The following is a 51959-nucleotide window of genomic DNA, read 5'->3' as shown; positions in this document are numbered from 1 at the left end:
CCGGTCTTGCCGACCGTGCACAGCGCGGTATTGCCCGCCGTCACGCCGGACAGCGCGACGGATTTCTTCGGCTTGAATGCGCCTGCGGATGCGGTGCTGTTGTCTGCTTCGCTCATTGATTTCGTCTCCTTCACAAGGGTTATTTCTTCGCAGCAAAAAGCTGATCGAGTTTCTCTTCGTAGGCGTGATAGCCGAGATACTTGTACAGATCGGCGCGCGTCTGCATCGTTTCGACGGCGGCTTTTTGCGTGCCGTCGCGCTTCACGGTCTCGTAGAAGTTGAGCGCGGCGGCGTTCATCGCGCGATACGCGCCGCAACAATACAACGCGATGTCGACGTTTGCATCCTTCAGTTCATCGACCGTGAAGAACGGCGTGGAGCCGAACTCGGTCAGGTTCGCGAGAATCGGCACGCGCACGGCGGCCTTGAAGCGGCGATAGTCGTCGAGCGTTTTCATCGCTTCGGGGAAGATCATGTCGGCGCCCGCCTCGACATAGGCGATGGCGCGCTCGATCGCCGCATCGATGCCTTCGGCGGCAGCCGCGTCGGTGCGCGCCATGATGACGAACGATTCGTCGGTGCGGGCATCGACGGCGGCCTTCACGCGATCGACCATTTCGCCGGTCGGCACGACTTCCTTGCCCGGGCGATGCCCGCAGCGCTTCTGCCCGACCTGATCCTCGATATGGACGGCAGCCACGCCCGCCTTGATGAACGAACGGATCGTGCGCGCGATGTTGAAGGCGCCGCCCCAACCCGTGTCGATGTCGACCATGAGCGGCAGCGAGGACGCGTCGGTGATGCGGCGCGCGTCGATGAGCACGTCTTCCATCGTGCTGATGCCGAGATCGGGAATGCCGAGCGAATTGGCGGCCACGCCGCCGCCGGACAGATAGAGCGCCTTGAAACCGACGGCTTCGGCCATCTTCGCGGCGTAGGCGGTGATCGCACCCACGACCTGCAACGGCGATTCGTCTCTGACGGCCTGGCGGAACCGCGCGCCTGCGGTCTGTGCGGACTGGTTTTCGGAACTCACGTTTCGTCTCCTGATGAAGTCGGCCCTATAGAGCAAGTTGCTTGCCAGTCCGAGTCATCGGCGTAAGTCATTGATTTTACTGACCAAGAACATTCTGGCAAAACATGGTTGTTTTCACGGCTGAAATTTCAGATTTCGAAGCTGAAATGAATGCTGCATACTAAACGCGCACCACCGCGTCATTCAAGGCAGAAGACCATGCAAACGGATTCCGCGTCTCGCCCGCGCATCTGGGCGGTCGGTATCAGCCGGCTCAGAGCGTTATTCATCGATATCGCCGGCGCCTATGCCGACCGCGCCGAACTCGACGTCGTCCCGCTCGGCTACGAGGACGCCGCGCGAAGCATCGAAGGCGCGCGCGACGAGCGGCCGGATGTCGTCGTGGCCGGCGGCTCCAATGGCGCCTATCTCAAGGGCCGCGTGTCCGTGCCGGTCGTCGTGATCAGCCCGACCGGCTTCGACGTCATGCACGCGCTCACGAAGGCGCGGCGCGAGGGCGCGAGCGTCGCGCTCGTCACGCATGGCGATACGCCCGCGGAAATACGCCGGTTCCTCGCCGCATACGGCATCGACATGATCTGCGAATCGTATCGCTCGGCGCAGGACGCGGAGAGCCTCGTGCTGGACTTGCGCGATCGCGGCGTCGACGTCGTGGTCGGCCCGGGCCTCGTCGCGGACCTGGCCGCCGACGCGGGCATGAGCTCGGTGTTCCTCTACTCGCGTACATCCGTCGTCGCCGCGTTCGAGACCGCACTGGAAGTTGCCCAGGCGATGCGCCACGAAGTCGCACGGCGCAATCGCCTCGACAACCTTTTGCAGCATCTTCGCGATGGCGTCGTCGCGGTCGATGCGGGCGGCCGCATCGAAGCGATCAATCGCCGGCTCGCCGCCGCGCTCGGCATTGCCGATGCATCGCGCGCGGTCGGCCGGGCGCTGCTCGATGTCGCGCCCGAACTCGACGGCGTCTTGCCCGTCGCCGACGGCGATGTGTTCGGCGCCGTGCGCGGCGTGAGCTACGCGATCCATCGCGGACCGCTGGCGAGCGAGGGCGCAGCGGGCGGCACGATCTTCACGTTTCAGGAATCGCGCGCAGTCGAGCGCCTCGACCGGACGCTGCGTTCACGGCAGGGCGCGCAGGAATTCGTCGCGCGGTACCGGCTGGAGGACGTCGTCGGTGAATCGGAGCCGATCGAGCGGGTAAGAGCGCTCGTGCGCCGCTACGCGAAATCCGATGCCACCGTGCTGATTCTCGGCGAAAGCGGCACAGGCAAGGAAATGGTCGCGCAAAGCATGCATCGCCTGAGCCGTCGCAAGGACTTTCCATTCGTCGCGATGAACTGCGGTGCATTCCCCGAAGCGCTGCTCGAAAGCGAGCTGTTCGGCTACGAGGAGGGCGCGTTCACGGGCGCGCGCAAGGGCGGCAAGGCCGGCCTGATCGAAGCAGCGCATCGCGGAACGTTGTTTCTCGACGAAATCGGCGAAATGCCGCCTTCGCTGCAAAGCCGCCTGTTGCGTGTGCTGCAGGAAAGAGAAGTCATCCGCCTCGGATCGACGGAACCGACGCGCGTCGATATCCGCGTCATTGCCGCGACGCATCGCACGCTCGCCGAGGGCGTCGCCGATGGCTCGTTTCGGGCCGACCTCTTCTATCGCATCAATATTCTGAGTGTCGCTGTGCCGCCGTTGCGCGCGCGATCCAGCGACATCCTGCCGTTGGCGACGGAGTTGCTGATGCAGGCCGCGAGGCGCGACAAGGCGCTCGCGCTCTGCGTGCCCGGCCGCGACGACGCGCAGCGCCTGCTCGCGCCGCTTGAGCAGGCGCTGCGCCTCTATCCGTGGCCCGGCAACGTCCGCGAGTTGCAGAACATCGTCGAGCGCATTGCCGTGGAGATCCCGGACATGGAGATCGAGAAGGATCGGCCCGTCGCGTTGACGCTCGACGACTTGCAGGCGATCGCGCCCGAGCTGTTCGAAAACAAGACCGAAGCCAACGCGGATCTTTCGCTTCGCGACCTCGGCCGTTCGGTGGAAGCCGATCAGATCCGTGCGTCGATGGCCGCGTTCGGGGGCGATCGGGACGCCGTCTGCAAGGCGCTCGGCATCAGCAAGACGACCTTGTGGCGAAGGCTCAACGCGAAGCGTTGAAATTCCTGAAGGCGGCAGCGGCCGGCTCGCCGAACTGCAGGGCGGCGAGCTGCGCATACAGCGGCGAGCTTTGCAGCAACTCGGCGTGACGGCCTTGCGCGACGATGCGGCCGTGCTCCATGACGACGATCCGGTCGGCCTGCTGGACAGTAGCCAGTCGATGCGCGATGACGAGCGTGGTGCGATTCTGCGCGGCATTGTCCAGCGCCGTCTGCACGAGTCGTTCGCTCGCTGCGTCGAGCGCGCTGGTCGCTTCGTCGAGCAGCAGGATCGGCGGGTCACGCAGGATCGCGCGCGCGATCGCGATGCGCTGACGCTGGCCGCCCGACAGCCTCACGCCGCGCTCGCCGAGAAAGGTGTCGTAGCCCTGCGGAAGCTGCTCGATGAAACCGGCGGCCGCAGCCATGTCGGCGGCGCGTCGTACTTGCGTGAGCGTTGCGTCGGGCATGCCGTACCGGATGTTGTCGAAGACGCTTCCTGAAAAGATCACCGAGTCCTGCAACACGACGCCGAGCGCGCCGCGCAACGTGCCGAGCGACATGTGCCGGGTCGCGACACCGTTGATCGAAATGCTGCCGGATTGCGGGTCGTAGAACCGCAGCAGCAATTGAAACAGCGTGGTCTTGCCTGCTCCCGATGGCCCGACGAGCGCGACATGCTCGCCAGGGCGGACATGGAGCGAGAACCCGGATAGCGTCGCGATGCCTTCGCGGGAAGGATAGGAAAAGCTCACGTCGTCGAAGCGTATGCCTTCGCCCGCGGCTGGCATCGGCACCGTCGTTGCGGCCTGCGCCACGGGCGAGCGCGCGGCCAGGAGTTGCATGAGCCGTTCGGTTGCGCCGGCGGCGCGCTGCAGATCGCCCCACACCTCCGCGAGCGTGCCGACGGCACCCGCCGTGAACACCGCGTAGAGGATGAACTGCGACAACTGGCCCGCTGTCATCTGCCTTGCCAGCACGGCCTGCGCGCCGAGCCAGAGCACGAAGACGACGGCGGCGAACACGAACACGATGACCACGGCCGTCAACCCGGCGCGGGCGCGGATTCGCGTGAGCGCTGTCTCGAAGGCGGATTCCACCGCCGCGCCGAAGCGCCGCGCTTCGTAGGCTTCCTGCGTGTATGACTGCACCGTTGGCATGGCGTTGAGGATCTCGCCCGCCAGCGCGCTTGCGTTCGCGACCTTGTCCTGGCTGGCGCGCGAAAGCCGCCGGACACGACGGCCGAAGAAGACGATAGGCGCGACGACCACGATCAGCACGGCGATGATGTAGCCGGACAGTACCGGGCTCGTCGTCACCAGCATCGCGATGCCTCCCACCGTCAGCAAGGCATTGCGCAATCCCAGCGACAGGCTGGTGCCCACCACCGTCTGGATCAAAGTGGTGTCGGCGGTGAGGCGCGAGAGGACTTCGCCCGTCTGCGTCGTTTCGAAGAACTGGGGGCTCATGCCCATGATGTGATCGTAGACCGCGCGCCGCATGTCGGCCGTCACGCGCTCGCCCAGCCACGATACCCAGTAGAAGCGCAGTGCCGTCGCGCCCGCGAGGACGAGTGAGACGATGAAAAGCGCGATGAAATAGCGATCGATATGCGTCCGGTCCCCGCTGGCGAACCCGCGATCGATCAGATATCTGAAGGCCATCGGCAGGGCCAGTGTCGCGCCCGCCGACGTCACCAGCGCGAGGAACGCGAGCGCCCAGCGACCGGCATACGGCCGCAGGTACGGAGCGAGAGAGAAGAGCAGGCCGACGCGCGGCAAAGGGGCTGCTGCAGATGACATGGAATCCTGGCGTGGTGGACAGAGCGGTCGATGGCATCGAGCGTCGAAGAGAACCGCTTGCGGGTTCTGACGTTCGTCCGTTGCCAAGCCAGATTATCTTCTTGCGGCGAGCGATACGCGTTCGGGCGCGCAAACGAAACGATACTTATCGGCGTTTCTCCAGCGAAGGCGATCGCGACTCCAAAGACGACGAGTCCAGCGGCGCCCGGTTCGTCCCCGCGAACTCCCTGCGATAAGCCGCCGGCGTGGTGTGCTTCAACGCGCGAAATTGCCGGTTGAAGTTGGCCACGTTCGGAAATCCCGATTGCGAAGCGATCACCGAAACCGGCCATGAAGTATCGGCGAGCATCCGGCATGCATGACCGATGCGAACGCGGTTCAGATATTTGCCGACGCTCTCGCCCAGATGCTGCGCGAAGTAGCGGTTCAACGTTCGCTCCGAGAGCGTCGCTGCGTCGGCAAGCTCGCGCAACGTCAGGCGCTCTGCGAAGCGGGCGTCGATCACGCCAAGGGCGCGATTGATACGCTCGGGTTCGTGACCGGAAGGCCGTCCCGGCTGCCCTTTATCGAACGCTCGGGGCGAGGCGAGCGGCGTGGCGTCCCGGTCCGCGAGCTCGCACAGGACGTCCAGCACGGCGCCCAGGCGTTCTCTGGGCGATCGGGACAACAACGCTGCGAGCCTTCGACTGACGATCTCGCCGGCCTCCTGCGCGAACGCGAGCCCGGATGCCCCGCGGCGCAGCAGTTTTCGCAGCGGTTCGTACTCGGGGCAGCAATCCGCGAGACGCCGCGCCCAATCGCCGCTGAACCAGATAACGATCGCCACTTGCGGCGCACCGGCGTCGATCGACTTGTTCGAGGCCCACGTATGCGGTAGATCCGGCGGCACCAGCACGAGGTCGTCGCCTTCGTAAGCGACGATCGAATCGCCGATATAACGCTTTCCGCGACTGTTCATCGTGAGCGTGAGCTCGTACTCCGGATGGTGATGCCATTCGAACGGTATCCGGGGCAGCTTGCGATGAAAAACCCGGATCGAGCAGCCGGCTTCCATCGTGACGTGTTCGTAAGCGGGCTTCATGACCGGATATGCAAATAGATTGTCCTGATTGTATCGCAGCGAAAGCGTGCGCCCGTCTAAGCTGTAGGCACTCGAAAACATCTGGAGACCCGCTGTGGAATCCCTGAACATTCAAGATCTGCCCGCTGCCATCCGCGCGGTGAAAAAGCAGCTTCGCAACGAGCTGCCCCGCTACAAGGAAGTATTTCAGGAGGTCGAGGCCGAAATGAGGCGCAAGGTCGATGAGATCGCGGAACTTCGTCGACGCGGCGAACCGGTGATTCCGGAGATCCGGTATGCCGACATCGTCGCGGGACGCGTCGGGGACGATGCGATCGCCGCAATCAGGGATCGCGGCGCGTGCGTCGTGCGCGGCGTCTTCAGTGCGCAGCGCGCGGCGGGATGGGACGAGGCGATTGCGGACTATGTCGAGGCCAACCGTCTGGACGAGAAGCTCGCGCATCGGGCGGAGGACAAATATTTCGGCAATCTCGCATCGGGCAAGCCGCAGATTTACGGCATCTACTGGTCCGGCCCGCAGGTCGAGGCGCGCCAGTCACGGGAGCTCACGCAGACGCGCGTGTTTCTGAACCGGCTGTGGAAATGGGAGAGCGAAGGGCGCGTTCATTTCGATCCCGACCAGGTGCCCGTGTATGCGGATCGCCTGCGCCGGCGGCCGCCGGGCTCAGCGTCGCTCGGGCTTTCTCCTCATTGCGATGGCGGCTCTGTCGAACGATGGCTCGACGACAATTTCCGGCGTGTGTATCGACATGTGTTCAGCGGCGACTGGCGCCGTTACGACCCCTTCGACGCGGCGTATCGCCCCGAGGCGCGCGAGATTCCGTCTCCCGCAGTCTGTTCGATGTTCCGCACCTTCCAGGGCTGGACGGCGCTCACCCCGCAGGAGCCCGGCGACGGAACCTTGCAACTGGTGCCGATCGCAAATGCAATGGTCTACGTGCTGCTGCGCGCGCTTCAGGACGATATCGCCGAGGACGACCTGTGCGGCGCGACGCCGGGCCGCGCGTTGTCGATCAGTTCGACATGGCACGCGCCCTTGCACGAAGCGCTCTCGTCGATTCCGCCGATGCAGGCTGGCGACACCGTCTTCTGGCACAGCGATGTGATTCACGCGGTGGAGGATGAACATCGCGGCAAGGGCTACAGCAACGTGATGTACATCGCGGCGGCGCCCGGCTGCGCGAAGAACGACGAATACCTCAAACGGCAACTGCCGGCATTCATCAAGGGCGAGAGCCCGCCCGACTTCCCGGCCGATAACTTCGAGACCGATTTCGTCGGCCGTTCCACCGAAGGCAGTCTGACTGCCCTCGGCAAGCAGCAACTTGGATTCGATCTCTGATCCGTGCGGTCAGTTCGAGAATGTTTCGCGCGGCGTCTACAGCAGGGATTTTCCCTGCGCTAGGATCTTGTCGCAAACCTGCTTCGTGACTTGTTCCTTCAGGCCGCCGCCGCTCAGATCGACCTGCTTGCCGTTGCCGCTATCGAGGATTCCCTTGGCGCCATCGAGGTATCCGCCGTTGCTCGACGCCGAGCCGCCGAGCTTGCTCATGAGCCCGTCCTTGACCGGCGATGCGCCGCCTCCGAGATAGTTGTTCTTGATGCAGTACTCCAGTACGCCGGCGACATTGCCGGTGCTGCCGGAGGATAGCGAGTCCAGCGACAGACCGTTGCCCATTCCGCCGAGATTGCCGAGGCCGCCGCCCGCCGCGGCGTTCTTGCCTTGATCGAGCAGGTTGCCGAGTTGGCCGTAGGTCATGGGAACGTAAAGCAAGGTCGCGGCCAGCATTCCACCGACCCAGAGGTGACGTTTGCACGAGATCATGCTGCCTCCTTTTTGGGGAGCTTTAACTATAGTGCTTCTGAAGGCTCGTGCAGGCCGCAGGCGATCAGCCTGCGCATATCGCGTAACAGGACCGAAAGAATCGGCAGGATTGATGCGCACGACGGTTGCCGCGAAGATCACGAGCTCGCCGCGCTTCGCGCGCGGTGCCGCCCGCCACGGCGCGTCGATCACCTGCGCGCCCGCTGCCGCCCGCCGCTCGCCTCGGCGACGCACGGCGTCCGGGCCGACCGTCGACATGATCAACGGTGACGCCGCACGACGCCTGCGCGTCACGACGCGAGCTTGCGTGCCAGCCGGCGCATGCCGTCGAAGATCGAATCGGCGACGTCCATCGGGAATTCGCGTGGCAGCAGCGCGGCCACTTCGTCGATGACAGCTGGCGTGCGCGTACCGAGTTCATCGATCATCGTCTCGACTTCGGCAGCGGCGAGCCCGACGCGCCGTCCCTGCGCGACCCAGTGCCGGCGCTGGATTTCGCCGATCAGATAGTGGACGTTCTTGCCGCGCACGGCCATCGCGAGCCGCACGCGCCGCGCGGCGAACTTGTCGTGCCCTCGTCCGATGACCGGATGCGCCGAAAGCACGTCATAGAGCGGTGTCGATTCGTACTGGTTGCCGGGCAGATGCGCGATGCTGAAGTTCTTCGCGTGGCCATCGGTGGCGGCGAGCAGCCAGAAGATCATCTGCGTCAGAAAGAAGTGACGGCGATCACGCGCGGCGTGCGTCGATCCGGAGAGCACGTCCATGATCCGTTCTATGCCCGGGCCGCCGTCCGATTCGTACTTGTGCAGCGCGGGCGTACCGGTGGCCTGACACATGTCTTCCTGCGGCAGGCGCAGAATCCACGACTTGTCGCTCGACAGGCGGCGATCGAAGCGTTCGACGACCAGCACCTTCTGATCCGCGAACCGGTCAATCTCGCAGCGCGCGATCGGCAGGCCATAGGCGGCAACGATCTTCGAGCAAAGCCATTCGTTCTCGACCGACGTGCGCATGTCGGCGCGCATGTTTCCGACGAGGCCAAGCGGCAGCTTGAAGATATGCGTGGTCGGGGTGCTGCCTTCGGGCAGAAGCCAGCGCCTGCCGTGACGCAGAAGCGCGGTCTTTTCCTGCGCGCCGGCGATGGAAAGGCGCAGGTCGTCGACCGGCTCGTGCTGTCCGAGCTGTGGCGCGGATGTCGTCTCGCGCAAGAGACGCGCGATCTGCGATTCGGTGAGCGCGCGGCCCTTGATGCTTTCGAGATCCACAGGCGCTTCGCCGGGCGGTAGCATCTGAAGCGCGCCGACGCAATCGCGGCCCAACTGGGCGAGCAACTGGAACGGCGTCGTGCCGCCGGTGCGGAATCGCGTGGCGATGCGGCGGCGGATCGGCTCGCTGTCGGGCAAGAGGTTGTCGAAGAAATCCGTGACGACCTGCCCGCGCCACGGCTGATTGCCTGGCGTAAAGGGCAGCGAGAGCGATAGCGGACGGCCCTGCGTATCGGCGATCCAGTCATCGCGATAGACGAGGCGTTCGCCGGCGGGACCGTTCTCCCAGTATCCGACGGGCAGGCCGTTCATCCACAGGTCGAGCCGTCCCGTTTGCGTGCGGCGCGCCATGATTACCAGTGCTCCCGTTTCTTCGTGGCGGCGGTCGTGGCGCTTTTACGCGCGGGCGTGACCTCGGTCTGTCGCGATGCGCGGCGGGACCGCGCCGTTGTGGCTTTCGCGGCGGCGGGGGGCGGGTCGGTCAGCGCGGCTTCGTTTGCCTGGGCAGAACGGGCGGTTGCGGCTCGGGTTAGCGCAAGTTCCACGTCTAGCGCGCGCAAAACCTTGAATAAGCGCTCGACGCTCACAGCCGCGGGATTGGCTTCGAGTTGCGCGTAAGTCTGCTGGGTGACGCCGAGACGCGCGGCGACCATCGCTTGCGTGAGGCCCGCGGCCTTGCGGAAGCCGAGCAGGATAGGCCTGAGCTGGCTCAGTGTTTTCAGGGAATAGTTCACCACGCGCTCCTACAGGCTTTGGACTGTAATGCGATCTTACAGTCTATTGGCTGTTTCAGGAAAAAACAGTCTATCGTCTGTAAATCGGGTGTGGCCGGTATCCGCACCGCTACAATCCAGTTTCTCAAGGATAAGCGAGGTGTCTATGGAATTGATGCTCGAGCGGCTTTCGGAGTCGGTGGCTTCAGCGGAAAGTCTGGAGCAGCTCACGAGACCGTTGCTTGAAATGCTTGAAATCGTCACGGGGCTGGAGTCGGTCTATCTGACTTCCATCGATGAAGCCGCCGGGATTCAGTTCGTCGATTTCGCGCGGAACTCGGGCGAGCTTCGCATCGATGAAGGACTGGAGGTGCCCTGGGCCGATACGCTTTGCAAGCGATGCATCGACGAAGGACGCCGCTTCACGTCCAATGTCAGCGAAGTATGGGGCGACTCTCAGGCTGCCAGAGCGCTCGGCATCGAAACCTATGCGAGCGCACCGATATGCGCTAGCAACGGCCTGATCATCGGCACGCTCTGCGGCGCGAGCAGGAAGAGTCAGGCTATCGGGCCGCGCGCCCGCAGTGCGCTCAACGTGTTCTCGAAGATCATCGCTCAGCATATCGAGCGGGAACGCTTGCTGGAGGAAGTGCGCCGCTCCAACGAATATCTGACGAAGTTCGCCCTGACCGATACGCTGACCGGGCTGCCGAATCGGCGCGCATTACAGGACGAACTGGGCCGGCTGCTGGCAAGGGCCGCAAGAGATGGGTCGTATGTGATCGTCGGCATGATCGATCTCGACGATTTCAAGAAGATCAACGACGAGTTCGGTCATGCGGCCGGCGACAGTCATTTGCGCGACTGCGCCGAACGCATTGCGAAAGTCACGCGGGACACGGATATGCTCGCGCGCATCGGCGGCGATGAATTTGCGTTCGTGGGTCCGGGTCCTTCCGATCTCGACGAGGCGAACCGGATTGCAGCCGAGATTCAGGCGCGCTTTGCGCGGGCCGGAAGTGGAACGAGCTTGCCCGGACGTCATCAGGCGGGCGCTTTCGGCGTGAGCATCGGTGCCGTTGCGGTACGGTTCGTGAGCGCCGATCAGGCGATCGCCCTTGCCGATACAGCTATGTACGAGAACAAGCGCGAGCGGAAGCGGGGGCGAAATGAGGCTGCATCGGCGAAAGAATGATGTCGATTCGCCGATGCGGGCGTTGACGATCACCTATTGACGACAACGCCATCACGCCGTGGGGCGATAGCGTGCATCAGTGAAACCGGACCGGCCATCGCGTGAGGGCAACGTATCGGATGAGTCCGGCGCGCCGCGCTCCGCTTCGCTCATTTTTTCGATCCTGGTGAGCAGGTCGGCTACCGTCGAGAACTGGTGGTGAAGAAGGTGACGGCTTTGCAACAGGCGCTCGAGCCGGCGACGCCAATACAACAGCGGAAGCGCCGGATTCGACGCGTAGAGAACCGCTTCGATCGCGATTCGAATGTGGGCAATGTCAGCGTCGATCATCCGAAGCTCGAATGCGCTGACAATGTTGCTATCACAGGTGTCCATGGCTTGTTATCGGCATGGACCTTTCAATTCTGAAGCGCTGATGGCGCGACCGATTGTATGGTGCGGTTAAGGACCCGGCACGCTGATTGCGCGCCTTCTGCTCAAGCAGGCGACCCTCGTCTGCCTCCATCTTCAGCCCGACTAAGGAGGGACGGAACATGAACAAGGCAATCAGCACACTGATCGCGGCGGCAGCCGCACTCACCCTGTCAGCGGGCGCTTATGCGCAGACGGCGGGGGGTTCGAGCGGCGCGGGTTCGGCAGGCAGCACGGCTAGCCCGGCAAACCAGGTGAACGGCGCAACGGGCGGCTACGGCACGCCGGGCATGACGAATTCGGAAAGCGGCATGTCCGCCAAGCCCAACTCGGGCCTGCCGAGCAGCACGAACAGCTCGGCAACGTCAGGTACCACTGCGCCGACTACCAGCAACAACACCCTGGCGACGCCGAGCGTGAAGTCGCCTGCTGCTGGCCAATAACGACTGTGTAGAAATGACAATGGGCCGCGAATCGGCGCGAGCCTGCAGATAGCAATCTTCGGGTTCGCGTCGAGGCGGTTATAGGTTCTCATGCTGCGGAGTCGTCGCGCGGCTGGGACGGAAGAGCGCGACTGGCACATTTCGATCTTGCACGGCGCGAAGCGGCGCGACTTCGTTCGGTATTAGCGACGCCATGCGCAGATCCATTGCATGAACTGCAACGCTGCGACTCCTCGCTCGCCGCGCTCTGTCGCAGCAAAGAGACGAACCCGCCACGAGCGACCAATTTTGATGTTCTCCGGTCTTGATGCTCGGTAGAATCGCGGCGAGCTAAAAAAGACCGAACGGGCGTCCCGGCGATTTCATCGCCGCACTCTAAATTATTCCAGCGTCGCGCCGTTAACCTGCTCGCAAGACAAACCAATCATTAGAAAAGTATCGGATGGCTCTGCCGCCGGGTGGAGCGCATCTACTCGTGTGTTCGTCGGCCGTCCAGCCTGAATACCATACGTTTCCGAGCGCGAACCACCGACATGCCCGATCTCCACTGGATCATTCCGGTTGCTCGCTCGTCAATATGGCCTGCCGCCGCATCCGTCGCCCCCGACATCGGCTTTATCGAGCCGTTGACGCGGCGCAGGCTCAGCACGCTGTCGCGCGCCGGGCTAAAGGTGGCGCACGACTGCGCAGCGCATGTGCCCGCAGTGCGTCTCGTCTTCGCTTCGCGTCACGGCGAACTGCGCCGCACGACCGACGTCCTGCACACCATGGATGCCGGCAAGACCGTTTCGCCCACGTCCTTCAGTCTGTCCGTGCTCAACACGATGACAGGTATCTTCGGCATCGTGCGCGGCGACCGCACCCCGGCCAGCGCGTTGTCGGCGGGCAATGAAACCCTCGGCTATGCCCTGCTCGAAGCCTACGCGCAATACGCTACGGACCCATCGAGTCCGGTGCTGCTCGTCTATGCCGACGAACCGGCCGATCCCGCATACGGCCCGGTCGAAGACGAAGTCGATGGCGGCGCCCTTGCGATCCTGCTCGATGCATCCGCGCAAACCGGTCGCCTCGAATGCGCGCGCAATGCGGCCAGCGACGATGCCGATACATTGCGCACGTCATTTCCGTCGCAAAGCGCGGCCGTGCAGCACTGTCTCGACACGCGCGCGTCGAGCGAATGGCATGGCATGAGCTCCACGTGGCAATGGTGCTGGCATGAAGGCGCTTGAATACCACTGGCGTCTCGTCGCGACGGCTCTCGCATTCGCCGCGTTCGGCGTCTGCGGACTCGGCTTCTCGCTGATCGTATTCCCGCTCGCCTCACTCTGGCCGCATCGGGACTCCAGACAGCGCATCATCGTCGCGATCATTCACACGTTTTTTCGCGCGCTCGTCGCCGTGCTCGTGCGCGTGGGCGTGATGACGCTCGACGTGCATGGCGCGCGCGCGCTCCGGCCCGACTCGCGGCGCGCGGCCATCGTCGTCGCCAATCACCCGACCTGGCTCGACGTGATGGTGCTGTTGTCGCTCACGCCGCGCGCATGCTGCGTCGTGAAGAGCGCGCACTGGAGCAATCCGTTCTTCTGGGGCGTGATGCGCGCGGCCGAGTACGTGAGCAATGCAGACCCCGTCGAACTCGTCGACGCGGGCGCGCGTCAACTGGCTCGCGGCTACACGATGATCATTTTTCCGGAGGGCACGCGCAGTCCGACACGCAACCGGATGCACGCGTTCTCACGCGGATTCGCGCACATGGCATTGCAGTCCGGCGCGCCGATCCTGCCCGTCCTGATGGACTGCGATCCGCCCGCGTTCACGAAAGACATGCGCTGGCACGACGTGCCCGAACGCGCGTTCCACATGCAAGTGAACGTGCTCGCGCCCCTGCGCGCCGACGAACTCGCCGCGCGCGACGAGCCGCCCGCGCTTGCCGCCCGGACGGTGACGAGCGCGATCGAAGCCCACATCACCCAGCATCTGATCGACTATGGATTCTTTAAAGCTTGAAATCAAACGGCTTCTGATCGAAGCCCTCGATCTCGAAGACATGCAGCCCGGCGACATCGACGACGACGCGCCGCTCTTCGAAACCGAAGGCGTCGGTCTCGACTCGATCGACGCGCTCGAGATCGGCATCGTGCTGCGCGAACACTATCAACTGAACATCGCGGCCAACGACGAGCACGCGCGAGAGCACTTCCGTTCGATCAACACGCTTGCCGCACTGGTGGCGAGCCAGCGCGAGCTCGCGCATGTGGTGGACGGATCCACGAAAGAAGGGGAATGACCGTGACCGGGAACGAGATCCTTGAGCGCATCCGCGCCATCTTCCACGAAAACTTCGCGATTGCGCCCGAGCGCGTGACGCCCGAGGCCCATCTCTTCGAAGAGCTCGATCTGGACAGCATCGACGCCGTCGACCTCGCGATCAAGCTGCAGGAAATGACGGGCCGCCGCATCAAGCCGGAAGAATTCAAGTCGGTGCGCACGGTCGCGGATGTGGTCGCCGCCGTCGAGTCGCTGCTCGTCGAGCAGGAATGATGCAATCGCAGACCGCGCGTGCGCAGAACCCCGATGCCGCCGATGCAAACTCGCGCGGCCGGACCGGCTTCGCGCTGAACGTCGTGCTCAAGCTCGCGTATCCGGCGGTGATTCTGGGCGCGTGGTTCTGGAACGCGCCGCGCTATGCCGGCTGCCTGCTGTTCGCGCTGATCTGGATGCAACGCTGCCTCGGCACGGGCATGGTCAGCGTATCGCTGCGCAGGCTCACGCGCGTCGACTGGATCGTGGCGTTCATGCTGAGCATCGCGTCCGCCGCAATCGTGTGGACCGACAGCGAACGCCTGCTGCACATCTATCCGTCCCTCGTCAATCTCGGCTTGCTGATCGCGTTCGGCGCGACGCTCGTGCGCGGCCCGTCGATGATCGAGAAGTTCGCGCGCATCGGCACGCCCGACCTGAGTAACGCCGCCGTGGTGCATACGCGCCGCGTCACGCAGATCTGGTGCGGCTTCTTCGCCGCGAACGGCCTGTTCTCGCTCTATACCGCGCTGTACTGGCAGCGCGAGGCATGGTCGCTTTACAACGGCGCGATCTCGTATGGACTCGTCGGCGCGCTGCTCGCCGGTGAAATCGCGTGGCGCTATCTCGTGATTCTGCCGCGCGCGCGGCGCGTGGAGGCGGCATGATCGCACTGCACGATGTGCTGCGCGTGCAACGCGATGCGCAGACGCCCGTCTGCCGCGACGACCGCGCCGGGACCGCGAACGACATCATCACGCATGCGGCATTCCTCGCGCGCACGGCGGCGCTCGTGTGGTGGCTGCGCGAGCAGCCGGCGCGCCGCTATGCCCTTTGCATCGACGATCCGTTCGACTTCGCCTGCGCGCTCTTCGCGCTGTTTGCGTGCGGCAAGGAGCCGGTGATTCCCGCGAGTTCCGCTCCCGGCTATCTCGCCGATCTCGCGAGCGCCTATGACGCCATGCTGACCGATGACGACATCCGCGCGCTGGCCGCAACGGAATCGATCACGCGCGCCATGCCGCCGGCGCCGATCGACCCGGGCGCGCCGCTCACGCTCTACACGTCCGGCAGCAGCGGCACGCCCAAGCCGATCCACAAGACGCTCGCCCAGTTCGATGCCGAAGTGCGCACGCTCGAACGCGAATGGGGCGCGCTTATCGGTGACGCGACCGTGCTCGCGAGCGTCCCGCATCGCCATATTTACGGGCTGCTGTTTCGCGTGATGTGGCCGCTCGCCGCGGGCCGTGCATTCGATCGCGCCGTGTGCGCGGAACCGACGCAAGTGCAGTCGCGCATCGCGCGCTGCGGCGGGACCGTGGTGGTGTCTTCGCCGGCGCAACTCGTACGCTGGGCCGCGCTCGCCGGTTTCGCGGAACTGACGCCTGCGCCGCACGTGTTCTTTTCATCGGGCGGGCCGCTCGCGGCCGACGCGGCGCACGGCTACGCGAGGGCGTTCGGCGATGCGCCCGTCGAGATTTACGGCAGCACCGAAACGGGCGGCATTGCGTGGCGCAGGCAGAATGAAACGCAGGCGTGGCGACCGCTCAGCGGCGTCGGCGTGCGCCGCGGGAACGACGGCGCGCTCGAAGTGCGCTCGCCCCATCTGGGCCACGACGGCTGGCATCGCACCGACGACGCGATTCTTCTCGACGACGACGGACGGTTTCGCCTGCAAGGCCGCCTCGACCGCGTGATCAAGCTCGACGGCAAGCGCGTGTCGCTGCCCGAAATGGAAGCACGGCTCGCGCTGCATCCGTATGTAGCGCAGGCGTGCGTCGTGCCGCTCGCGGGCGCATCGCGCGAACGCGTGGGCGCCGTGGTCGCGTTGAGCGATGCGGGCGGCGCCGCGTTGCGCGACGAAGGCCGCGTGGCACTCGCGAAGTCGCTGCGCCGTCATCTCGCCGCGTATTTCGACGTCGTGCTCTTGCCGCGCCGCTGGCGCTTTCGGATCGCGCTGCCGGTCGATGCGCGCGGCAAGCTGCCCGTCGCGTCGGTCGTGGCGGCCTTCGGCACCCGCGCCGAAGGCTTCGAATTGCTCTCGGAAGCACGCGACGGCGACAACTTGCGCTACGAGTTGCGCGTGCCGTCGACGCTCGCGCATTTCGGCGGACATTTCCCGGATCTGCCGATCCTGCCGGGCGTCGTGCAGGTCGACTGGGCCATCCGGCTCGCATCGGAGCATGTCGCGGGAACGCGCGACACCGCATCGGTCGATCGTCTCAAGTTCATGGCGCCCGTGCCGCCCGGCGCGGTGCTCGACCTGCGGATCGCGCACGATACGGCGCGCCGCCGCATGCAGTTCGCGTATCGGCTGAACGGGCGCGACTGCTCGTCGGGCGTGGTCGTCTATCGGGAGCACGCATGAGCGGCGCGAACCTGCGGACCTGCATCGTCATTCCGATTTACAACCACAAGGAAGCGATCGGCGACACCGTCTCGCGCCTCGCCGTGCACGGCCTGCCGATGTTCGTCGTCGACGACGGCAGCGACGCGGCCACGCAAGCGGTTCTCGCGCAGATCGTCGGGCAATACGGCGAACAGATTACGCTGCTGCGTCTGCCCGTCAACGGCGGCAAGGGCGCGGCCGTGATGGCGGGCCTGCGCGAGGCGCGGCGCGCGGGCTACACGCATGCGTTGCAGATCGACGCCGACGGCCAGCATGACGCGAACGACGTGCCGCGCTTTCTCGCGGCCGCGCGCGCCGAACCGGGCGCGGTGATCCTCGGGCGTCCCGTCTACGACGAGAGCGTGCCGAAGTCGCGTCTCTATGGCCGTTACGTGACGCACGTGTGGGTATGGATCGAAACGCTGTCTTTCACGATCCGCGATTCGATGTGCGGCTTTCGCCTGTACCCGCTCGATGCGGTCTGCGCGCTCATCGACAGCGTGCGAATCGGCACGCGCATGGACTTCGACATCGAAATTCTCGTGCGGCTGCACTGGCGGCGGCTCGCATTCCGCACCGTGCCGACGCGCGTCACTTACGCGACGGACGGCATCTCGCACTTCGACGTCCTGTGGGACAACGTGCGCATCAGCGCGAGCCATGCGCGGCTCGTATGCGGCATGCTGCTGCGTCTGCCGATGCTCCTCGCGCACAAGGCGATGCCGCGCAAGACGTCCGCCGCCGCGCGGGCCGAGGGCGGCTGGTGGCGCGTCGCCGAGCGCGGCAGCCGGCTCGGCATGGCGCTGCTCGCGCTCAGTTGCCGTTTCTGCGGCGTGCGCGTCACGGGGCTGTGGCTGCATCCGGTCGTCGGCTATTTCCTGCTGACGGGACGCGCTGCACGGGCGGCGTCGCATCGCTACTTCGCGCATCTGGAGCACGCCGCGCCGGGCGAGCGCACGCCGCGTCCGGGCTGGCGTTCGGCGTACCGGCAGATGTTCGCCTTCGCGCAATCGGGGCTCGACAGGTTCGCCGCGTGGTCGGGCCGCATCGCCGACGACGCGCTCGTGTTCGACGAGCCCGCCGCGTTTGAAGCGCTCGTCGCGAGCGGGCGCGGCGCGCTCGTGATCGGCGCGCATCTCGGCAATCTCGAAATGACGCGGGCACTCGCGGTGCGCAACGGCCGCGCGAAGGTGACGGCCATCGTCTACACGGAGCACGCGAAGCGCTTCAACAGCGTGCTGTCGTCGGCGAACGCGGACTTCGCCAGCCGGCTCATGCAGGTGAGCGACTTCGGCCCCGAGACGTCGATGATGATGAAGGAACGCATCGACGCGGGCGAATTGCTCGTGATCGTCGGCGATCGCGTGCCCGCGCGCGAATCGGGCCGCACGACGGACGCGCGCTTTCTCGGCGCGACGGCCCCGTTCGCACAAGGGCCGTATGTGCTCGCGCACGCGCTCGGCTGTCCGGTCTATCTCTTTTTCTGCTTGAAGGAGCGCGATGCGGACGGTGGCACGCGGCATCGACTGTACTTCGAGCCGTTCGCGGAGCGCATCGCGTTGCCGCGCCGCGAGCGCAGCCAGCACATCGCGGCGTGGGCGCAGCGCTATGCGTCGCGTCTCGAACACTATTGCCGCAAGGCACCCTATCAATGGTTCAATTTCTTCGATTTCTGGGCGCGCCCCGGCAAGACGATGACGCAAGGCGCAGCGCCCGGAGGGAACGATGTCCGAGCATGATCTGATCGACGGCCTGCGCGTGCAGACGGTGACTTTCGGCGGCCGACGCCTGACGATCGAAGAAGTGGTCTCGATCGCCACGCGCCGCACGCCGGTCGCACTGAATCGCGATCCCGCCTGGCGCGCGCGCATCGAGCGCGGCGCGGCGTTCCTGCGCCGTCATCTCGCGGCCGGCAAGACCGTGTACGGCGTGAACACCGGCTACGGCGACGCGTGCGTCGTCGATGTGCCGATGGCGCTCGTCGAAGCGCTGCCGCTGCAGCTCACGCGCTATCACGGTTGCGGCATGGGCGCATATCTCGACGATGAAGCGACGCTCGCCGTGATCGCCGCGCGACTCAATTCGCTGGCGTACGGGTTCTCCGGCGTGCGTCTCGTGCTGCTCGAACGGCTCGCCGACCTCATCAATCATCGCGTGTTGCCGCGCATTCCGTCGGAAGGTTCGGTCGGCGCGAGCGGCGATCTGACGCCGCTGTCGTATGTCGCGGCGGCGCTCGTCGGCGAGCGCGACGTGATGTTCGACGGCGCCTTGCGCGATGCCGCGGGCGTGTGGTCCGCGCTCGGCGTGACGCCGCTCGCACTCGCGCCGAAGGAAGGGCTCGCACTGATGAACGGCACCGCGGTGATGACCGGCCTCGCGTGTCTCGCATTCGCGCGCGCGCGTCATCTCGCACGTCTTGCCGCGCGTCTCACGGCGCTGTCGACGCTGGCGCTCGACGGCCGCGCCGCGCACTTCGATGCGACGATCTTTGCGGTGAAACCGCACGCGGGCCAGGCCGAAGCCGCCGCATGGATCCGCGCCGATCTCGCGGGCCGCGACGACACGCCGGGCCATCGCCTGCAGGACCGCTATTCGATTCGCTGCGCGCCGCACGTGATCGGCGTGGCGGGCGACGCGCTCACGTGGATGCGCCGCGACATCGAGAACGAACTGAACAGCGCGAACGACAACCCGCTGATCGACCCGGACGAAGAGCGCGTGCTGCACGGCGGCAACTTCTACGGCGGGCATATCGCCTTCGCGATGGACGCGCTGAAGACAGCCGTCGCCAATCTCGCGGACCTGATGGACCGCCAGCTCGCATTGATCGTCGACGACAAGTTCAACAACGGCCTGCCGCGTAATCTGACGGGCGCGACGCACGCGCGCGCGCCGATCAATCACGGCTTCAAGGCCGTGCAGATATCGGCGTCCGCGTGGACGGCCGAGGCGCTCAAGCACACGATGCCCGCGAGCGTGTTCTCACGCTCGACCGAAGCGCACAACCAGGACAAGGTCAGCATGGGCACGATTGCCGCGCGCGACTGCCTGCGCGTGCTCGAACTGACGGAGCAGGTCGCCGCCGCGCATACGCTAGCCGCCGTCCAGGCGTTGAACCTGCGTCTGCGTCTCGATTCTGAAACGCCCGTGCCCGCGCCGCTGCGCGAATTCGCGGCAACGATCGCATCGATTTCGCCGTTCGTCGCCGAAGACCGCGCGCTCGAGCACGATCTGCGCGCGTTGACGGCACGCATCGCAGCATGCGCGCTGGTCGATGTCAGTGCAGAGGAGCCCCGTCATGGCTGAGATGATGCAAACCCGCACGCTCAAGGCGAGCGCGATCGTCGAAGTGCAGTTTCACGACGTCGATGCGATGAACGTGTGCTGGCACGGCCACTATCTCAAGTATTTCGAAGCGGCACGTTCGGCGCTGCAACGCGCGTTCGATTACGACTATCGCGAGATGCAGGCGTCGGGTTATGTGTGGCCGGTCGTCGAGGCGCATCTGAAATACGTGCGTCCCGCGACCTACGGGCAGCGCATCGAAGTGCGCGCGGAACTGCTCGAATACGAGAACCGGCTGAAGATCGGCTATGAACTTGTCGATTGCGAGACCGGCCAGCGGCTGACCAAAGGCTACACGATCCAGGTCGCCGTCGATGCAGCCACGCAGGAATTGCAGTTCGTCTCGCCGCCCGTGGTGTTCGAGAAGCTGGAGCGCGTATGGGCGCGTTGACGATATTCCGCGCGCTGCTCGTCGCGCTGCTGGTCGCCGCAGCGCCCGCGCAGGCCGCGAACGGCAATTCCGCGCTCGTCTCGCAAGTGACGTCCCGCCTTGCGCAGATGAAGGGCGTCCGCGCGCAATTCACGCAGACACAGACGCTCTCCGCGATGAAACAGCCGCTCGTCAGCACGGGCATGCTCGTGTTCGAGCGCGATCGCGGGGTGATCTGGCGCGTGGACACGCCTTACGCAGCGACCTACGTCATCACGGACGCGGGCGTCGCCGAGGTCGATGCGAACGGCCGTCGCATCCGCACGAAAAGCGCGCAAGGCGTGCGCGGCGTCGCGCAGGTATCGAAGATGATGCGCGCGATGCTCGGCGGCGATCTGTCCGCGCTCTACTCGCAGTTCGATGTCGATGCTGAAGGCTCGGCGTCGGACTGGACGCTCGGCCTGAAGCCGAACCAGCCGCAACTCGCGCAGGCGATCAAGGGCCTGCACATGACGGGCGGCGCGTTTTTGCGCAGCCTGCGAATCGATCTCGCGAATGGCGACGTCACGCGCATCGAGTTCACGAAGAGCGAAGCGGCCGACGATCTGCCGCCCGCGGAACGTACCTTGCTGAGCGCGCCGTGACATCCCGGCTCTTCCAACGCCCGGCGACCTCGCTGTGGCGCGTTCGCGCCGCATGGCTCGCGCTCACGCTCGTCGCGGTGCTGTATTGCGCGCATCGTTTCAGCGGGCCGTCCCCGCTGGAGACCAACCTGCTCGCGCTGCTGCCCGCGACGGAAGCGAATCCCGTCGCCGAAAGGGCAGTCGCTCAGCTCGCGAACGCGCTCGGGGACCGCACGGTGTTTCTCGTGTCGAGTCGTGACGCGGATCACGCGAAGGCCGCCGCCAGGCGGCTCGGCGCGACGCTGCAGGAGAGCGGCGCGTTCGCGTCCGTGACGGCGGAGCTGCCGCCGTTCGATATCGCGCAAATCGGGGCGCTCTACGCGCCGTATCGCTTCGGCCTGCTGACGCGCGACGACCGCGACGCGCTCGCGCACTCGTCCGGCGGAGCGGCATCGCTGCGCGACGCGCTGATGCAGCGCATCTACAACCCCGTGCGCGGCCCGCTCGCGACGCAACTCGCCGACGATCCGTTCGGCTGGCTCGAGCACTGGCTGTCGGATCTGCCGCTCGCGACATCGAATCTCGATCTCGAAGACAACATGCTGGTCGCACATCGCGGCGGCACGACGAGCGTGCTCGTCGTCACGACGCTGCACGGCTCCGCATACGAGTCGCGCGTGCAGCGCTCGGTGCTGTCCGCGGTGTCGCAGGCTCAGGCGTCATTGCGGTCCGCATGGCCCGACGCGTCCGTCGCGCGGGCGGGCGCCGTGTTCCATGCGGAGTCGGCGCGGCGCGCTTCGGAGCGCGAGGTGCATCTGATCGGCATCGCGTCCGCGTGCGGCATCGCGCTGCTGATGCTGTGGGTGTTTCGCTCGCCGCGTCTGCTGCTGCTCGGCTTCCTGTCCACCGCGCTCGGCGTCGCCTGCGCGCTGGCCCTCACGCTGGCCGTGTTCGGCAAGCTGCATCTGCTGACGCTGGTGTTCGGCGCGAGCCTGATCGGCGAGGCCGTCGATTATTCGATCCAGTACTTCGTCGTCTATCTGGGTGCGCCGCGCGGCTGGGATGCGAAGCGCGGCCCGCGCTCGGTGCGGCCCGCGCTCTCCGTGGCGCTCGCCACCAGCCTGCTCGGCTACGCGATCCTCGCGTGGGCGCCGTTTCCCGCGCTCAAGCAGATCGCCTGTTTCGCGATGACGGGCATCTGCGTCGCGTTCGCCTCGGTCATGTGGCTGCTGCCCACCCTGCTGCCCGCATCGATTCGAAAGGGGCCGAAGGCCACGCAGCGGCGTCTTTTCGCGCGCGCGGAAGTGCTGCTCGCGCGCTGGCAGCGCGCGATCGGCGGGAAGGGTTCGTGGGCCGTCGCCATCGTGCTCGTCGCCATCTGCGCGCCGGGCTGGCTGATGCTCACGAGCGACGACGATATCCATCTGCTGATCCAGCGCGATCCGGCCCTCGTCGCGCAGGAAAATCAGGTGCGCGACGCGGTCGGCATCGACAACACCGCGCAGTTCTTCGTGGTGCAGGGCGCCACGCAGGACAGCGTGCTGGAACGCGCGGAAGCGCTGGGTGCGAAGCTCGACGCGCTGCCGGGCGATCAGTCGGTGGATGGCTGGCGCTCGGTCACGCAGTTCGTGCCGTCGGCGCGGCGTCAGGGCGAAGACCGCGCGCTGCTCGCCCGACACGTCTTCGCCGATCCCGCCGCCATGCGCGCGACGCTGCTGCAGGCTGGCTTTCGCGACGACATCGCAGACGCATGGATCGGCTCCTTCGCGGAATCGGACGGGCAGCCGCTGACCGTCGAGCGCTGGCTCGCGGCGCGCTGGTCCAGGCCCTTCGCCCATTTGTGGCTTGGCGCGGTCGATGCAAACGGGCAGCGCGGCTACGCGGCCATCGTGATGCCGCGCCGCGTGACGCCGCAGAATCTGCCCGCGCTGATCGCGACCGCGCACGCGATGGAAGGCGTCGCGTTCGTCGACAAGGCCGCGAGCGTGTCGAAGCTGTTCGGCGAATATCGCGTCGATAGCGGCATGTGGCTCGGCGGCGCGCTGCTGCTCGTGCTCGTGCTGGTGATCGCGCGCTATCGCCTGCGCGGCGGCATCGCGATCATCCTGCCCGTGCTGCTCGCCGTCGGCGTCACGCTCGCAGCATTCGGCTATGCGCACGTGCCGCTTAATCTGTTCAACTGCCTCGCGCTGATGCTGGTGCTCGGCGTCGGCGCGAATTACGCGGTGTTTCTGCGCGAAGGGTGCCTGCGTGACGGTGCCGACCTCGGCGCGGTCTGGACCGGCGTGCTGCTTTCGGCCGCGACGACGCTGCTGTCGTTCGGCATGCTCGGCATGAGCGCCATGCCCGCGCTGAAGAGCTTCGGCGTCACCCTCACGCTCGGCATTCTGGTGGCGGTGCTGCTCGCGCCGATGGGCATGCCAACCGAAGGGAGAAAACACGCATGACGCTGCCGTCTGTGTATCTGCATGCGCTCGGCATGATCAACGCGCTCGGCAACGACACCGATGCAATCGTGTCCGCGCTCGCCGCATCACAATCGCCGGGCATGGGACCGATGCCCATGAGAACCGGTGACGCGTTCGTCGGCCGCGTACTCGCGCCGCTCGACATCGCGCCGCCCGCGGCACTCGAACGCTTCGATTGCCGCAACAACCGCCTGCTGCTCGCGGCGCTGGAACGCATCCGCGCCGAGATCGAGGCGGCGCGCGAGCGTTACGGCTCCGCGCGCATCGGCGTGGTGCTCGGCACGAGCACGTCGGGCGTCGGCGCGGCGGAAGAGGCATTCGCGCATCGCACGAAGACGGGCGCTTTTCCTGACAACTTCGACTATCGGCAGATGGAAATCGGCACGGCCGCGCCGTTCGCGGCGGCCGCGCTGAACGTGCAAGGTCCGGCGTTCACGGTATCGACCGCGTGCACGTCGAGCGCGAAGGCGTTCGCGGCCGCGCGCCGTCTGCTGCAACTGAATCTGTGCGACGCGCTGATCGTCGGCGGCGTCGACACGCTGTGCGAGCTCACCGTGCAGGGCTTCGCGTCGCTCGATTCGGTCAGCCTCGCGCGCACGAATCCGATGAGCCGCAACCGCAACGGCATCAACGTCGGCGAAGGTGCGGCGGTGTTTCTCATGACGCGCGACGAAGGCGCCGTGCGTCTTGCCGGCGTCGGCGAATCGAGCGACGCGTATCACGTATCGGCGCCCGATCCGCAAGGCGTCGGCGGCGAAACGGCGCTGCGAACGGCGCTGGCGGATGCGGGCGTGACGCCCGCCGACATTGGTTACGTGAACATGCACGCGACGGCCACGCGCAAGAACGACGAAATGGAAGCGCATCTGATGGCGCGCGTGTTTCCGGACGGCGTGCCTGCAAGCGGCACCAAACCGTTCACGGGCCATCTGCTCGGGGCGGCGGGCGCGACGGAGCTCGGCTTCGCGTGGCTCACGCTCGCGCGCGATGACGTGACGTTGCCGCTGCATCGCTGGGACGGCGAAGCCGATGCCGCGTTGCCCGTTCTCGACCTCGTCGAGACGGAGCGCCGCCTCGCCCCGGCGGGCACGCGCCATGTGATGAGCAATTCGTTCGCATTCGGCGGCAGCAATGTCAGCCTGGTTCTGGCGGGTTGACGATTATGACTATCAGCGACACGAACAACACGACCTTTCCGCCGATCGAATCGATCATTCCTCATCGCGGCACGATGCTGCTGATAGAGGCCGTCACGTCGTACGGCGACGAGACGCTGACGGCGCACGCGAGCGTGCGGCCCGACGCATGGTATGCGGACGAGCGCGGCGCGATGCCGGCGTGGATCGGCATCGAACTGATGGCGCAGAGCGTGGCCGCGCACGTTTCGCTGTGCGCGATGCGCGCGGGCGGGCGGGCGCGCCCCGGTTTGCTGCTGGGTACGCGCAGCTATCAGGCGCACGCGAGCGCGTTCGCGCGCGGCGCGCAGCTCGTGATCCGCGTGCGCGAAGTGCTGCGCAGCGAGGAAGGCCACGGTGCGTATGAATGCACGATCGAGCATGACGGCGAGCGTTATGCCGATGCCGTCATCAAAGTATTTCAGCCGCATGATTTTCAGACGTTCATCGAAGGGAGCGTGAGCGCATGAGCCGTCGAGTTCTCATAACGGGCGCAAGCCGCGGTATCGGCCGCGCCGTTGCTTATCAACTGGCCGCGGACGGGTTCGCCGTTTCCGTGCATTGCCGCACGGGCCGCGCCGAAGCCGAGGCGGTGACCGCGGGCATCGCCGCGCAGGGCGGCTCGGCGCGCGTCATGCAGTTCGACGTGCGCGACCGCGCCGCCTGCCGCGCGGCGCTCGAAGCAGACGTCGCCGCCCACGGCCCGTACTACGGCATCGTGTGCAGCGCGGGCGTGACGCGCGACGCCGCGTTCCCCGCGCTCACCGGGGAAGACTGGGACGTCGTGATCGAAACCGGTCTCGACGCGTTCTACAACGTGATCCATCCGCTGACGATGCCGATGGTCCGCGCGAAGCAGGGCGGCCGCATCGTGACGATCGCATCGGTGTCGGGCGTGATCGGCAATCGCGGCCAGGTCAACTACAGCGCCGCGAAGGCCGGGCTGATCGGCGCGACCAAGGCGCTCGCCGTCGAGCTCGCGTCGCGCAAGGTCACGGTGAATTGCGTGGCGCCGGGGCTGATCGAGACCGGCATGCTGGACGACGTGCCGGTCGAGCAGGTACTGAAGACAGTGCCGATGAACCGCGTCGGCCAGCCGGGCGAGGTGGCGGCCGTGGTCGGCTTCCTGATGTCGGATGCGGCGTCGTATGTGACGCGCCAGGTGATCGGCGTGAACGGCGGGATGATCTGATGAAACGAGTCGTCATTACGGGCATGGGCGGCGTCACCGCGCTGGGCGATTGCTGGAGCGATGTCGAGTGCGGGCTGAAGGCGGGCCGCAACGCGGTGCGCCGCATCGACGAATGGGACTTCTTCGAAGCGCTGCATACGCGTCTCGCGTGTCCGCTGCCCGCGTTCGCGCAGCCCGCCGACTGGCCGCGCAAGAAGACGCGTTCGATGGGTCTCGTGTCCATGTATGCGGTGCGCGCGAGCGAACTCGCGCTCGCGGACGCGGGCCTTGCCGGCGACGCGTCGATCGGCGACGGGCGCATGGGCGTGGCATACGGTTCGTCGTCCGGCTCGGTCGCGCCGATCCGCGCGTTCGGCACGATGCTCAACACCGGCTCGATGACCGACGTCACGTCGAACAGCTACGTGCAGATGATGCCGCACACGACCGCCGTCAACGTGAGCCTGTTCTGGGATCTGAAGGGACGTGTCATCCCGGCGTCGTCGGCGTGCGCGTCGGGCAGCCAGGCGATCGGCTTTGCGTACGAAACCATCGCGACGGGCAAGCAGACGATGATGCTCGCGGGCGGCGCGGAAGAACTCTCGGGGCCGGCTGTCGCCGTGTTCGACACGCTCTACGCGACGAGCACGCGCAACGATGAGCCGCAGCTCACGCCGCGCCCGTTCGATGCGAAACGCGACGGTCTCGTGGTCGGCGAGGGCGCGGCGACGCTCGTGCTCGAAGAATACGAACACGCGAAGGCGCGCGGCGCGACGATTCACGCGGAGATCGTCGGCTTCGGTTGCAACTCGGACGGCGCGCACATCACGCAGCCGACCGCGAGCACGATGGCGCACGCGATGCGACTCGCACTGGAAGACGCGCGGCTCGACGCGCAGGCGATCGCCTACGTGAACGCGCACGGCACATCGACTGATCGCGGCGATGTCGCGGAAAGCCAGGCGACCGCACAGATTTTCGGCGAGCGCATGCCGATCAGTTCGCTCAAGAGCTATGTCGGGCACACCCTCGGCGCGTGCGGTGCAATCGAGGCGTGGTGGACCATCGAGATGATGAAGCGCAACTGGTACGCGCCGACGCTCAATCTCACCGAGATAGATCCCGCGTGCGCGCCGCTCGATTACATCAGGGGCGAAGCACGGGCGATCGACGCGGAATACGTGATGAGCAACAACTTCGCGTTCGGCGGCATCAATACGTCGTTGATTTTCCGGCGCGGTCGATGAGCGGGACGCGGGTCATGCGGCGCGTCGTCGTGACGGGCATGGGCATCGTCTCGTGTCTCGGCAATTCGCTCGATGCGGTGAGCCAGGCATTGCGCGAAGGTAAAAGCGGCGTGACGCGCATCGACGCGTGGCGCGAGCGCGGCTTTCATTCGCAGGTCGCGGCGGTGGCGTCGGTCGCTCACGAGCCGCCGTTCGACCGCAAGCTGGAGCGCTTCATGGGCGACACGGCGCGCTTCGCGTGTCACGCGACGAAGAAGGCCATCGACGATGCGCGGCTCGACGACGCCACGCTGCGCTCGCCGAAGACGGGCGCGGTTATCGGCTCGGGCGTCGGCGCGATGGCGGAATATGACGCGGCGATCGCCGCGGTGCGGGCGCACGGCATGGACAGAACGCCGCCGTACACGGTGCCGCGCGCGATGAGCAGCACCGCGTCGGCGAACGTCGTGCAGACCTTCGGCATCGAGGGCGTCGCGTATTCGCCTTCGTCGGCGTGCACGACGTCCGCTCTGGCGATCGGGCAGGCGATGCAGCTCATCCAGACCGGAAGGCAGCACGTGGTGCTCGCGGGCGGCAGCGAGGCGCTGCACGACAACATGACGCTGATGTTCGATGCGATGCATGCGCTCTCGCGCGGCTTCAATGACACCCCGGCGCGCGCCTCGCGTCCTTACGACGCGGCGCGCGATGGCTTCGTGATGGGCTCCGGCGCGGGCGTGCTGGTGCTCGAATCGCTCGATCATGCGCGGGCGCGCGGCGCGCGCATCTACGCGGAACTGGCGGGCTTCGGCGAGGCCACCGACTGTGCGGGCATGGTGTCGCCGCACAGCGGCGGCATCGCGCGGGCATTGCGCATGGCGCTCGGTGAAGCGGGCGACATCGACGAATGGCCCGAGTACATCAATACGCAGGCACCGTCCACGCCGCTCGGCGATGCCGAAGAACTGCGCGCGTTGCGCGACGTGTTCGGCGCGCAGGTGCCGCCGTTCTCGTCGACCAAGGCGATGACGGGGCATCCGCTCGGCGCGTGCGGCGCGCACGAAGCGATCTACACGCTGCTGATGATGCGCGATGGTTTCATCGCGGGAACGGGGATAGTCGAGTCGCCGGACCCGCTCGTGCGCGATATGCCGCTCGTTCAGACCACGCGCGAGGCGCGCATCGACCGCGCGATGTCGGTGTCCTTCGGCTTTGGCGGAAGCTGCGCGGCCGTGGTCTTCAGGAATGTTTGACCGGTGCCCGTCGGTGCAATGACGGGCGTGATTCAAAAGCAACCAAGAGTGACCCAAGAATGAGAACCAGAATCGTCCTCGGCGTGATGGCCGGCATCGTGATATCGCAAGCCGGATGCACGACGCAGATCCGCTCGCTGCCGATGCCTGCCGACGTGCTCGCGCAAAACAAGCAGGGCGTGGCGCTGTATTTCAGCGACGAGTCCCATGCGAACGTGAAGAAGCTGATCGAAACCAAGGAAGTGCGCGTGCGTCTGCCGCGCGAGATGAGCGGTCAGGAAGCGACGTGCAACATGGCGCTCGGCAAGGCGCTTCAGCAGTTGCGCGACTATGCGGGCGCGCACCAGGCGAACGCAGTCGTCAACGTGACGACGCGCTTCCAGCACACGGAAACGTCGTCATCGAAGGAGTTCACGTGCGGGGCGAGCAACAACGGCTCGACGCTCGCCGTGCGCGGCGATGTCGTGCAGCTCGACGCCCAATAAGTACATAACCAGGAGGATCAACATCATGAAGCGTCAGATGATCTGCGCGACGGTATTCGCGTGCTTGCTGTCGTCGCACGCGTTCGCGCGCGATTCGGTCGCGAACTATTCCGTCGACTCCGCACTGAAGAGCGAAGGCGGCAAGGTCGATCAGGACATACCGCTGTATTTCGCGGGACAGCCGCATCCCGGCGTCGCGAAATCGTTCGGTGAATCCGCAACGAACAAGAAGACCAACGCGTTCGGCAAGAGCGATGAGACGGCGTGCCAGCACGTGTTTCTGTCGGCGGTGCTGGAGTTGCAGGACCGCGTGCGCAAGGAAGGCGGCAATGCGGTCATCAACATCAGGAGCAACTACCGCAACGTCGAGCGCGAAAGCGCGACGGAGTTCACTTGCGGCGCGGGTGCGATTGTCGCAGGCGTCGCGCTGAAGGGCGAAGTAGTGACGCTGAAGAAGTAACGCGGGACCGGGCTGCGGCGCGCACGTCGAATGGCGCGCCGCGCTTCGCACTCAGCCGCTCTTGACGGCCGCGACATTGACAAGCGTCTCGCGCCGCTTGCCGGGCTTCGGCGTATAGAGGCCGATGCGCTCCAGCAGTCCGAAGTCCTTCGCGCGGCTCCACCACAAGTAGGGCAGCGACACGTTGCGGGAATCGAAGCTGAAGCCGCCGTTGCGGATCATGTCGAGATAGCCGTCCGCGCTCTTTTGCACGTGCATCGGATGACGGAATAGCAGCCGGATGACCCAGGACTTGATGTACGCGTCCGTGGATTCGGCGAACAGTAGTACGCCGCCGGGCTTGAGCACGCGGCGGAACTCGGCGAGCGCGCGTTCCTGCTCGACGAGATGATGAAACGTTTGATGGCAGAAGACGATATCCGTGCTGGCATCGCCTAGCGGCAGATTCGCGCAGTCGCCATGCAGCACTTCGATGCGTGTGGCGGCGGTGTCGGCATTGTCTTCGCAGGCTTGCGCGGCTTTCGCGGCGAGCGCGAGCGATGGCTCGTGGAAATCGATGCCGACGATCCGTCGCGGTGTGAACGCTTTTGCAAGCAGGCGAAATGAAATGCCCTGGCCGCAGCCGACATCGACGATCGTGGGACGAACGGGCAGCGGGCCGTCGATCAGGCCTTTGAGGTCGTTGATGGCGACGCGCAGCACATGATGTTCCCACGTATGCGTGCGCAGGAACCAGACGCCGAACGCCGTTTCAGAAACGAACGGCACGCTGGATGATTCGGTGTTCTGCACAATTGAATCCGGTAATGAAGTAGAAGTTGAATCTTTGATACGAGGCGGCTCGATTGTAATCGCTGATTCGTCGCGCAAACGTCGTATTTGCCCTACGGTTCGAAGTCCGCTTCAAGGGAATAGCAATGAATAAGGAATGTTCAATGAATGCCTCCGTCGATGTCGCCATCATCGGAGCCGGCCCTTCGGGCGCGGTCGCCGCGGCGTTGCTGCGAAAAGCGGGGCGTTCGGTGCTCGTGCTCGAACGGCAGCACTTTCCGCGCTTTTCGATCGGCGAGAGTCTCTTGCCGCAAAGCATGGCGTATCTCGAAGAGGCCGGCATGTTGCAGGACATCGTGGAAGCCGGCTTTCAGTACAAGAACGGGGCGCACTTCGTCCATCGCAATCAGGCGTCGGCTTATGATTTCCGCGACAAGCATTCAGACGGCTGGGGCACGACATTCCAGGTCGAGCGCGCGGTGTTCGACGATCTGCTGATCCGTCGCGCGGCGAAGCAGGGCGCCGAAGTGCGTTTCGGCCATACGGTGCTCGAGATGAAAACCGGGAACGCGCCCGTGCTCGAAGTTGCCGACGAGGCGGGCACTCGATACCAGGTGCACGCGCGCTTCGTGCTCGATGCGAGCGGTTTCGGCCGCGTGCTGCCGCGTCTCTTGAACCTCGAAGCGCCCACGCGCATGCCGACGCGCGCCGCGATCTTCACGCACGTGCGTGACGGCATTCCTGTCGATGCGCACGATCGCAGCAAGATCACCGTCGCCGTGCATCCCGAGCATCGTGACGTGTGGTACTGGATGATTCCGCTGGCGAACGGACGTTCCTCCGTCGGATGCGTGGCGGAAGCGGCGTTTCTCGACGTGCCCGAAGCGCAGCGCGAGGCGAAGCTCCGTGCGTTGATCCGCAGCGAACCGACGCTGAATCGTCTGATCGGCGATGCGCCTTTTCTAATGCCCGTGCGTCATATCGGCGGATATTCGGCGAACGTAGAGCGGCTGCATGGTCCCGGCTACGCGCTGCTCGGCAATGCGGGCGAGTTTCTGGACCCCGTGTTTTCGTCGGGCGTGACGATCGCGTTGCGATCGGCGCATCTCGCCGCCGAGACGCTGAAGCGTCAGTTGAACGGCGAGGTCGTCGATTGGCAGGCGCAATACGACTGGCCGCTGCGCAAGGGCATCGACACGTTTCGCGCCTTCGTCGAGAACTGGTACACAGGGAAGCTGCAGGACATCATCTTTGCGCGCGAGCAGACGCCGGCGATACGCCGAATGATCAGCGCGGTGCTGGCCGGCTACGCGTGGGATGAGACGAATCCTTATGTCGTCGAGCCGGTGCGGCGGTTGAACACCTTGCATGAGGTATGCACGCGACGCGAGTGACGGGCCTGTGGAGCGATGATCGGCTTCGGCGGACGAACGAGGGTTCTCGATCGGCGGCGCGCCGCGGAAGTGTGTTGGCACGGTCCGCGGTTTGCCGCGCCCGCTAGTCCTCATTCCCCAATGCGCTTGAAGCTGACGTAGTAATCGTCGGTGTAATAGCACTCGCCGGTTTGCCCGCGCGGTCCGCCGCATACGATCCGGCGCTGTCCGCGATCGGTCGAGCCGGGCGTGCGGACCGTGTATGCGTGGTAGTAGCCGCGCGGATGCTTCGGCAGCAAGAGCGCACTGTTGCGGAACACGACGCCGTCCTCGCTAAAAGGATACGGGCCGCCCGCCTTGATCAGCCGCAGTGTCTCCGCTGCTTCGCCGGGTAGCTGCGCCTTGGCGATAGCGCCCAGCGCACCGGATGCGGAGGGTATATCGCTCGCGCCCTGCGCCGGCTGGACCGGCGCCTGGCTCGCGGATGCGCCCGATGCCTCCGTAGCGTTTTGCGATCCCCCTTTGCCGCATCCGCCGACAATCGCGCTCGAGGCAACGATGCAGCAGAAAACCCACGCATTCTTCACGAAACGGTTCTCCACGCGTTGACGGGATTCGACGACCAGGATGGATGTAAAGGTATCGCTAATAGCGGGGCGAATCAATGTTCGGCTGCGATTTGGCGGCTTTTGTAGGACAAGCAGGTTGAGTGCCACACCGCGTGGGAAGGCTTCTCGGGCGAGTTCCAAAGCCCCCGCAGTATCATGCTTGTCCACGAGTTGAACCTTCGCCGAAATCCATGGAAAAAGCATTCAGCGAGGCGGATCGCGAAGCGGTCTACCGCGCCATTCACGAGCGTCGCGACATGCGTCACTTCGTGAGCGACCCCATCGCGCCGCCCGTCATGCAGCGGCTCATCGACGCGGCGCTGCATGCGCCGAGTGTCGGCTTCATGCAGCCTTGGCGCATCGTGCGCATCACGTGTGCGCACCGTCGTGCGCAGTTGCGGGACGCTGTCGAACGAGAACGCCTGCTCACAGCCGATGCCCTCGGCGAGCGGCGCGATTCGTTCATGCGACTCAAGGTGGAGGGCCTGCGTGACTGTGCCGAGGTGCTCGTCATGGCCCTGATGGACGGCCGCGAGAACCATGTATTCGGACGGCGCACACTTCCCGAAATGGACCTCGCTTCGGTAGCCTGCGCGATCCAGAACATGTGGCTCGCCGCACGCGCGGAAGGACTCGGAATGGGCTGGGTTTCCCTGTTCGATCCCCAGGAAGTCGCCGCGTTGTTGAGTATGCCCGTGGGCGCGAGACCCATCGCGATTCTCTGCGTGGGACATGTCGAACACTTCTACGATGCACCGATGCTCGAGACCGAGCATTGGGCGAAGCGCCGTTCCATCGAAGAATGCGTCTTCGAGAACGAATGGCCGTCAGCGAAGGATTAGGCAGCGCGGCCGTCTAATGACAACCACTTTATCCACAGATTCTGTGGATAAAGCTGTGCATACCGGTCGTCGAAGGTCGATAAAACTGCTACATGCGGCGACCTTCTTTACTTCTCCGCGCCGATGGTCGTCACCGGTTGCCATTTCATCGACTTCACCTGATAAAGCGTCGATGTCGGGTTATTCAGATCTCCGTATTTATCGAATGAAATATGTCCGGTGATACCGTTGTATTGAATCGTACGGAGAGTCTGCATGAACACGGCAGGCTTCACGGAATTCGCCTGTTTCATCGCGGTAATGGCAAGCCACGCGCAGTCATAGGCGAATGGCGCATAGGTCAGCGTTTCCGCGCCGAAGCGTTTCTTGAATTTCTCCGCGAACGCGCGGCCTTCGGGTAAGGAATCGACGGGCCGGCCGTATTCCCAGGCCATTGCGCCTTCCGCCGCGCTTCCCGCGGAACTGATGAAGACGCTATCGGCGATCCCGCCGCTTCCGACAAACTGTGCGCGTATGCCGAGCTGCTTCATGCGCTTGACGATCAGGCCCGCCTGCGCGTCGAGCCCGCCGAAATACAGAAGATCGGCGTTGGCCGCTTTGATGTTCGTGAGTTGCGCGTTGAATTCGACGGCTTTGTCGTTGGTGTATTCCTCCGATACGATCTGGCCGCCGGCCGCTTTCACGGCCTTCTTGAATTCCTCGACCGCGCCTTGTCCGAAGGCGGTCCGGTCGTCCATCACGGCGATGCGCTTGGCTTTCGTCACGTTGACGGCATACGTGCCGGCGTTGCCGGAGTTCTGCGTGTCGGTCGCGATGATGCGAAACACATTGTTCAACCCCTGCCGCGTGATGGCCGGATTCGTTGCCGCCGGATCGATCAGCGGAATGCCCGCGCGCGCGAATATCGGCGAGGAAGGAAGTGCCACGCCTGAGTTGTAGTAGCCGACCACGGCCACGACGCCGTCGTCGACGAGCTTCTGCGCCACCTGAACGCCGATGCGCGGATCGCCCTGATCATCGACGGAAGCAAGCTCGAACTGAACCGGCTGTCCGCCGATGTTCATGTGTTGAGCGTTCGCCTCTTCCACAGCCAGACGCACGCCGTTTTCGATGTCCTTGCCATTGGCCGCGCCCATGCCCGTGAGCGGCGCGGAAACACCTATACGAACGTTTTGCTGCGCACTGGCTACGAGCGGGGCGATGCAGAGCGCGGTCGCCGCGAGAAGGGAAAGGATCGTTTTCATGACAGGGCACTCGTTGGAGGAATGTCACGCGGTCGAGCCAGTACAGCGAGTCTGCCGCTTTGCGAGTCACTATATCGCCAATGTTCCCGGTTCAAGACATGTTTCGGAAGGCATTGATACGCCCAGCGACATCAAGCTCCGCAGAGACATGCCGCATCGTTATCCGCCGTGGACCGGCATGAATTCTCGTTGCCGATCCACGTGGCGAAGCAGGCCTGACTTATTGCCCGATTTCGCGGATCGTCAGCGCGTTCCTGACGGACGTCACCCCGGCCGTCGCCTTGGCCGCTTCGGTTGCCTGGTCGATTTGCGCGGCATCGGGGACGGTGCCCGCGAGCGTCACAGCGCCGCCGTTCGCACGAACCGATATGTTCGATGTACTCAAACCCTTTACCTTGGTGAGGCTCTTGCGCACATCCTTGGCGAGCTGCCTGTTGGCCGCTTTGGTCGATTTCGCGCTCGGCGCGGCCGGTGCCGCCGATGCGGCGCCGCTGCTCTGGGCGTAGGCGCTCACGATTCCCAAGTTGAACGATGCGGCGATCACGAGGATGCTGGCCGCCACGGCGAGTGGTTTTCGTGCATTCATTGTGAATCTCCCTTTTGACGAGGTTGTTCAAACGCACTGGACGATGGACATTGCCCTCGCACGCGGACGGCGGCAAGCCCGGGAAGTGCGCTGGGAAGTAAAGATACGCCGATCTGCGCGGTATTGTCAGGTGAGCGTTCTGATATCGCGCGTGGCTGAATACTGCTTGTTGCGGCCAATTTGCGGCGCATCAATGTTGACGTCGACGACCGAAAGAGCAACCGATTGGTACGATGAATCGGCTCGGTATCGGCAGAGCCAACTTCTATTCTTTTCTCGCCTAACTGCCCGTACAGACGTAACGCCATTTCGCAGCGTTGACATCGATGCGCGCATCGTCCCGAAGCCGCTTTTCGGCGCGATCCAAATCCGCTTGCCGCAAGGACTCGGCTCGCGCTTTCTGGGTTATCGAAACTTCCGGCTTTCTGAACTGCGTAGCGGGGTAGACCGAGGGTTGCTTTTGCATATTGATGCCCATAAGAAGGAGGTCGTTGACACAGAGGCTTCGATGCACGACGAAAAAGAAAAAGGGGCGTCAGGCGCCCTTTCGCGCGCAGCGTCCTACGCGGATTTCCTGGACATGATGTCGACCGCCCACGAAACTTCATTCACTCGCAGCGATGCGGCCGGCCGCGCAAGGGTGCGCCGAATGAACCGACAAAGCAAGGACAATCGTCGGATCGTTCATGTAAAGGCCGCGTTTGCACGGTATGCGGCCAACTCTCGAAATAGATCGCGACAGCAACCGCGAACAGGTCCAAAATGGCCGATAGAGCGACCTGTTCATGGTCGCCGAACAGGGGTGGAAAAATGGCAAAGGGTCAATTACGTGGTAATCGCGAGGCGAAAAAGCCCAAGCAACCGAAGAAAATCTCTTCTCCAGTCGCCGATCCCTTCAAGGTCCCCGTTCCCAGGACCACGGGTTTGACGAGTGCTCAAAAGAAGAAGTAGCCGTTCAGTCTCGCTGCTTTAAAGGGCTCCGTCGACAGGACTCGGGCGACCGCGGGCACGCATCCGGCTGCTGGTTCGATGCCGGCGCTGTCCGCCGGTTTCGCCTCTCCAAACTATCCGCTTATACAGCCGTCCTTTGTGCATCGATTACGCGATGTACAAATTCGAGTTTCTGAACGGCTACCGGTGCGAGCGTGAACGGATAAGGGTCGGGCATGCCCAGGCTTCGATTCAGGCTGTTCATCGCATAGGTGAGGGGACACCACTGTTTGATGAGCTCATCGAAGGACGGCGAAGAGGACTTCGCTCGATCCACTGCGTCGGGCTCGCTTAAATTCTCGGGATCGATACTGATTCCGCATGCCCGAGCCGTGCCGACCGTGTCCACCATATGTAGATAATGTGCCCATGTCTCGGCCCAATCCTCCCAGGGATGCATGGTGGCATAAGCGCTGACGTGCGCCTTTCCCCAATCCGCCGGTGCGCCGTTCCGATAGTGCGTTTTCAGCGCATCGCGATAGTCGATGCGCTCATCGCCGAACAGCGCCCTGAACGTTCGCAAATGCTTCGTGCCCGCCACCAGCCGGTCGAAATAGTAGTGTCCTATCTCGTGCCTGAAGTGCCCGAGCAAAGTCCGATACGGTTCCCCTAACGCAATGCGCACTCGCTCCCGTCGAAGATCGTCGGCCTCGGCGATGTTCATGGTGATAAGACCGTTGTCGTGGCCCGTCGTGACCTTTGAATCACGAAGACTCTCGCGAAACTCGAATTGCAGACCCGTTTCGGGATTTTGTTCGCGCGTCTCGATCCGCAGTCCCAGGACGGCCAGCGTGTAGAGCAAGCGGCGCTTCGCGGCTTCCAATCTCGACCAATAACCTTTACGTCGACGCGCTCTGAGATTCGGAATGACGGAGGTGAGGCGGCACGACTGACAGAACCGATTGTCGGATTCAACCGGGATCATCCAGTTGCATACCTTCTCGACGGCGTAGTTATGACACGGCCTGTAAAGCGCACCGTCGCCCGTGAGCTGTGCCCTCCAACGACCCGCGCTTTCCTTGACGAACGCGCTCATCTCACCTGATTCAGGGATAAAACCGAGCAACATGCCGCAGCGTTCGCATTGAACGTTTTCGAAGAAGATCAGATGGCCGCAAGCGGTGCAGTGGAAGGTCTTCATTGTGGGCCTGGAAAGATTGAAGCGGCGCGACAAGCCCGGGGATTATTCATGCGGCTCACAAATGACCTTGAACTTGATCAGATCGGCGTCTCCGAAAGTCATGCTGATCGGCACGTCGGCCGCGTCACGGCCACGCGCCATGAGCACCCGGCCCGTGCGCGGTGCGTTGTTGCGCGGATCGAAGGTTTGCCACGTGCCGCCGAGGTAGGCGTCGAACCATGCGCAGAAATCCTGATCCGCGTAGGGCGGCGGGAGATTGACATCGCTGATGTAGCCCGTGCAATACCGGGCGGGAATATTCATGGCGCGGCACAGCGCGATAGCCAGATGCGCGTAGTCCCGGCAAACGCCGATTCCTTCGCTGTGGGCTTCGAATGCCGTTCTGGTGGGTCGGGCGAAGCGATAGTCGAACTTGATATGACCATGCACGTAATCGCAGATGGCGAGCACCCGGGCGCGACCGGCGGGAACGCCGCTAAACAGCCTCCAGGCCGTGTCCGAGAGCAGATCCGTTTCGCAGTAGCGACTGCCGAGAAGAAACTGAAGGCAATCGACCGGCAAAGACTCCACCGGATGCTGACTGCCGTCCGCGGGATAAGTCTCCTGCGTATCCGGCACGTCGAGCACCCCTTCGGTTGCCACGATGAGCGGACCCTGCGAGGGCGTGACGATGCGTGTGCAAAGGTTATCGAATGCATCGTAGTAGTGCGTGAAAGACAATGGCGGATCGAATGAAATGCGATCGGCCTCCAACACGTTTTGCGCCATCGATGGGTGCGTGTTCATCATCAGCACAGCAGGCGTCGCCTGTGTGCAGGCATAGGTCAACTGGAAGCCAACACGAAGTTTCATGGAACCGACGCTCCTGCTACCGGATAAAAAGAGATCCCGCGAGTGCGTCGGGATCGACAAGGCGTTCTGATACGGCGGGTCGGAGCACGCCTGCCATCGGGTGGCATGGAGCGATTGCGAAATTGACCCGTTTTCACCGATTGCGTGCATGAGCCCGCCCAACGCGGAGAGCACGCGGCGCTCGCTATATAGAACGCAACCGTCGTACCCAAAATTGATGGATAAGCACGCGGACTCGCACAAAGCGAGATTCACACGCTGCAAGCCGCGAAAATAAGCGGTAAACGCTTGGCAGCATCGCGCCAGCGGACGAAAGGACCCGCAGACCAATGAACATCCTCTGCCGCCGCCGTCAGCCGAGCGAGCCAAAGATGACGCGGGCACGGCCCATGCTCGGAAGTTGTCAACATTCAGCGGCTCTGCACCGGCCTGACGCGCCGGCGTCGACATCACGCGAACCATCAGCGATGACGATTCAGGCGCAACGCCCTTTACAGACAAGCTACGATCATTTTTCGAGGACGACATGCTATTTCTATTCGTCGAGGATGACGTCGGCTCGGCCGAGGCGTTTGCAGCGCTTGCCGTTTCTCTCGGTCATCAATCGCACCTCGCTCATGACGGCGGCGTCGCGCTGCGCCTCGCCGCCGAAACCCGATACGACGCCATTTTCATGGACATCGGCCTGCCCGATATCGACGGTCTCACCCTGTGTAAATACATCCGCTCGGCAGGAAGCTCGACGCACGCCTGCATCGTCGCGGTAACGGGTAGAGTCGATCTCGAAGAAGACGAAATCGCGGAATTCGACGGTTACGTCACCAAGCCAGTAACCGACGTCGGCCTGACCCGCATCATCCAGGGCTGCTGAGGCGCCGTTCTTATCGTTGCGATTCGTTATCGCTTACAGCGTCACATGCTTTTCGAAGCGTCATGCTTTTCTTATGCGTAACCGTTCGTTCACGCGCGCGCGCCGCCGTTTTATCGTGCTCGCTGCGGCGCATCACAGGCCGTCGTCGAACAACGAACAAATAGGAACGGCAAGACATGGCAGGCTTCAACCGACGCGATTTTCTGGTTTCATCGGGCGTGGCGCTCGCGTCCGCCGGCCTGTCTCCGCTCGCATACGCGCAAGACGCAACGCCTAAACGCGGCGGCACGCTCAACATGCTGATCAACCCCGAGCCGCCCGTGCTCGTCTCCATCTTTCAGACGACAGGACCCGCGCTCGTCGCAAGTTCCAAGGTGCTCGAAGGCCTCCTCGCCTATGACTTCGATCTCAAACCGAAGCCGCAACTCGCGACCGCATGGAACGCGAGCCCGGACGGCCTGAAATACACGTTCACGCTGCGTCAGAACGTGAAGTGGCACGATGGTGAGCCGTTCACGTCGGCGGATGTCGCGTTCTCCATCGAACTGTTGAAATCGATTCATCCGCGCGGACGCAGCACCTTCGCCAACGTGACGCGCGTATCGACGCCCGATGCGCGCACCGCGATCATCGAATTGTCGAAGCCCGCGCCGTATCTGCTGAAGGCGCTGTCCGCCGGCGAATCGCCGATCGTGCCGAAACATCTGTATGCGAACGGTGATCCGCTCACCAACCCGCACAACAATGCGCCCATCGGCACCGGGCCGTTCCGCTTCAAGTCATGGGCGCGCGGCGCGAGCATCGTCTACGAGCGCAATCCGGATTACTGGGACGCGGGCAAGCCCTACATCGATTCGCTCGTGTTCAAGGTGATTCCCGATGCCGCCGCGCGGTCCGCCGCGTTCGAAACCGGCGCGCTCGACCTCGGCGGCGAAAATCCCGTGCCGCTCTCGGATTTGCCGCGTCTTACGCAATTGCCGCAACTCGCCGTGGAAACGCGCGGTTATCGCTTCCTGGAGCCGCTTTCGGAGATCGACTTCAATCTCGATCATCCGATCCTGAAAGATGTCCGCGTGCGCCAGGCGATCGCGCATGCGATCAATCCGCAAGTCGTGCAGAAGACGATCGCCTACGGCTATGCGGATATCTCGCCGACGCCGATCACGCCCGCATCGCCCTACCACGATGCAAAGCTCGCGCCTTATCCGTTCGATACCGCGAACGCGGAAAAGCTGCTCGACGCCGCAGGTTATCCCCGCAAGAACGGCGGCCCGCGCTTTCAGTTGACGCACGATTTTCTGCCCTACGGCGATATGTACCGCCGTCAGGCCGATTACGTGAAATCGGCGCTCGCGCGCGTGGGCATCGACGTGACCGTGCGCTCGCAGGATTTGCCCTCGTTCCTCAAACGCGTGTATGCGGACCGGCAGTTCGATTTCACGAGCATCGGAGTGAATACGTTGTTCGATCCGAGTGTCGGCGTGCAGCGCCTCTACTGGTCGAAGAATATTCGGCCCGGCGTGCCGTTCTCGAACGCGCCGCATTACAGCAACGCGCAAGTGGATGCGCTGCTCGAATCGGCGTCGATCGAAACCGACGAGACAAAGCGCGTGGCGCTGTACCAGCAGTTTCAGCAGATCGTCTATCGCGATCTGCCGATTCTCAATCTCGTGGCGCCGCGCATGGTCACGGTCGCGAACCGGCGGGTGCGCAATCACACGGTGTCGGCGCAGGGGCTCGAAGGCAATCTCGCCGATGTCTATCTGAGCGCCTGAGGATTGCGAGCGATGAACCGACGCACGCGCTTCGCCGCAATCGCGCGACGCACCGCATGGCAGGCTCTGCCGACGGTGCTCGCCATCGTGATCCTGAACTTCTTCCTTCTGAAGCTGATGCCCGGCGACGCCGCCGACGTGCTTGCCGGCGAAGCGGGTTCCGCCACCGCCGAAACGCTCCAGGCATTGCGCGCGAAGTTCGGCCTCGATCAGCCGGTGCTGCATCAGCTCGGCGCGTATCTTTCGCATCTCGCGCACGGCAGTCTCGGCTATTCGCCGCGCTACGACGCGCCCGTGCTGCAACTGATCCTTTCGCGCCTGCCGAACACCTTGCTGCTGATGGGCACGGCGCTCGGGCTTGCGCTCGTCGCGGGTGTCGTGCTGGGCGCGGTCATGGCGCATTGGGCGGGCAAGTGGCCGGATCGCGTGTTGTCCGTGCTCGCGCTGCTGCTCTATTCGACGCCGGGCTTCTGGATCGGGCTGCTCGCCATCGTGCTGTTTTCGGTGCATCTCGGCTGGCTGCCGAGCGGCGGCGATGCCACCATCGGCGCGCAACTGCACGGTTTCGCCCGGTTCGCCGATGTGGCGAGGCATGTGCTGCTGCCCGCCGTGACGCTCGCGACGTTCTTCGTCGCCATCTACGCGCGTCTCACACGCGCCGCGATGCTCGAAGTCCAGCGCCAGGATTTCGTGCGCACCGCCCATGCGAAAGGACTGCATCCATTGCGCGTCACGGTGCGCCACGTGCTGCGCAACGCGCTGATGCCGCTCACGACCATGATCGGCATTCATTTCGGCACGCTGCTCGGCGGCGCGGCTGTCACCGAGACCGTCTTCAGCTGGCCGGGCCTCGGGCGTCTCGCACTGGATGCCGTCATGGCCCGCGATTTCAGCGTGCTGCTCGGCGTGCTGCTGCTCTCGTCGCTGCTCGTGATCGTCGCCAACGTGGCAGTCGATCTGTTGCAGGCGTGGCTCGATCCGCGCATCGCCTGACTCGTCAACTCGAATACGCATGGCTTCCGATTCCACCGAACTTGCTTCATCCGCTCATGGCTCGGCATGGCGGCGACAACTCGCGGGCGCGCTCTTCGGCGCGCGAAGCGCTCGGGGCGTGCCGTCCGCGCACGCCTCGCGGGGCGTCTGGCGTGCGCTGCTCGGCAATCCTTCGGCGCTCGCGGGCATCGTCCTGCTGACGGCGTTCATTGCGCTCGCGCTCGCCGCGCCCCATCTCTTTCCCGGCGATCCGCTCGACATGGTCGCGGCGCCTTTCGAATGGCCCGGCAGCGATCCGCTCTACCGGCTCGGCACCGATTCGCTCGGCCGCGACGTCGCCGCGGGCATCGCGCACGGCACGCGCGTATCGCTGCTGATCGGGGCATCGGCGGCGGCGATCGGGCTCGTCATCGGCACGCTCGTCGGCGCGATCGCAGGCTTCTTCGGCGGCGTGATCGACGATCTCCTCGTGCGCATCACGGAGCTGTTTCAGACCGTGCCGTCGTTTCTGCTCGTGATCGTGATCGTCGCCATCGGACGGCCGAGCGTGACGGTGATCGCGCTCGCCATCGGCGTTGCTTCATGGCCGACGGTCGCGCGTATCGTGCGCGCCGAATTCCGCACGCTGCGCCAGGCGGACTTCGTGCTCGCCGCGCGCAGTCAGGGCTTTTCCGACGCGCGCCTCATCTTCGGCGAGATCCTGCCGAACGCGCTGCCGCCGGTGATCGTCACCGCATCGGTGATGGTCGCGAGCGCGATTCTGATCGAATCGTCGCTGTCGTTTCTCGGCATGGGCGACCCTAACGTCGTCACGTGGGGCGGCATGATCGGCGCGGGGCGCGATTCGTTGCGTACCGCGTGGTATCTGACGGCGCTCCCGGGCGCGGCGATCGTGCTCGCGGTGCTCGCGCTCAATCTGCTCGGCGACGGCCTCAACGACGCACTCAATCCGCGCATGCGCGAACGTTCCTGACCGAGGCCGATACATGGCGAATCTTCTTGAAGTGCGCGATTTGCGTGTGAGTTTCGGCGCGCATCGCGCCGTGCGCGGCATCGACCTCGACCTGGCCGAAGGGGAGACGCTTGCGCTCGTCGGCGAATCGGGCTGCGGCAAGTCCGCGACTGCGCTCTCGCTGATGCGGCTCGTGCCCGAGCCCGGCCGCGTGACGGGCAGCGTGCGTTTCGACGGACGCGACGTGCTCGCCCTGACGCCGCGTGAGATGCGCGATGTGCGCGGCAGTCAGATTTCGATGATCTTTCAGGAGCCGATGACGTCGCTGAACCCGGTGCTGTCCATCGGCGCGCAAATCGTCGAGACCTTGCGACGGCATGAATCGCTGTCGAAGGAAGCGGCGGCGCGGCGCGCGATCGAACTGCTCGATCGCGTGCATATCCCGGAGCCGCACCGGCGCGTGGCCGACTATCCGCATGAGCTGTCAGGCGGTCAGCGGCAGCGCGTGATGATCGCGATGGCCGTGGCCTGTCGTCCGCGTCTTTTGATCGCCGATGAGCCGACCACCGCGCTCGATGTCACGATTCAGGCGCGCATTCTCGACTTGCTCGCCGAGTTGCGGCGCGAACTGTCGATGTCGCTGCTGCTCATCACGCACGATCTCGGTGTCGTGGCCGAGCACGCGGACCGCGTTGCGGTAATGCTCGCGGGCGAGAAAGTCGAGGAAGCGCCCGTCGCGCAGCTTTTCGAGCGGCCGTCGCACGCTTACACGCGCGGTCTGCTGGGCGCATCGCTCAATGTATCGACGGATCTGCATTACCGCGACTGGAAGCTGCCGGAGATCCGGCACGTGCGCAGCGACGACGGCGCGCCCGCGTTCAATGTCACGCCGCTCGCGCCTGTGAGCGCCGCGCGCGCGGACGGCGTCGCGCACGATGAAAGCGCGCCGTTGCTTTCGCTGCAGGATCTGACGGTGGAGTACGCGCATCGGCACGGCAAGGGCGCATTGCGTGCGGTGGATGGGGTGTCGTTCGATATCGCGCGAGGCGAGACCGTCGGGCTCGTCGGTGAGTCCGGCTGCGGAAAATCGACGCTGTCGAAAGCGATCCTGCGACTCGTGCCTGCAACGCATGGCGCGATACGCTTGCGCGGTGCCGATCTCGTGCCGCTGTCGGAGCGCGCATTGCGGCCGCTGCGCCGTCAGGTGCAGATGGTGTTTCAGGACCCGTATGCATCGCTGAACCCGCGACGCACCGTCGGTGAGATTCTGGAGACGGTGATGGCCGTGAACGGTATCGGCGACGCGCATCGAAGACGCACGCGCGCCGCGACGATGCTCGATCGCGTCGGCCTGCCGAGCATTGCGCTCAAGCGCTTTCCGCACGAGTTTTCGGGCGGACAGCGGCAACGCATCGGCATTGCGCGTGCGCTCGTGCTCGAACCGTCGCTGCTGATTTGCGACGAGCCCGTGTCCGCCCTCGACGTGTCGATTCAGGCGCAAATACTCAATCTGCTCGTCGAGCTCAAGCGCGATCTCGGGCTCGCCTATCTCTTCATATCGCACGATCTTTCGGTGGTGCGCTATATCGCCGATCGCGTGCATGTGATGCACGGCGGGCGCATCGTCGAGAGCGGAGATCATCGCGAAATATGGCGCGCGCCGCAGCATGCCTACACGCGCACGCTGCTCGATGCGATCCCCGGGAAGCGCTTCGATGCGCAGGCCGCGTAGAACCCGCATCAGGACAACAGGAAATTCACGTCACATGTCGAACAGAAATCAGAACCTCGAAGCCGCGCTCGCCGCATTGCCCGAGCTGGCAAAGGCCATCGGCGAAGACGCCGCCGCGCGCGAGACGCGTCGTGAACTGCCCTTCGAGGCGTTCGCGCTCTTTCGTCGATCGGGCTTGGGCAAGCTGCGTTTCCCGCTGGAGTGGGGCGGGCTCGGCGGCTCGCTCGAAGACGTTTTCGAGGTGATCGCGACGCTCGCCGCGCACGAAAGCAACGTCGCGCACGCACTGCGCATCCACTACGACCAGACCGAAGCGTTGCTGCTCTCGCCGCGCACGCCGTTCAACGAATTGCAGATCAGGCGCGTGGCGGAAGGCGCGATTTTCGGCGGCGCATCGACGGAAGCGGGCACCTCGCGTCCCGGTGAAATCACGACGCAACTGCGGCGCGAAGGCGATCACTTTCGTCTTACCGGGCGCAAGTATTACGCAACGGGCACGGCGTTTTCCGACTACGCGCGCCTGAACGTGCAGGACGAACACGGCGAAGCGGCGATTGCGGTCGTGCCGGTTCGACGCGAGGGTCTGAGCGTGCTCGACGACTGGGATGGCATGGGGCAGCGCATGACCGCGAGCGGCAGCCTCGAGTTCGACGATCTCATCGTGCACGCCGACGAAGTCACGCCGCGCGTGCAGACGACGCTCGCGGGGCGCCACGGCGGCGCATTGCGCCAGTTGCATCTGGTGGCGGTGGCGGCGGGCATCGTGCGCAATGTCGTCGCGGATGCGCAGCGCTATGTGCTGAAGCACGGGCGTCCGGTGCTGCACAGCGCGGCGCCGTCGGCGCGCGAGGATGCGTTCATTCAGCAGGTCGTCGGCGAACTCACGGCGAACAGCCACGCGATCGACGCGCTCGTGCGCGACAACGCGCGCGTGCTCGAACGATCGTCGCAAGCGATCCGCAACGGCGATGCGAACGCCGACGCGCTCGTGCTCGAAGGCGCGCTCGCGACCGCCAGGACGCAGATCGTCGTCAGCAAGCTCGCATTGAGTGCGGCGGAGCGCATGTTCGAGGCGGGCGGCGCATCGGCGACATCGCGGGCGCACAACTTCGACCGCCACTGGCGCAACCTGCGCACGATCTTCAGTCACAACCCGCTGCTGCACAAGGCGCGCGTGATAGGCGATTACGCGCTGAACGGCGTGACGACGCATCTGACCGAAGGGCGCGTGTTCTGATGCGTGACGCGTTGCGTCGATGACGCTGATGCGATAGCCCGCTGCGCGATAGCCGGCGCCATGACGCTGCAAAGTCCGGGCATGAGCGCGCTACCGCGCGGGCCGGACTCGAGCCTCGATCCCGTTTCAAGTCGCACAATTTCTCGTCACAAAAACGAGCGCGATGAGGTCAAGCAGTCGCTCGCAGCGGTGCATTTCACGGACAAGTGCCGCGCGTCCCCGTCCGAAAAGGAAGGGGCGCGCGGCCATCGTCGATCCTAGACTCCTGAGGCATATCCATTCGATGTCGCAGGCAGTCGTCTTGCAGCATGACCGTGCTGCCGCCTTTCGTCGCTTGGCATGTGCCCTACATCAAGCCGAACAGCGTACGGCGATGCTCGAGCAATATCGACAGCGGCTGCGGCGACTCGATGAACTGGAACCGCTGCGCTTTCCGTCGATGGACGATTTCGACGACATGTTGCGCCCCAAGGCGGCACGCGACGCAATGCGTTGAAAGAATGCGTTGAAAGGCAAGCGCCGATGCCACGGCGCACCTTGTGCCGTGTTGCATCTCAGATCCAAAGGAGAATCACGTGATTCACATCATGAGGCGCGGTCGATCGGCTCAGACCAAGGCCGGCCGGTATCCGCGTGCGTCGCACGGCAGCGGAGGCCTGAAGCGATGAGCAAGCCGCAACCGCAAGGCCGTAGCGCCTACCGCTACTTCCGCGAAATCACCACGCGATGGATGGACAACGACGTCTACGCCCACGTCAACAACGTCGTCTATTACAGTTGGTTCGATACCGTCGTCAACGCCTGGCTGCTGGAACAGAAAATGTTGGACTTTGCCGCAAGTCCCGCGGTCGGTCTCGTCGTGGAAACGACCTGCAATTACTTCTCGTCCATCGCTTTCCCCGACCTCGTGCATGCCGGGTTGCGTGTGGCTCGGCTCGGCACGTCGAGCGTGCAGTACGAAGTCGGGCTATTTGCCAACGACGGCCAGATAGCCTCGGCGCAGGGCCACTTCGTACACGTGTACGTCGATCGGGTGACACGCAGGCCGATGCCGCTGTCGCCCGAACTGCGCCGGGCGCTTCAGACTGTCGAAGTGGCGCGATGAACGCGCGTTTCCGTCGATGAACGACTTCGGCGCCATGCCGAGCCCCGAGGCGGTGCCGACGAAAACTCGTTGAAAAGGAGACTGCAATGTCATTGATCCTCTCGCGCCGCGACCTGGACTTCCTGCTGTACGAATGGCTCGATGTCGAGAAGCTGACGGTCGCCGCGCGTTATGCGGACCATTCCCGCGAAACCTTCGACGCCGCACTGGACACCTGCGAGAAGATCGCCACCGATCTCTTCGCCACGCATAACAAGAAGAACGACGAGCAGGAGCCGCGTTTCGACGGCGAAACCGTGCACATCATTCCCGAAGTCAGGCGCGCGCTCACCGCCTTTTGCGAAGCCGGCCTGATGGCTGCGGGCCAGGACTACGAGCTGGGCGGCATGCAACTGCCGATGGTGCTCGAAAAAGCGGCCTTTGCCTGGTTCAACGCAGCGAATATCGGCACGACGACGTATCCGTTTCTCACCATCGGCAACGCTAATCTGCTGCTGGCCCACGGCACACGTCAGCAGATCGACACGTTCGTGCGGCCGGAAATGGAGGGTCGCTTCTTCGGCACGATGTGCCTGTCCGAACCGCAGGCGGGTTCGTCGCTTTCGGACATCGCGACGCGAGCCGAGTACGAGAGCGACTCGCCGCTCGGCGCGCAATACCGTCTGCGTGGCAACAAGATGTGGATCTCCGGCGGGGAGCATGATCTGTCGGAGAATATCGTGCATCTCGTGCTCGCGAAGATCCCCGGCCCCGACGGCAAGCTGCTGCCGGGCGTGAAGGGCATTTCGCTCTTCATCGTGCCGAAGTATCTGGTCGGCGAGGACGGCTCGCGCGGCGAGCACAACGACGTGGTCCTCGCGGGTCTGAACCACAAGATGGGCTATCGAGGCGCGACCAACTGCCTGCTGAATTTCGGCGAGGGCGTGAAGCATCGGCCGGAAGGCCGGGCGGGTGCGATCGGCTATCGCGTGGGCGAGGCCGGCCAGGGACTCACCTATATGTTCCACATGATGAACGAGGCGCGCATCGGGGTCGGGCTCGGGGCGGCGGCGCTCGGTTACACCGGCTATCTGCATGCGCTCGACTACGCGCGCAACCGTCCGCAGGGACGGGTCACGGGAGCGGGCGGCAAGGACCCGGCGAGCCCGCAGGTGAGGCTCGTGGAGCACGCGGACATCCGCCGCATGCTGCTGGCGCAGAAGAGCTACGCGGAGGGCGGACTCGCGCTGAACTTATATTGCGCGAAGCTCGTCGATGAAGCGCGTGCCGCCGAGGCCGCGGACGCCGCTCGGGCAACGGAGAAATATTCGCTGTTGCTCGACATCCTGACTCCGATCGCCAAAAGCTGGCCGTCGCAATGGTGTCTCGAAGCCAATAACCTCGCGATTCAGGTGCACGGCGGCTATGGCTACACGCGCGAATATAACGTCGAGCAGTTTTATCGCGACAACCGCCTCAATCCGATCCACGAGGGGACGCACGGCATTCAGGCGCTGGACCTGCTCGGCCGCAAGGTCACGATGAAGGACGGCAAGGCGTTACGCGTGCTGGTCGAGCGGATGCGGGCCAGCGCCGCGCGCGCGACGGCGGCCGCCGATACGGCGCTCGTCGAATACGGCGCGACGCTCGATGAGACCGTGACGCGCCTCCTGCACGTCAGCGACACACTATGGGCCGCCGGCGATCCCGCGTTGACGCTCGCGAACGCTTCGGTTTATCTGGAGGCGTTCGGTCACGTCGTGATGGCGTGGATATGGCTCGAGCAGGCGCTCGCGGCGCAGGCCGCGCTCGTCAGCACCGGCGACGAGTACGACCGCGCGTTCTATCGCGGCAAGCTCGCCGCAACAGCGTATTTCTATCGATGGGAATTGCCGCGCGTCGGTCCGCAGTTGACGCTGCTCGCGTCGCTGGATCGCACGGCGTTCGACATGCAGGACGCGTGGTTCTGAAGCGCGCGAGAGCCTGATTCGCCGCTGCATTCGACGATGCAGCGGCGCCATTCCCGGCACGACGCAAACTCAATGGCGGGCTTCGCGTTCCCAGTCGTCCTGGTCCATGGCGAGCCGGAAGCCGAGATGCGACATGCCGTTCATCGGGTCCGTGCCGCGGCGTGCGCTGGTCCGATAGCTGATGCAGTACGTTTCGCTGCAGAGGAACGAGCCGCCGCGCGTCACGCGTTCGGGTGCCGACGCGGTCGGGCCGTTATCCGGGTCGTAGCTCGACGAAGGCCCGGAAGGATTGCTGACGACACGTCCTGACGCCGACTCGATGCGAAACGCGTCCGCGCGATACCAGTCGGCCACCCATTGCCAGACGTTGCCGGCCATATCGTAGAGACCATAGCCATTCGGCGCGAAGCTGCCCACGGCCGTCGTGCCCACCTGAACCTTCTCCTGGCTGCCGCGATCCAGCGTGACGGGAAATGGTCGGGCCGTATCGTCCCAGGTATTGGCCATCTTTTTGCCGCGCGGCGTGAATTCGTTGCCCCACGCATAGTCGGCCTGTTCCAGACCGCCGCGCGCCGCATATTCCCACTCCGCTTCAGTCGGGAGCCGCTTGTGCGCCCAGTGCGCGTAAGCGAGCGCATCTTCATAGGACACCTGCACGACGGGATGCGTCTCCTTGCCGGCGATACTGCTGTCCGGCCCGGTCGGATGCCGCCAGTTCGCGCCGGGCACGAACTTCCACCAGCGCGAATAGTCGTTCAGCGCGACGGGCGCGTCGGTGCCGGTGAAAACAAGGCCGCCGGGAACGAGCGTGTCGTCGGCGGGGCGCGGCGTGCCGGGCGGAAGCTGAACCGCCAGATCTTCCCAGCGCGGCTTGCGCTCGGCTGTCGTGAGATAGCCGGTCGCGGCGACGAATCGGGCGAATTGCGCGTTGGTGACGTCGTGGCGGTCGATCCAGTAGCCATGCAGCCTGACCTCGTGTGCGGGCCGTTCGTTGGGCAACGCGCGCGGGTGCTCGCTGCCCATCAGGAAATCGCCGCCGGGAATCCATACCATGTCTTTCGGGCCGGCCGCGCCGTCGCCCACGGCGAGCGGTGCGGGGCCCTTGAAGTGCTGATACGCGGCGATGGCGGTGCCGGTCAGGAAAAGCGCGAGCGCGACGGCGCCCGCCTTGTGCCAATGCTTGTTCGATGACTTCATTGCTTGTCCAATGCCGAAAGCGCCGACGTCGGGCTGGACATCGGCGCGTTTCGAGCCTACTTCAACGAGGCCTGCGTTCTGGGCGGATACTTCTTGAGCACCTGCTGGTAGCGGGCGAACTCCATCACGAGCGGGACGCTGGCCGGGATATGGCGGATCGCGATCGACTCCTCTTCCTTCGGGTCCGCGTAGAGGTTGAAGACCAGCACGGTCCACGCGTCGCCGACCATCCCCGCGAAGCCGCCGTTGTAACCCTTCCGGGTCGCGGCGTCCGGAAGCTGAAACTTCTTCATCATCTTGAATTCGTCGACGCGCACGGCCGAAAGCTCGTCGTTCCAGAAGTACATGACGCTGCGCCGGTTCGAGACACCCTTGTCAGCGAGCAGGAACGAAGTCTGGTCGATGCCGTCGATGTAGGTCGTCGAAGGCACGAGTTTCGAAAGGCCCTTGTCCGGCGTGCCGGCGAGCGCGATCGACGTATTGAACAGGTCGGCAAAATCGAAGAGGCCGTCGGAGCGGCGCGGCTCGATCATGCCTTTCCAGTAGACGAAGAAGGGCGAGCGCACCGCGCCTTCCCACGTCGAGCCCTTGCCGCCGCGAAACATCGAGCGTGCCGCCGGCTGGACTTCCTGCTCCGGGCCGTTGTCCGACGCGAAGAACACGATCGTGTTATCCAGCTGGCCGTTCGCCTGCAGCGTGTCGATCAACTTCTTGAACATGTCGTTGACCTCCACGATGCAGTCGCCATAGTTCGTGCGCGATGCCGAGCGTCCGGCGTAATGCGCGTTGGGATAGTTGTCGAAGTGGCACGCGCGCGGCGCGTAGTACAGGAAGAAGGGCTTAGTCGCGTTCTTCTCGCGGTTCAGGAAATCGACGGTGTAGTCGAGCCACTTCGTGTCCAGGTCCTTGATGGTATCGGTGTTGATTTCGTACAGGCTTTCGATCTTGCCGCCCTTCACGGCGTGCACGTCGCTCTTGTTGAACGGCAGATTGGCGATGTAGCGATAGCGCTCGGGACTCAGCGCGATTTCCGGGTTGTACTGCGGGTCGCGCCATTCGGTGTACATATCGGAGACCGACAGGAAGCCGCGGAAGTCGTCGAAGCCCACGTTCTGCGGCTGCGAGCCCGTGTTCTCGCCCATGTGCCACTTGCCGACCGCCTGGGTCGTGTAACCCGCGTTCGAGAGCAGTTGCGGCAGTGTGGTGAGACCGGCGAGGCCGCCCGGCTGGCCGTACATCGGCGGAATCTGGATGCCGTGATGGGCCATGTTCTGGCCGGTCATGATCGTCGCGCGAGTGGGCGAGCAGCTCGGCTGGGAATAGGCCGAACTCAAGACGAGGCTCTGGTTTGCGATGCGGTCGATGTCCGGCGTCGCATTGCCCACGGCCTCGCCGCCCCCGTTGAAGCCGAAGTCGCTATAGCCGACGTCGTCGAGCAGGAAGACCACGATGTTCGGACGCTTGCCGGTCTTCTTCTGCAGGGCCTCCAGCTTGCGGACGGCCTCCTGCTCCTGATCGGCGTGCGCGACGACCGGCTCCATGTTGTCCGCGAGCTTGACCGTGCGGGACGCCAGATACTGGTTGGGCTGGTCATAGCCGGCCAGGCCCTGTTGTCTGGTCGGTTCGGTGATCGTCTGCGCGCCGACGGCGTGCGAGATGGCCAGTGCTGCTCCTGCTGCAAGAAGCAAGACCGGGATGATGCGTTTCATGGCGTCTCCTGCTGTTGTAGTAATGGACGGCGACTGGCCGGCGAACGGCGCGTGGGAGCGGGGGACGCACGCGGCCACGCGGTTCGCAGGCGCAGTCGTTGCGCCCGGGACGCGACTCACTTGCGAAATTAACAGCGTCGGACGCGTCGAATACCCCTCGTGAATAGGGGGCGCGCTTCGAGTGCGTATCAGCCCAGCTTGCGCGAGATGATGAGCTTCTGAATGTGGCTCGTGCCTTCGTAGATCTTGCAGACGCGCACGTCGCGCAGATAGCGCTCCACCGGGAAGTCGCACAGATAACCGTAGCCGCCGTGAATCTGGAGCGCGCTCGAGCAGACCTTCTCGGCCATCTCGCTCGCGAAGAGCTTGGCGATCGACGCTTCCTTCACGCAATCCACGCCGGTGTCGCGCAAGCGCGCGGCGTGAACGCAATACTGGAACGCGACGTCGACCTGCGCGGCCATGTCGGCCAGATCGAACGCGACGGCCTGGAGCTGCGCGATGGGCGCGCCATACGCCTCGCGTTCATTGGCATATTTCACCGCCGCGTCGAGCGCGCCGCGCGCCGCGCCCGCAGCGATGAACGCGATGCCGATGCGGCCATCCGACAAACCGCTCATCACCGTCCGGTAGCCGTCACCCTCCGCGCC

The 51959-nt window shown here is 64.6% G+C and carries 49 protein-coding genes and 1 pseudogene (1 of these 50 running past the window's edge); 33 read left to right on the top strand and 17 right to left on the bottom strand.

The features are described from left to right. Both NCS58_RS33300 and prpB read right to left on the bottom strand, forming a co-directional pair. Nucleotides 1–116, bottom strand: a pseudogene (locus NCS58_RS33300) (2-methylcitrate synthase); the annotation flags it as partial. A 23-nt stretch (nt 117–139) separates the two neighbouring features. Next, nucleotides 140–1036 (bottom strand): methylisocitrate lyase, encoded by an 897-nt coding sequence (gene prpB, locus NCS58_RS33295; protein ID WP_061118732.1) that lies wholly within the window; start codon nt 1034–1036, stop codon nt 140–142. A 198-nt stretch (nt 1037–1234) separates the two neighbouring features. Between prpB and prpR the strand changes: the two genes are divergently transcribed. Next, nucleotides 1235–3181: a propionate catabolism operon regulatory protein PrpR gene (prpR, locus tag NCS58_RS33290; RefSeq protein WP_250478009.1), complete on the top strand. Its 1947-nt coding sequence runs from the start codon at nt 1235–1237 to the stop codon at nt 3179–3181. Here the strand turns inward: prpR and NCS58_RS33285 are convergent. Together NCS58_RS33285 and NCS58_RS33280 are read right to left on the bottom strand one after the other, a co-directional pair. Further along, nucleotides 3165–4961: an ABC transporter transmembrane domain-containing protein gene (locus NCS58_RS33285; RefSeq protein WP_250478008.1), complete on the bottom strand. Its 1797-nt coding sequence runs from the start codon at nt 4959–4961 to the stop codon at nt 3165–3167. The genes prpR and NCS58_RS33285 overlap by 17 nt on opposite strands. Before the next feature lie 145 nt (nt 4962–5106). Continuing rightward, complete coding sequence (locus NCS58_RS33280) at nt 5107–6042, bottom strand: AraC family transcriptional regulator (protein WP_250478007.1); 936 nt, start codon at nt 6040–6042, stop codon at nt 5107–5109. A gap of 94 nt (nt 6043–6136) precedes the next feature. On the opposite strand from NCS58_RS33280, the gene NCS58_RS33275 reads away from it, so the two are divergent. Beyond that, nucleotides 6137–7384, top strand: a complete 1248-nt coding sequence (locus tag NCS58_RS33275; RefSeq protein ID WP_250478006.1) for a DUF1479 domain-containing protein — start codon at nt 6137–6139, stop codon at nt 7382–7384. 36 nt (nt 7385–7420) lie between these two features. On the opposite strand, the gene NCS58_RS33270 is transcribed toward NCS58_RS33275, so the two are convergent. The 3 genes from NCS58_RS33270 to NCS58_RS33260 all read right to left on the bottom strand — a co-directional run bounded on the left by NCS58_RS33270 (nt 7421) and on the right by NCS58_RS33260 (nt 9869). Further along, nucleotides 7421–7867 carry a DUF2501 domain-containing protein gene (locus tag NCS58_RS33270; RefSeq protein ID WP_250478018.1) on the bottom strand — a complete coding sequence of 149 codons (447 nt, stop codon included), beginning with the start codon at nt 7865–7867 and terminating at the stop codon, nt 7421–7423. Nucleotides 7868–8157: 290 nt separating this feature from the next. After that, nucleotides 8158–9489, bottom strand: coding sequence for a type II toxin-antitoxin system HipA family toxin (locus NCS58_RS33265; protein WP_250478017.1), 1332 nt, complete (start codon nt 9487–9489; stop codon nt 8158–8160). Continuing rightward, nucleotides 9489–9869 carry a helix-turn-helix domain-containing protein gene (locus tag NCS58_RS33260; RefSeq protein ID WP_409219320.1) on the bottom strand — a complete coding sequence of 127 codons (381 nt, stop codon included), beginning with the start codon at nt 9867–9869 and terminating at the stop codon, nt 9489–9491. Before NCS58_RS33260 ends, NCS58_RS33265 begins: the two co-directional genes overlap by 1 nt. Before the next feature lie 145 nt (nt 9870–10014). On the opposite strand from NCS58_RS33260, the gene NCS58_RS33255 reads away from it, so the two are divergent. Next, the gene (locus tag NCS58_RS33255) at nt 10015–11043 is read left to right on the top strand and encodes a sensor domain-containing diguanylate cyclase (RefSeq protein ID WP_061118725.1); all 1029 of its coding nucleotides are present in this window, start codon (nt 10015–10017) and stop codon (nt 11041–11043) included. 51 nt (nt 11044–11094) lie between these two features. Here NCS58_RS33255 and NCS58_RS33250 read toward each other — a convergent pair whose 3' ends face one another. Continuing rightward, complete coding sequence (locus NCS58_RS33250) at nt 11095–11373, bottom strand: hypothetical protein (protein ID WP_250478005.1); 279 nt, start codon at nt 11371–11373, stop codon at nt 11095–11097. Nucleotides 11374–11576: 203 nt separating this feature from the next. Here NCS58_RS33250 and NCS58_RS33245 point away from each other — a divergent pair, with 203 nt between their 5' ends. The 19 genes from NCS58_RS33245 to NCS58_RS33155 all read left to right on the top strand — a co-directional run bounded on the left by NCS58_RS33245 (nt 11577) and on the right by NCS58_RS33155 (nt 29382). After that, entirely contained in the window at nt 11577–11897 is a 321-nt protein-coding gene (locus NCS58_RS33245; RefSeq protein ID WP_250478004.1) for a hypothetical protein, read from the top strand. A gap of 533 nt (nt 11898–12430) precedes the next feature. Next, nucleotides 12431–13126, top strand: a complete 696-nt coding sequence (locus NCS58_RS33240) for a beta-ketoacyl synthase chain length factor (RefSeq protein WP_250478003.1) — start codon at nt 12431–12433, stop codon at nt 13124–13126. After that, nucleotides 13113–13904 carry a 1-acyl-sn-glycerol-3-phosphate acyltransferase gene (locus NCS58_RS33235; RefSeq protein WP_061118721.1) on the top strand — a complete coding sequence of 264 codons (792 nt, stop codon included), beginning with the start codon at nt 13113–13115 and terminating at the stop codon, nt 13902–13904. Before NCS58_RS33240 ends, NCS58_RS33235 begins: the two co-directional genes overlap by 14 nt. Further along, a complete protein-coding gene (locus tag NCS58_RS33230) occupies nt 13885–14184 on the top strand; it encodes a phosphopantetheine-binding protein (RefSeq protein WP_061118720.1) in 300 nt (99 codons plus the stop codon). The genes NCS58_RS33235 and NCS58_RS33230 overlap by 20 nt, the downstream gene beginning before the upstream one ends. Continuing rightward, complete coding sequence (locus NCS58_RS33225; RefSeq protein WP_061118719.1) at nt 14181–14438, top strand: acyl carrier protein; 258 nt, start codon at nt 14181–14183, stop codon at nt 14436–14438. The genes NCS58_RS33230 and NCS58_RS33225 overlap by 4 nt, the downstream gene beginning before the upstream one ends. Beyond that, nucleotides 14435–15085 carry a hypothetical protein gene (locus NCS58_RS33220; RefSeq protein ID WP_250478002.1) on the top strand — a complete coding sequence of 217 codons (651 nt, stop codon included), beginning with the start codon at nt 14435–14437 and terminating at the stop codon, nt 15083–15085. Before NCS58_RS33225 ends, NCS58_RS33220 begins: the two co-directional genes overlap by 4 nt. Continuing rightward, complete coding sequence (locus NCS58_RS33215; protein WP_250478001.1) at nt 15082–16785, top strand: AMP-binding protein; 1704 nt, start codon at nt 15082–15084, stop codon at nt 16783–16785. Before NCS58_RS33220 ends, NCS58_RS33215 begins: the two co-directional genes overlap by 4 nt. Continuing rightward, a complete protein-coding gene (locus NCS58_RS33210; protein ID WP_250478000.1) occupies nt 16782–18545 on the top strand; it encodes a glycosyltransferase in 1764 nt (587 codons plus the stop codon). Before NCS58_RS33215 ends, NCS58_RS33210 begins: the two co-directional genes overlap by 4 nt. After that, a complete protein-coding gene (gene hutH / locus NCS58_RS33205) occupies nt 18532–20112 on the top strand; it encodes a histidine ammonia-lyase (protein ID WP_250477999.1) in 1581 nt (526 codons plus the stop codon). The genes NCS58_RS33210 and hutH overlap by 14 nt, the downstream gene beginning before the upstream one ends. After that, nucleotides 20105–20542 carry a thioesterase family protein gene (locus NCS58_RS33200; RefSeq protein ID WP_061118714.1) on the top strand — a complete coding sequence of 146 codons (438 nt, stop codon included), beginning with the start codon at nt 20105–20107 and terminating at the stop codon, nt 20540–20542. The genes hutH and NCS58_RS33200 overlap by 8 nt, the downstream gene beginning before the upstream one ends. Continuing rightward, complete coding sequence (locus tag NCS58_RS33195; protein WP_250477998.1) at nt 20530–21165, top strand: outer membrane lipoprotein carrier protein LolA; 636 nt, start codon at nt 20530–20532, stop codon at nt 21163–21165. The genes NCS58_RS33200 and NCS58_RS33195 overlap by 13 nt, the downstream gene beginning before the upstream one ends. After that, nucleotides 21162–23591, top strand: coding sequence for an MMPL family transporter (locus tag NCS58_RS33190; RefSeq protein WP_250539019.1), 2430 nt, complete (start codon nt 21162–21164; stop codon nt 23589–23591). Before NCS58_RS33195 ends, NCS58_RS33190 begins: the two co-directional genes overlap by 4 nt. Further along, the gene (locus NCS58_RS33185; RefSeq protein WP_250477996.1) at nt 23588–24769 is read left to right on the top strand and encodes a beta-ketoacyl-[acyl-carrier-protein] synthase family protein; all 1182 of its coding nucleotides are present in this window, start codon (nt 23588–23590) and stop codon (nt 24767–24769) included. The genes NCS58_RS33190 and NCS58_RS33185 overlap by 4 nt, the downstream gene beginning before the upstream one ends. A gap of 5 nt (nt 24770–24774) precedes the next feature. Then, the gene (locus tag NCS58_RS33180; RefSeq protein WP_250477995.1) at nt 24775–25257 is read left to right on the top strand and encodes a hotdog family protein; all 483 of its coding nucleotides are present in this window, start codon (nt 24775–24777) and stop codon (nt 25255–25257) included. Further along, nucleotides 25254–25979, top strand: a complete 726-nt coding sequence (locus tag NCS58_RS33175; protein WP_250477994.1) for a 3-ketoacyl-ACP reductase FabG2 — start codon at nt 25254–25256, stop codon at nt 25977–25979. The genes NCS58_RS33180 and NCS58_RS33175 overlap by 4 nt, the downstream gene beginning before the upstream one ends. Continuing rightward, nucleotides 25979–27205 (top strand): beta-ketoacyl-ACP synthase, encoded by a 1227-nt coding sequence (locus NCS58_RS33170; protein ID WP_250477993.1) that lies wholly within the window; start codon nt 25979–25981, stop codon nt 27203–27205. Before NCS58_RS33175 ends, NCS58_RS33170 begins: the two co-directional genes overlap by 1 nt. Further along, nucleotides 27202–28437: a beta-ketoacyl synthase gene (locus NCS58_RS33165; RefSeq protein ID WP_250477992.1), complete on the top strand. Its 1236-nt coding sequence runs from the start codon at nt 27202–27204 to the stop codon at nt 28435–28437. Before NCS58_RS33170 ends, NCS58_RS33165 begins: the two co-directional genes overlap by 4 nt. A gap of 59 nt (nt 28438–28496) precedes the next feature. Continuing rightward, nucleotides 28497–28922, top strand: a complete 426-nt coding sequence (locus NCS58_RS33160) for a hypothetical protein (RefSeq protein WP_250477991.1) — start codon at nt 28497–28499, stop codon at nt 28920–28922. Between the two features lie 25 nt (nt 28923–28947). Further along, a complete protein-coding gene (locus NCS58_RS33155; protein WP_250539018.1) occupies nt 28948–29382 on the top strand; it encodes an excinuclease ABC subunit A in 435 nt (144 codons plus the stop codon). Nucleotides 29383–29433: 51 nt separating this feature from the next. Here NCS58_RS33155 and NCS58_RS33150 read toward each other — a convergent pair whose 3' ends face one another. Then, nucleotides 29434–30174 (bottom strand): class I SAM-dependent methyltransferase, encoded by a 741-nt coding sequence (locus NCS58_RS33150; RefSeq protein WP_250477990.1) that lies wholly within the window; start codon nt 30172–30174, stop codon nt 29434–29436. 125 nt (nt 30175–30299) lie between these two features. Here NCS58_RS33150 and NCS58_RS33145 point away from each other — a divergent pair, with 125 nt between their 5' ends. Continuing rightward, complete coding sequence (locus tag NCS58_RS33145; RefSeq protein ID WP_250477989.1) at nt 30300–31547, top strand: NAD(P)/FAD-dependent oxidoreductase; 1248 nt, start codon at nt 30300–30302, stop codon at nt 31545–31547. 110 nt (nt 31548–31657) lie between these two features. On the opposite strand, the gene NCS58_RS33140 is transcribed toward NCS58_RS33145, so the two are convergent. Further along, on the bottom strand, nt 31658–32113 hold the full coding sequence (locus tag NCS58_RS33140) for a ribonuclease (RefSeq protein ID WP_250478015.1): 456 nt from the start codon (nt 32111–32113) through the stop codon (nt 31658–31660). Nucleotides 32114–32325: 212 nt separating this feature from the next. On the opposite strand from NCS58_RS33140, the gene bluB reads away from it, so the two are divergent. Next, complete coding sequence (bluB, locus tag NCS58_RS33135; RefSeq protein ID WP_250477988.1) at nt 32326–32976, top strand: 5,6-dimethylbenzimidazole synthase; 651 nt, start codon at nt 32326–32328, stop codon at nt 32974–32976. Nucleotides 32977–33083: 107 nt separating this feature from the next. Here the strand turns inward: bluB and NCS58_RS33130 are convergent, their stop codons facing one another. The 4 genes from NCS58_RS33130 to NCS58_RS34430 form a co-directional block, all read right to left on the bottom strand. After that, nucleotides 33084–34220 (bottom strand): branched-chain amino acid ABC transporter substrate-binding protein, encoded by a 1137-nt coding sequence (locus tag NCS58_RS33130; protein ID WP_250477987.1) that lies wholly within the window; start codon nt 34218–34220, stop codon nt 33084–33086. A gap of 220 nt (nt 34221–34440) precedes the next feature. After that, nucleotides 34441–34806 carry a BON domain-containing protein gene (locus NCS58_RS33125; RefSeq protein WP_250477986.1) on the bottom strand — a complete coding sequence of 122 codons (366 nt, stop codon included), beginning with the start codon at nt 34804–34806 and terminating at the stop codon, nt 34441–34443. A gap of 1072 nt (nt 34807–35878) precedes the next feature. Continuing rightward, nucleotides 35879–36937, bottom strand: a complete 1059-nt coding sequence (locus tag NCS58_RS33115) for a putative zinc-binding metallopeptidase (RefSeq protein WP_250477985.1) — start codon at nt 36935–36937, stop codon at nt 35879–35881. A 42-nt stretch (nt 36938–36979) separates the two neighbouring features. Continuing rightward, complete coding sequence (locus tag NCS58_RS34430) at nt 36980–38317, bottom strand: transglutaminase family protein (protein ID WP_311765935.1); 1338 nt, start codon at nt 38315–38317, stop codon at nt 36980–36982. On the opposite strand from NCS58_RS34430, the gene NCS58_RS33105 reads away from it, so the two are divergent. The 9 genes from NCS58_RS33105 to NCS58_RS33065 all read left to right on the top strand — a co-directional run bounded on the left by NCS58_RS33105 (nt 38316) and on the right by NCS58_RS33065 (nt 48403). Continuing rightward, the gene (locus NCS58_RS33105; protein ID WP_250477984.1) at nt 38316–38660 is read left to right on the top strand and encodes a response regulator; all 345 of its coding nucleotides are present in this window, start codon (nt 38316–38318) and stop codon (nt 38658–38660) included. The two genes, NCS58_RS34430 and NCS58_RS33105, sit on opposite strands and share 2 nt — an antisense overlap. Nucleotides 38661–38836: 176 nt before the next feature. Next, a complete protein-coding gene (locus tag NCS58_RS33100) occupies nt 38837–40435 on the top strand; it encodes an ABC transporter substrate-binding protein (protein ID WP_061118697.1) in 1599 nt (532 codons plus the stop codon). 12 nt (nt 40436–40447) lie between these two features. Continuing rightward, complete coding sequence (locus NCS58_RS33095; RefSeq protein WP_250477983.1) at nt 40448–41428, top strand: ABC transporter permease; 981 nt, start codon at nt 40448–40450, stop codon at nt 41426–41428. Nucleotides 41429–41447: 19 nt separating this feature from the next. After that, on the top strand, nt 41448–42401 hold the full coding sequence (locus NCS58_RS33090; RefSeq protein ID WP_061118695.1) for an ABC transporter permease: 954 nt from the start codon (nt 41448–41450) through the stop codon (nt 42399–42401). Between the two features lie 13 nt (nt 42402–42414). Next, nucleotides 42415–44112, top strand: a complete 1698-nt coding sequence (locus NCS58_RS33085; protein WP_250477982.1) for an ABC transporter ATP-binding protein — start codon at nt 42415–42417, stop codon at nt 44110–44112. Nucleotides 44113–44146: 34 nt separating this feature from the next. Continuing rightward, nucleotides 44147–45349, top strand: coding sequence for an acyl-CoA dehydrogenase family protein (locus NCS58_RS33080; RefSeq protein ID WP_250477981.1), 1203 nt, complete (start codon nt 44147–44149; stop codon nt 45347–45349). Nucleotides 45350–45632: 283 nt separating this feature from the next. Further along, nucleotides 45633–45845, top strand: coding sequence for a hypothetical protein (locus NCS58_RS33075; protein ID WP_250477980.1), 213 nt, complete (start codon nt 45633–45635; stop codon nt 45843–45845). Nucleotides 45846–46013: 168 nt separating this feature from the next. Next, entirely contained in the window at nt 46014–46454 is a 441-nt protein-coding gene (locus tag NCS58_RS33070; RefSeq protein ID WP_250477979.1) for a thioesterase family protein, read from the top strand. Nucleotides 46455–46540: 86 nt separating this feature from the next. Next, nucleotides 46541–48403 (top strand): acyl-CoA dehydrogenase, encoded by a 1863-nt coding sequence (locus NCS58_RS33065; RefSeq protein ID WP_250477978.1) that lies wholly within the window; start codon nt 46541–46543, stop codon nt 48401–48403. A 69-nt stretch (nt 48404–48472) separates the two neighbouring features. Here NCS58_RS33065 and NCS58_RS33060 read toward each other — a convergent pair whose 3' ends face one another. The 3 genes from NCS58_RS33060 to NCS58_RS33050 form a co-directional block, all read right to left on the bottom strand. Then, nucleotides 48473–49600 (bottom strand): formylglycine-generating enzyme family protein, encoded by a 1128-nt coding sequence (locus tag NCS58_RS33060; protein ID WP_250477977.1) that lies wholly within the window; start codon nt 49598–49600, stop codon nt 48473–48475. Nucleotides 49601–49656: 56 nt separating this feature from the next. Beyond that, on the bottom strand, nt 49657–51309 hold the full coding sequence (locus NCS58_RS33055; RefSeq protein WP_284502515.1) for a sulfatase-like hydrolase/transferase: 1653 nt from the start codon (nt 51307–51309) through the stop codon (nt 49657–49659). 188 nt (nt 51310–51497) lie between these two features. After that, a protein-coding gene (locus tag NCS58_RS33050; RefSeq protein WP_284502513.1) for an acyl-CoA dehydrogenase family protein crosses the window boundary here: on the bottom strand, nt 51498–51959 show its end. It continues 687 nt past the right edge of the window; the window shows 462 of its 1149 coding nt (coding positions 688–1149); its start codon lies beyond the right edge, outside the window; its stop codon occupies nt 51498–51500.

This window comes from Caballeronia sp. INML3B (genome assembly GCF_023631305.1).
In the GTDB taxonomy this organism is placed as follows: Bacteria; Pseudomonadota; Gammaproteobacteria; order Burkholderiales; family Burkholderiaceae; genus Caballeronia; species Caballeronia turbans.
The sequence above is the reverse complement of the archived record's forward strand: the minus strand, read 5'-3'. Positions and strand labels throughout refer to the sequence as shown.

What these genes read in the sequence shown, in the direction of transcription:
- NCS58_RS34430 (WP_311765935.1), bottom strand. Translation starts at nt 38,317, where the DNA reads ATGTCGTCCTCGAAAAATGATCGTAGCTTGTCTGTAAAGGGCGTTGCG.
- NCS58_RS33125 (WP_250477986.1), bottom strand. Translation starts at nt 34,806, where the DNA reads ATGAATGCACGAAAACCACTCGCCGTGGCGGCCAGCATCCTCGTGATC.
- NCS58_RS33130 (WP_250477987.1), bottom strand. Translation starts at nt 34,220, where the DNA reads ATGAAAACGATCCTTTCCCTTCTCGCGGCGACCGCGCTCTGCATCGCC.
- NCS58_RS33285 (WP_250478008.1), bottom strand. Translation starts at nt 4,961, where the DNA reads ATGTCATCTGCAGCAGCCCCTTTGCCGCGCGTCGGCCTGCTCTTCTCT.
- NCS58_RS33100 (WP_061118697.1), top strand. Translation starts at nt 38,837, where the DNA reads ATGGCAGGCTTCAACCGACGCGATTTTCTGGTTTCATCGGGCGTGGCG.
- NCS58_RS33235 (WP_061118721.1), top strand. Translation starts at nt 13,113, where the DNA reads ATGAAGGCGCTTGAATACCACTGGCGTCTCGTCGCGACGGCTCTCGCA.
- prpR (WP_250478009.1), top strand. Translation starts at nt 1,235, where the DNA reads ATGCAAACGGATTCCGCGTCTCGCCCGCGCATCTGGGCGGTCGGTATC.
- NCS58_RS33175 (WP_250477994.1), top strand. Translation starts at nt 25,254, where the DNA reads ATGAGCCGTCGAGTTCTCATAACGGGCGCAAGCCGCGGTATCGGCCGC.
- NCS58_RS33230 (WP_061118720.1), top strand. Translation starts at nt 13,885, where the DNA reads ATGGATTCTTTAAAGCTTGAAATCAAACGGCTTCTGATCGAAGCCCTC.
- NCS58_RS33060 (WP_250477977.1), bottom strand. Translation starts at nt 49,600, where the DNA reads ATGAAGTCATCGAACAAGCATTGGCACAAGGCGGGCGCCGTCGCGCTC.
- NCS58_RS33080 (WP_250477981.1), top strand. Translation starts at nt 44,147, where the DNA reads ATGTCGAACAGAAATCAGAACCTCGAAGCCGCGCTCGCCGCATTGCCC.
- NCS58_RS33180 (WP_250477995.1), top strand. Translation starts at nt 24,775, where the DNA reads ATGACTATCAGCGACACGAACAACACGACCTTTCCGCCGATCGAATCG.
- NCS58_RS33220 (WP_250478002.1), top strand. Translation starts at nt 14,435, where the DNA reads ATGATGCAATCGCAGACCGCGCGTGCGCAGAACCCCGATGCCGCCGAT.
- NCS58_RS33145 (WP_250477989.1), top strand. Translation starts at nt 30,300, where the DNA reads ATGAATAAGGAATGTTCAATGAATGCCTCCGTCGATGTCGCCATCATC.
- NCS58_RS33210 (WP_250478000.1), top strand. Translation starts at nt 16,782, where the DNA reads ATGAGCGGCGCGAACCTGCGGACCTGCATCGTCATTCCGATTTACAAC.
- NCS58_RS33270 (WP_250478018.1), bottom strand. Translation starts at nt 7,867, where the DNA reads ATGATCTCGTGCAAACGTCACCTCTGGGTCGGTGGAATGCTGGCCGCG.
- NCS58_RS33215 (WP_250478001.1), top strand. Translation starts at nt 15,082, where the DNA reads ATGATCGCACTGCACGATGTGCTGCGCGTGCAACGCGATGCGCAGACG.
- NCS58_RS33250 (WP_250478005.1), bottom strand. Translation starts at nt 11,373, where the DNA reads ATGATCGACGCTGACATTGCCCACATTCGAATCGCGATCGAAGCGGTT.
- NCS58_RS33085 (WP_250477982.1), top strand. Translation starts at nt 42,415, where the DNA reads ATGGCGAATCTTCTTGAAGTGCGCGATTTGCGTGTGAGTTTCGGCGCG.
- NCS58_RS33105 (WP_250477984.1), top strand. Translation starts at nt 38,316, where the DNA reads ATGCTATTTCTATTCGTCGAGGATGACGTCGGCTCGGCCGAGGCGTTT.
- NCS58_RS33115 (WP_250477985.1), bottom strand. Translation starts at nt 36,937, where the DNA reads ATGAAGACCTTCCACTGCACCGCTTGCGGCCATCTGATCTTCTTCGAA.
- NCS58_RS33200 (WP_061118714.1), top strand. Translation starts at nt 20,105, where the DNA reads ATGGCTGAGATGATGCAAACCCGCACGCTCAAGGCGAGCGCGATCGTC.
- NCS58_RS33065 (WP_250477978.1), top strand. Translation starts at nt 46,541, where the DNA reads ATGTCATTGATCCTCTCGCGCCGCGACCTGGACTTCCTGCTGTACGAA.
- NCS58_RS33240 (WP_250478003.1), top strand. Translation starts at nt 12,431, where the DNA reads ATGCCCGATCTCCACTGGATCATTCCGGTTGCTCGCTCGTCAATATGG.
- NCS58_RS33185 (WP_250477996.1), top strand. Translation starts at nt 23,588, where the DNA reads ATGACGCTGCCGTCTGTGTATCTGCATGCGCTCGGCATGATCAACGCG.
- NCS58_RS33245 (WP_250478004.1), top strand. Translation starts at nt 11,577, where the DNA reads ATGAACAAGGCAATCAGCACACTGATCGCGGCGGCAGCCGCACTCACC.
- NCS58_RS33155 (WP_250539018.1), top strand. Translation starts at nt 28,948, where the DNA reads ATGAAGCGTCAGATGATCTGCGCGACGGTATTCGCGTGCTTGCTGTCG.
- NCS58_RS33075 (WP_250477980.1), top strand. Translation starts at nt 45,633, where the DNA reads ATGTCGCAGGCAGTCGTCTTGCAGCATGACCGTGCTGCCGCCTTTCGT.
- hutH (WP_250477999.1), top strand. Translation starts at nt 18,532, where the DNA reads ATGTCCGAGCATGATCTGATCGACGGCCTGCGCGTGCAGACGGTGACT.
- NCS58_RS33165 (WP_250477992.1), top strand. Translation starts at nt 27,202, where the DNA reads ATGAGCGGGACGCGGGTCATGCGGCGCGTCGTCGTGACGGGCATGGGC.
- NCS58_RS33170 (WP_250477993.1), top strand. Translation starts at nt 25,979, where the DNA reads ATGAAACGAGTCGTCATTACGGGCATGGGCGGCGTCACCGCGCTGGGC.
- NCS58_RS33095 (WP_250477983.1), top strand. Translation starts at nt 40,448, where the DNA reads ATGAACCGACGCACGCGCTTCGCCGCAATCGCGCGACGCACCGCATGG.
- NCS58_RS33225 (WP_061118719.1), top strand. Translation starts at nt 14,181, where the DNA reads ATGACCGTGACCGGGAACGAGATCCTTGAGCGCATCCGCGCCATCTTC.
- NCS58_RS33195 (WP_250477998.1), top strand. Translation starts at nt 20,530, where the DNA reads ATGGGCGCGTTGACGATATTCCGCGCGCTGCTCGTCGCGCTGCTGGTC.
- NCS58_RS33280 (WP_250478007.1), bottom strand. Translation starts at nt 6,042, where the DNA reads ATGAAGCCCGCTTACGAACACGTCACGATGGAAGCCGGCTGCTCGATC.
- NCS58_RS33090 (WP_061118695.1), top strand. Translation starts at nt 41,448, where the DNA reads ATGGCTTCCGATTCCACCGAACTTGCTTCATCCGCTCATGGCTCGGCA.
- bluB (WP_250477988.1), top strand. Translation starts at nt 32,326, where the DNA reads ATGGAAAAAGCATTCAGCGAGGCGGATCGCGAAGCGGTCTACCGCGCC.
- NCS58_RS33070 (WP_250477979.1), top strand. Translation starts at nt 46,014, where the DNA reads ATGAGCAAGCCGCAACCGCAAGGCCGTAGCGCCTACCGCTACTTCCGC.
- NCS58_RS33160 (WP_250477991.1), top strand. Translation starts at nt 28,497, where the DNA reads ATGAGAACCAGAATCGTCCTCGGCGTGATGGCCGGCATCGTGATATCG.
- NCS58_RS33055 (WP_284502515.1), bottom strand. Translation starts at nt 51,309, where the DNA reads ATGAAACGCATCATCCCGGTCTTGCTTCTTGCAGCAGGAGCAGCACTG.
- NCS58_RS33255 (WP_061118725.1), top strand. Translation starts at nt 10,015, where the DNA reads ATGGAATTGATGCTCGAGCGGCTTTCGGAGTCGGTGGCTTCAGCGGAA.